General features: G+C 69.9%; 55 protein-coding genes (2 of these 55 running past the window's edge). 37 read left to right on the forward strand and 18 right to left on the reverse strand.

Annotated features, from left to right (window positions below; translation table 11 throughout):
- Together ABT025_RS02065 and ABT025_RS02070 are read left to right on the forward strand one after the other, a co-directional pair.
- On the forward strand, positions 1-514 hold the 3' portion of the coding sequence (locus ABT025_RS02065) for a class I SAM-dependent methyltransferase (RefSeq protein ID WP_350988768.1). 389 nt of this gene lie to the left of the window's left edge; the window shows 514 of its 903 coding nt (coding positions 390-903); its start codon lies beyond the left edge, outside the window; its stop codon occupies positions 512-514.
- Between the two features lie 22 nt (positions 515-536).
- Positions 537-899 (forward strand): cupin domain-containing protein, encoded by a 363-nt coding sequence (locus ABT025_RS02070; protein ID WP_350988770.1) that lies wholly within the window; start codon positions 537-539, stop codon positions 897-899.
- A gap of 203 nt (positions 900-1,102) precedes the next feature.
- Here ABT025_RS02070 and ABT025_RS02075 read toward each other — a convergent pair whose 3' ends face one another.
- Both ABT025_RS02075 and ABT025_RS02080 read right to left on the reverse strand, forming a co-directional pair.
- The gene (locus tag ABT025_RS02075; RefSeq protein WP_350988772.1) at positions 1,103-1,645 is read right to left on the reverse strand and encodes a methylated-DNA--[protein]-cysteine S-methyltransferase; all 543 of its coding nucleotides are present in this window, start codon (positions 1,643-1,645) and stop codon (positions 1,103-1,105) included.
- Positions 1,646-1,855: 210 nt separating this feature from the next.
- The gene (locus ABT025_RS02080) at positions 1,856-2,845 is read right to left on the reverse strand and encodes a glycerophosphodiester phosphodiesterase (RefSeq protein WP_350988774.1); all 990 of its coding nucleotides are present in this window, start codon (positions 2,843-2,845) and stop codon (positions 1,856-1,858) included.
- 214 nt (positions 2,846-3,059) lie between these two features.
- Here ABT025_RS02080 and ABT025_RS02085 point away from each other — a divergent pair, with 214 nt between their 5' ends.
- The 5 genes from ABT025_RS02085 to ABT025_RS02105 all read left to right on the forward strand — a co-directional run bounded on the left by ABT025_RS02085 (position 3,060) and on the right by ABT025_RS02105 (position 10,301).
- Entirely contained in the window at positions 3,060-3,950 is an 891-nt protein-coding gene (locus ABT025_RS02085; RefSeq protein ID WP_350988776.1) for an MHYT domain-containing protein, read from the forward strand.
- A 62-nt stretch (positions 3,951-4,012) separates the two neighbouring features.
- Positions 4,013-6,145 (forward strand): excinuclease ABC subunit UvrB, encoded by a 2,133-nt coding sequence (gene uvrB, locus ABT025_RS02090; RefSeq protein WP_350988778.1) that lies wholly within the window; start codon positions 4,013-4,015, stop codon positions 6,143-6,145.
- Positions 6,146-6,276: 131 nt separating this feature from the next.
- Entirely contained in the window at positions 6,277-6,855 is a 579-nt protein-coding gene (locus ABT025_RS02095) for a TerD family protein (protein ID WP_123526718.1), read from the forward strand.
- Between the two features lie 228 nt (positions 6,856-7,083).
- The gene (locus tag ABT025_RS02100) at positions 7,084-9,036 is read left to right on the forward strand and encodes a TerD family protein (protein ID WP_350988780.1); all 1,953 of its coding nucleotides are present in this window, start codon (positions 7,084-7,086) and stop codon (positions 9,034-9,036) included.
- Between the two features lie 251 nt (positions 9,037-9,287).
- Positions 9,288-10,301: a TerC family protein gene (locus ABT025_RS02105; protein WP_350988782.1), complete on the forward strand. Its 1,014-nt coding sequence runs from the start codon at positions 9,288-9,290 to the stop codon at positions 10,299-10,301.
- A gap of 58 nt (positions 10,302-10,359) precedes the next feature.
- Here the strand turns inward: ABT025_RS02105 and ABT025_RS02110 are convergent, their stop codons facing one another.
- Both ABT025_RS02110 and ABT025_RS02115 read right to left on the reverse strand, forming a co-directional pair.
- The gene (locus ABT025_RS02110) at positions 10,360-11,016 is read right to left on the reverse strand and encodes an MBL fold metallo-hydrolase (protein WP_350988784.1); all 657 of its coding nucleotides are present in this window, start codon (positions 11,014-11,016) and stop codon (positions 10,360-10,362) included.
- A gap of 10 nt (positions 11,017-11,026) precedes the next feature.
- Positions 11,027-11,713 carry a maleylpyruvate isomerase family mycothiol-dependent enzyme gene (locus ABT025_RS02115; protein ID WP_350988786.1) on the reverse strand — a complete coding sequence of 229 codons (687 nt, stop codon included), beginning with the start codon at positions 11,711-11,713 and terminating at the stop codon, positions 11,027-11,029.
- A gap of 175 nt (positions 11,714-11,888) precedes the next feature.
- Here ABT025_RS02115 and uvrA point away from each other — a divergent pair, with 175 nt between their 5' ends.
- Both uvrA and ABT025_RS02125 read left to right on the forward strand, forming a co-directional pair.
- Entirely contained in the window at positions 11,889-14,939 is a 3,051-nt protein-coding gene (gene uvrA / locus ABT025_RS02120; RefSeq protein ID WP_350988788.1) for an excinuclease ABC subunit UvrA, read from the forward strand.
- A gap of 248 nt (positions 14,940-15,187) precedes the next feature.
- Positions 15,188-15,616 carry a Rieske (2Fe-2S) protein gene (locus tag ABT025_RS02125; protein ID WP_350988790.1) on the forward strand — a complete coding sequence of 143 codons (429 nt, stop codon included), beginning with the start codon at positions 15,188-15,190 and terminating at the stop codon, positions 15,614-15,616.
- A 303-nt stretch (positions 15,617-15,919) separates the two neighbouring features.
- Here the strand turns inward: ABT025_RS02125 and ABT025_RS02130 are convergent, their stop codons facing one another.
- Positions 15,920-16,861 (reverse strand): hypothetical protein, encoded by a 942-nt coding sequence (locus tag ABT025_RS02130; protein WP_350988792.1) that lies wholly within the window; start codon positions 16,859-16,861, stop codon positions 15,920-15,922.
- 226 nt (positions 16,862-17,087) lie between these two features.
- On the opposite strand from ABT025_RS02130, the gene ABT025_RS02135 reads away from it, so the two are divergent.
- From ABT025_RS02135 to ABT025_RS02200, 14 genes are all read left to right on the forward strand, one after another.
- Positions 17,088-17,705, forward strand: a complete 618-nt coding sequence (locus ABT025_RS02135; protein ID WP_350988794.1) for a papain-like cysteine protease family protein — start codon at positions 17,088-17,090, stop codon at positions 17,703-17,705.
- 4 nt (positions 17,706-17,709) lie between these two features.
- Positions 17,710-18,630, forward strand: a complete 921-nt coding sequence (locus ABT025_RS02140; RefSeq protein WP_350988796.1) for a hypothetical protein — start codon at positions 17,710-17,712, stop codon at positions 18,628-18,630.
- Positions 18,631-18,753: 123 nt separating this feature from the next.
- Positions 18,754-20,850, forward strand: coding sequence for an excinuclease ABC subunit UvrC (uvrC, locus tag ABT025_RS02145; RefSeq protein WP_350988798.1), 2,097 nt, complete (start codon positions 18,754-18,756; stop codon positions 20,848-20,850).
- Positions 20,847-21,812 (forward strand): RNase adapter RapZ, encoded by a 966-nt coding sequence (gene rapZ, locus ABT025_RS02150; protein WP_350988800.1) that lies wholly within the window; start codon positions 20,847-20,849, stop codon positions 21,810-21,812. Before uvrC ends, rapZ begins: the two co-directional genes overlap by 4 nt.
- Positions 21,809-22,843 carry a gluconeogenesis factor YvcK family protein gene (locus ABT025_RS02155; RefSeq protein WP_350988802.1) on the forward strand — a complete coding sequence of 345 codons (1,035 nt, stop codon included), beginning with the start codon at positions 21,809-21,811 and terminating at the stop codon, positions 22,841-22,843. The genes rapZ and ABT025_RS02155 overlap by 4 nt, the downstream gene beginning before the upstream one ends.
- The gene (gene whiA / locus ABT025_RS02160; protein WP_024494235.1) at positions 22,834-23,823 is read left to right on the forward strand and encodes a DNA-binding protein WhiA; all 990 of its coding nucleotides are present in this window, start codon (positions 22,834-22,836) and stop codon (positions 23,821-23,823) included. The genes ABT025_RS02155 and whiA overlap by 10 nt, the downstream gene beginning before the upstream one ends.
- 258 nt (positions 23,824-24,081) lie before the next feature.
- Positions 24,082-25,092 carry a type I glyceraldehyde-3-phosphate dehydrogenase gene (gap, locus tag ABT025_RS02165; protein WP_326735564.1) on the forward strand — a complete coding sequence of 337 codons (1,011 nt, stop codon included), beginning with the start codon at positions 24,082-24,084 and terminating at the stop codon, positions 25,090-25,092.
- A gap of 108 nt (positions 25,093-25,200) precedes the next feature.
- Positions 25,201-26,412 carry a phosphoglycerate kinase gene (locus ABT025_RS02170; RefSeq protein ID WP_350988804.1) on the forward strand — a complete coding sequence of 404 codons (1,212 nt, stop codon included), beginning with the start codon at positions 25,201-25,203 and terminating at the stop codon, positions 26,410-26,412.
- A gap of 6 nt (positions 26,413-26,418) precedes the next feature.
- Entirely contained in the window at positions 26,419-27,207 is a 789-nt protein-coding gene (gene tpiA, locus ABT025_RS02175; protein WP_350988805.1) for a triose-phosphate isomerase, read from the forward strand.
- 109 nt (positions 27,208-27,316) lie between these two features.
- Positions 27,317-27,553, forward strand: a complete 237-nt coding sequence (secG, locus tag ABT025_RS02180; protein WP_018104607.1) for a preprotein translocase subunit SecG — start codon at positions 27,317-27,319, stop codon at positions 27,551-27,553.
- Between the two features lie 108 nt (positions 27,554-27,661).
- Positions 27,662-27,997 carry an RNA polymerase-binding protein RbpA gene (locus ABT025_RS02185; RefSeq protein ID WP_078622699.1) on the forward strand — a complete coding sequence of 112 codons (336 nt, stop codon included), beginning with the start codon at positions 27,662-27,664 and terminating at the stop codon, positions 27,995-27,997.
- Between the two features lie 173 nt (positions 27,998-28,170).
- Positions 28,171-29,823: a glucose-6-phosphate isomerase gene (gene pgi, locus ABT025_RS02190; protein ID WP_350988808.1), complete on the forward strand. Its 1,653-nt coding sequence runs from the start codon at positions 28,171-28,173 to the stop codon at positions 29,821-29,823.
- Positions 29,824-29,827: 4 nt separating this feature from the next.
- Entirely contained in the window at positions 29,828-30,340 is a 513-nt protein-coding gene (locus ABT025_RS02195) for a PH domain-containing protein (protein ID WP_350988810.1), read from the forward strand.
- Between the two features lie 101 nt (positions 30,341-30,441).
- Positions 30,442-31,905 (forward strand): PH domain-containing protein, encoded by a 1,464-nt coding sequence (locus tag ABT025_RS02200; protein ID WP_350988948.1) that lies wholly within the window; start codon positions 30,442-30,444, stop codon positions 31,903-31,905.
- 7 nt (positions 31,906-31,912) lie between these two features.
- Here the strand turns inward: ABT025_RS02200 and ABT025_RS02205 are convergent, their stop codons facing one another.
- The 6 genes from ABT025_RS02205 to tkt all read right to left on the reverse strand — a co-directional run bounded on the left by ABT025_RS02205 (position 31,913) and on the right by tkt (position 38,925).
- Entirely contained in the window at positions 31,913-32,272 is a 360-nt protein-coding gene (locus tag ABT025_RS02205) for a VOC family protein (RefSeq protein ID WP_350988812.1), read from the reverse strand.
- Between the two features lie 79 nt (positions 32,273-32,351).
- On the reverse strand, positions 32,352-33,137 hold the full coding sequence (gene pgl / locus ABT025_RS02210) for a 6-phosphogluconolactonase (protein ID WP_350988814.1): 786 nt from the start codon (positions 33,135-33,137) through the stop codon (positions 32,352-32,354).
- Positions 33,134-34,150: a glucose-6-phosphate dehydrogenase assembly protein OpcA gene (gene opcA, locus ABT025_RS02215; protein ID WP_350988816.1), complete on the reverse strand. Its 1,017-nt coding sequence runs from the start codon at positions 34,148-34,150 to the stop codon at positions 33,134-33,136. Before opcA ends, pgl begins: the two co-directional genes overlap by 4 nt.
- The gene (gene zwf, locus ABT025_RS02220) at positions 34,147-35,679 is read right to left on the reverse strand and encodes a glucose-6-phosphate dehydrogenase (protein ID WP_350988818.1); all 1,533 of its coding nucleotides are present in this window, start codon (positions 35,677-35,679) and stop codon (positions 34,147-34,149) included. The genes opcA and zwf overlap by 4 nt, the downstream gene beginning before the upstream one ends.
- Positions 35,680-35,684: 5 nt before the next feature.
- Positions 35,685-36,803: a transaldolase gene (tal, locus tag ABT025_RS02225; protein ID WP_350988820.1), complete on the reverse strand. Its 1,119-nt coding sequence runs from the start codon at positions 36,801-36,803 to the stop codon at positions 35,685-35,687.
- Between the two features lie 34 nt (positions 36,804-36,837).
- Positions 36,838-38,925, reverse strand: a complete 2,088-nt coding sequence (gene tkt / locus ABT025_RS02230) for a transketolase (RefSeq protein ID WP_350988822.1) — start codon at positions 38,923-38,925, stop codon at positions 36,838-36,840.
- A gap of 461 nt (positions 38,926-39,386) precedes the next feature.
- Between tkt and ABT025_RS02235 the strand changes: the two genes are divergently transcribed.
- A complete protein-coding gene (locus ABT025_RS02235; protein ID WP_350988824.1) occupies positions 39,387-40,334 on the forward strand; it encodes a heme o synthase in 948 nt (315 codons plus the stop codon).
- A 94-nt stretch (positions 40,335-40,428) separates the two neighbouring features.
- A complete protein-coding gene (locus ABT025_RS02240) occupies positions 40,429-40,785 on the forward strand; it encodes a hypothetical protein (protein WP_350988826.1) in 357 nt (118 codons plus the stop codon).
- A gap of 177 nt (positions 40,786-40,962) precedes the next feature.
- Here ABT025_RS02240 and ABT025_RS02245 read toward each other — a convergent pair whose 3' ends face one another.
- The 3 genes from ABT025_RS02245 to ABT025_RS02255 all read right to left on the reverse strand — a co-directional run bounded on the left by ABT025_RS02245 (position 40,963) and on the right by ABT025_RS02255 (position 43,754).
- Complete coding sequence (locus ABT025_RS02245) at positions 40,963-41,967, reverse strand: COX15/CtaA family protein (protein ID WP_350988828.1); 1,005 nt, start codon at positions 41,965-41,967, stop codon at positions 40,963-40,965.
- Positions 41,968-42,042: 75 nt separating this feature from the next.
- Positions 42,043-42,810, reverse strand: coding sequence for an ABC transporter permease (locus tag ABT025_RS02250; RefSeq protein ID WP_350988830.1), 768 nt, complete (start codon positions 42,808-42,810; stop codon positions 42,043-42,045).
- Entirely contained in the window at positions 42,807-43,754 is a 948-nt protein-coding gene (locus ABT025_RS02255) for an ABC transporter ATP-binding protein (RefSeq protein ID WP_350988832.1), read from the reverse strand. Before ABT025_RS02255 ends, ABT025_RS02250 begins: the two co-directional genes overlap by 4 nt.
- A gap of 136 nt (positions 43,755-43,890) precedes the next feature.
- Between ABT025_RS02255 and ABT025_RS02260 the strand changes: the two genes are divergently transcribed.
- The 10 genes from ABT025_RS02260 (at position 43,891) to ABT025_RS02305 (ending at position 52,460) form a co-directional block, all read left to right on the forward strand.
- Positions 43,891-44,634, forward strand: coding sequence for a helix-turn-helix transcriptional regulator (locus ABT025_RS02260; RefSeq protein ID WP_350988834.1), 744 nt, complete (start codon positions 43,891-43,893; stop codon positions 44,632-44,634).
- On the forward strand, positions 44,631-46,052 hold the full coding sequence (gene sufB / locus ABT025_RS02265) for a Fe-S cluster assembly protein SufB (protein WP_326735542.1): 1,422 nt from the start codon (positions 44,631-44,633) through the stop codon (positions 46,050-46,052). The genes ABT025_RS02260 and sufB overlap by 4 nt, the downstream gene beginning before the upstream one ends.
- 62 nt (positions 46,053-46,114) lie before the next feature.
- Complete coding sequence (gene sufD / locus ABT025_RS02270) at positions 46,115-47,296, forward strand: Fe-S cluster assembly protein SufD (RefSeq protein WP_350988837.1); 1,182 nt, start codon at positions 46,115-46,117, stop codon at positions 47,294-47,296.
- Positions 47,296-47,613, forward strand: coding sequence for a bifunctional 3-phenylpropionate/cinnamic acid dioxygenase ferredoxin subunit (locus tag ABT025_RS02275; protein WP_136328637.1), 318 nt, complete (start codon positions 47,296-47,298; stop codon positions 47,611-47,613). The genes sufD and ABT025_RS02275 overlap by 1 nt, the downstream gene beginning before the upstream one ends.
- Before the next feature lie 7 nt (positions 47,614-47,620).
- A complete protein-coding gene (gene sufC, locus ABT025_RS02280) occupies positions 47,621-48,385 on the forward strand; it encodes a Fe-S cluster assembly ATPase SufC (protein ID WP_350988839.1) in 765 nt (254 codons plus the stop codon).
- The gene (locus ABT025_RS02285) at positions 48,382-49,650 is read left to right on the forward strand and encodes a cysteine desulfurase (protein WP_350988841.1); all 1,269 of its coding nucleotides are present in this window, start codon (positions 48,382-48,384) and stop codon (positions 49,648-49,650) included. Before sufC ends, ABT025_RS02285 begins: the two co-directional genes overlap by 4 nt.
- Before the next feature lie 21 nt (positions 49,651-49,671).
- Positions 49,672-50,127 carry a Fe-S cluster assembly sulfur transfer protein SufU gene (gene sufU, locus ABT025_RS02290; RefSeq protein ID WP_024492621.1) on the forward strand — a complete coding sequence of 152 codons (456 nt, stop codon included), beginning with the start codon at positions 49,672-49,674 and terminating at the stop codon, positions 50,125-50,127.
- Positions 50,124-50,462, forward strand: a complete 339-nt coding sequence (locus ABT025_RS02295; RefSeq protein ID WP_056783575.1) for a metal-sulfur cluster assembly factor — start codon at positions 50,124-50,126, stop codon at positions 50,460-50,462. Before sufU ends, ABT025_RS02295 begins: the two co-directional genes overlap by 4 nt.
- A 149-nt stretch (positions 50,463-50,611) precedes the next feature.
- Positions 50,612-52,006, forward strand: a complete 1,395-nt coding sequence (locus ABT025_RS02300) for a DUF3616 domain-containing protein (RefSeq protein ID WP_350988844.1) — start codon at positions 50,612-50,614, stop codon at positions 52,004-52,006.
- Between the two features lie 262 nt (positions 52,007-52,268).
- The gene (locus ABT025_RS02305) at positions 52,269-52,460 is read left to right on the forward strand and encodes a hypothetical protein (RefSeq protein ID WP_350988846.1); all 192 of its coding nucleotides are present in this window, start codon (positions 52,269-52,271) and stop codon (positions 52,458-52,460) included.
- A 160-nt stretch (positions 52,461-52,620) separates the two neighbouring features.
- Here the strand turns inward: ABT025_RS02305 and ABT025_RS02310 are convergent, their stop codons facing one another.
- From ABT025_RS02310 to ABT025_RS02320, 3 genes are all read right to left on the reverse strand, one after another.
- Complete coding sequence (locus ABT025_RS02310) at positions 52,621-52,857, reverse strand: hypothetical protein (RefSeq protein ID WP_350988848.1); 237 nt, start codon at positions 52,855-52,857, stop codon at positions 52,621-52,623.
- An 84-nt stretch (positions 52,858-52,941) separates the two neighbouring features.
- A complete protein-coding gene (locus ABT025_RS02315) occupies positions 52,942-53,064 on the reverse strand; it encodes a hypothetical protein (RefSeq protein ID WP_350988850.1) in 123 nt (40 codons plus the stop codon).
- 76 nt (positions 53,065-53,140) lie between these two features.
- Positions 53,141-53,308, reverse strand: coding sequence for a hypothetical protein (locus ABT025_RS02320; protein ID WP_350988852.1), 168 nt, complete (start codon positions 53,306-53,308; stop codon positions 53,141-53,143).
- 216 nt (positions 53,309-53,524) lie between these two features.
- On the opposite strand from ABT025_RS02320, the gene ABT025_RS02325 reads away from it, so the two are divergent.
- Positions 53,525-54,250: a DUF6333 family protein gene (locus ABT025_RS02325; RefSeq protein WP_350988854.1), complete on the forward strand. Its 726-nt coding sequence runs from the start codon at positions 53,525-53,527 to the stop codon at positions 54,248-54,250.
- Positions 54,251-54,420: 170 nt separating this feature from the next.
- Positions 54,421-56,877 carry a hypothetical protein gene (locus tag ABT025_RS02330; RefSeq protein ID WP_350988856.1) on the forward strand — a complete coding sequence of 819 codons (2,457 nt, stop codon included), beginning with the start codon at positions 54,421-54,423 and terminating at the stop codon, positions 56,875-56,877.
- 149 nt (positions 56,878-57,026) lie between these two features.
- Here the strand turns inward: ABT025_RS02330 and ABT025_RS02335 are convergent, their stop codons facing one another.
- Positions 57,027-57,671: the 3' portion of a serine/threonine-protein kinase gene (locus ABT025_RS02335; protein ID WP_350988858.1), read on the reverse strand. The gene runs 1,548 nt beyond the window's last position; 645 of the gene's 2,193 nt are visible here — the last part of the coding sequence; its start codon lies beyond the right edge, outside the window; it ends in the stop codon at positions 57,027-57,029.

Genomic DNA, 57,671 nt, shown 5'->3' on the forward strand with positions numbered 1-57,671 from the left:
CACCGCCGCCGACATGACGAAGCTGCCGTTCCGCGACGGCTCGTTCGACGTGGTCGTGTGCGCCGACAACTCCCTGCCGCATCTGCTCACTCCGCAGGCGGTGCTGGCCGCGCTCGGCGAGATGAGAAGGGTGCTGCGGCCCGGCGGGGTGCTGCTGCTGTCCACCCGGCCCTACGACCGGCTGCGCCGCGAACGGCCGCTGTCCACGCCACCACAGGTCAAGGAGGGGGCCGGCGGCCGTGTGGTCACCTTCCAGCTGTGGCACTGGAAACCGGACGGTGAGCGCTACGACCTGGAGCACTTCCAGCTGCTGCCCGACGCGCCGGCGAACGCCGCGGGGGACGGAGGGGAGGGGGAGCACTGGGGCGTGCGTACGCGGCGTACCTCCTACTGGGCGCTGTCCCAGGCGCAGATCGTCGAGTTCGCGGCACGGGCCGGGCTGAGGGAGCCTGTCTGGCACGAGCCCGACGAGTCGGACTTCTTTCAGCCCGTCCTGGTGGCGAGGCGACCGTAGGCGATGGCTAAGGTGACCGGCCATGACCACATTTGATCAAGCTCCTGCCTCCTTCGCCGTGCACATTCCCGACGCCGTGCTCGAACCGGAACCGCTCGAACCCGAGCAGATCGTCTCGGGTGAACCCGAGGTCACCGGCAAGGTGCTGTGGGAGTCGGCTGACGGCAAGCAGGTGCGCGGGATCTGGCAGATCACGCCCGGCGTGGTCACGGACACCGAGGCCGACGAACTGTTCGTGGTCATCAGCGGGCGCGCGACCGTGGAGGTCGAGGGCGGCGCCACGCTGGAGATTGGATCGGGCGACGCCTGTGTGCTGCGCGAGGGCGACCGTACGACGTGGACCGTGCACGAGACACTGCGCAAGGCGTACCACATCAGCCTCTGAGCAGCCTCGCGGTGTCTGCGAGCGGGCTGGTTCCGGCGGCCCCGGCCGCCGGAACCCGGGCTCGGGCAGTGGGCGGCCGGCCACGGTCCGGCGCGGTGCCTGCGCCGCGATCGGCGGCAGCAAGCAGGCACGCCCCGGCCGGGCAAAGGTGTGCCGCGACGTCACCCACGCCCGAAACGGCGAGGCCCGAGCGGGCGGGCGGGTCAGAACAACGGCTGGGGCAGCACTCCCTCCAGGGCCAGGAGCTGCCGCTTGGTCTCCAGCCCGCCGCCGAAGCCGCCGAGCCCGCCGTCGCTCTCCACCACCCGGTGACAGGGCACCACCACGGGCAGCGGATTGGAGCCCATGGCGGCACCGACCGCCTGGGCCGCACCGGGCTGTCCCACCCGGTCGGCGAGGTCCCCGTACCCTGCCACCGCGCCGTACGGCACACCTGCCGCCAGCTCGCGGAGGACCTGGCGGTTGAAGCCGTTCGTCAGCGACCAGTCCAGGTCGAGCGAGAACTCCCGCAGCGTGCCCGCGAAGTACGCCGCGAACTGGCGTATCGGCTCCGCGAGCCGTGCGGAGCCGGGCGCGTGGACGGGCTCCGCACCGAACCGGGCGGCCAGCCGGTCCAGCGCCCGGTCCCGTACCGCCGGCCGGGCGTGGAAGACCACGGTCACCAGGCCCGTATCGGTCGCGGCCAGCATGAGCGGGCCGATGTCGCTGTCGACGACGGCCCACTCGACAACCCCGTTGTTGTTCATGGGAACCACCGTACGACCGGCCACTGACAACGGACGGTGGCGGCCGCCACCGCCCGGCCGCCGAGCGGTCCCGGACGGTCCGTCCGGAGCGACACAGAGCGACAGGGAGGGGCCCCGAGCGGTCCGCCGCTGCCCCGAGCGCTCCGAGCGGTCTGCTGCGGCCCGAGCCACCCCGAGCGCTCCGCCTCCGCCCCGGGCGGTACTGAGTGATCAGGCAGTAGTCGCCTCCCGCACCACGTCGGGGGCGTTGGTGATGATGCCGTCCACGCCGTAGCCGGCCACCCGGAGCGCTTGCTCCGCGTCGTTGACCGTCCAGGTGTTGAGCCGGAGCCGTTTGTCGTGGGGGCCCTTCAGCGCGTGCACCGCTGCCACGTACTCGCTCGAGATGGAGGTGTACGCCGGGTTGATCCGGTCGGTGAATTCCGCGTACGAGGGAAGGTCGGCGAGGGCCGGGGTACCGAGGAAGCCCGTGACGACGTCCGGGCGCTGCTCGTGCACCTCGCGCAGGCTGTCGGCGCCGAAGCTCTGGATCACCAGACGGCTGCGGACGTGCTCGCGGTCGAGCCACCCCTCCTGACGCAGGACCCGCAGGGTCGCCTGTTCGATCCCGGGGTAGGTCTCGGGACTCTTGATCTCCAGGAGCAGGTTCTGGTGGTTGCGCCCGATCCGGTGCAGGTACTGCCGGAGCGTGGGCACCCGGGCCCCGGCGTACTCCGGACCGAACCAGCTGCCCGCGTCCAGCCGGGCGATCTCGGCGGCCGTGAAGTCCTTGACCGCCCACGGCGCACGGCCGGGGAAGACCTCCTCGGCGTCCGTGGTCCGCCTCAGACCGGTGTCGTGGATGACGACCGGAACACCGTCCCGGGTGAGCTGGACGTCGTTCTCCACCCAGTCGAAGCCCAGGACGTCGGCCTTGTCCACCGCCGCCAGTGTGTTCTCGGGCGCGTACGCCGACGCGCCCCGGTGAGCGATGACGAGCGGGTCGTCCGTCCACCCCCGGGACACGTCGCTCACGGCCCGCACGCCGGCGCCGGCGTGCGTCGCGGAGCCCGCGGCGGCGGTGTGGGCCACCTCCACGGGCCGGCCGGCCGCGGTGGCGTCCGTGCCCGGCGCTTCGGCGGTCGTACCCGGCATCAGCAACGTGCCGGCGCCCAGCAGGGCGGCGGCAGCGACGGAGGCGGTTGCGGTGCCTGCGTACACGTGTACTCCTTGCGTCAGAGTTGCGGACGGCCCGAGGGCTGCGGCCGTCGCCGAACGGGGGACAGGGTGGAGGACGGCCACCACGTGAACCCGTCCCGAGGACCGGGTCATGGGCTGCCACCCCTGTCGATAAAATGCGAGCTCTTCTGTTTGTTTGCCGGGCCTTGCGCCTTAAAGTCAGCCGAACCCGGGCTTCTGCGAAGGGCGTACGAGCATGCAGGGCACAATCGACGGCTTCGGCTATGGGGCGGTCACTCCCGTGGCCGCCTTCCTCATGGCCTGTCTGGGCGCGGCCTTGGGCCTGCGCTGCACCACCCGGTCGCTGCGCACCGAGCGTTCCTTCAAGGCCGGCTGGCTGGCTCTGGGGGCGACCTCCATAGGTTCCGGCATCTGGACGATGCACTTCATCGCGATGGTCGGTTTCACCGTCGACGAGGTGCCGATCGGCTACGACAAGCCGATCACCTTCGCCAGCCTCGCCGTCGCGATCGTCATGGTCGGCATCGGGATCTTCCTGGTCGGGTACCGCGGCGCCACCCGCATGGCACTGGTGACGGGAGGAACGATCACCGGACTCGGCGTGGCCTCCATGCACTACCTCGGCATGGCCGGTATGCGACTTGATGGGCAGTTCGAGTACGACACGATCACCGTGTCGCTCTCCGTCGTCATCGCCGTGGTGGCATCGACCGCCGCGCTCTGGGCCGCCGTCTCCATCCACGGCTTCCTGCCCAGCCTCGGTGCCAGCGTTGTGATGGGTGTCGCGGTGAGCGGCATGCACTACACCGGCATGGCAGCCCTCAGGGTCCATCTCCACCCGGCCGCCCTCACCGACGCCTCGGCGGTCTCCGGCGACAGCGCGACCGAGCTGCTCGTCCCCATGCTGATCGGCCCGGCCTGCTTCCTGGTGCTTGCCGCGGTCGTCGTGATGTTCGACCCCCTGGTGGTCATGGGCACCCCGGACTGGAACGACCCCGCGGTCATCCGCGGGGCCAGGGCCCCCGGAATCCCGGCCCAGCGCCAGGTTCCCCGGTTCGGTACGCACGCCGACCCGGCCTCGTTCCACTCGGAGCGCCAGGACTCCGCGCAGCCCCAGGACTGGTGACATCGGACCGCCGCGGACGCTGACCCGGCCCCGTTGTCAGTGGGGGGTCGTACGGTGGTTGCATGCGGCCCGTTTCGAAGATCGAACGTTCGGTGGCGCCTTTCGAGGTCGTCAGTCCCTACCAGCCCAGCGGCGACCAGCCCGCGGCCATCGCCGAGCTGGAGCGGCGCGTCCTGGCAGGTGAGAAGGACGTCGTGCTCCTCGGTGCGACCGGCACCGGTAAATCGGCGACCACCGCCTGGATGATCGAGAAGCTGCAGCGCCCCACGCTGGTGATGGCGCCGAACAAGACGCTCGCCGCCCAGCTGGCCAACGAGTTCCGCGAGCTCCTGCCGAACAACGCCGTCGAGTACTTCGTCTCGTACTACGACTACTACCAGCCCGAGGCGTACGTCCCGCAGTCGGACACCTACATCGAGAAGGACTCCTCGATCAACGAGGAGGTCGAGCGGCTGCGTCATTCCGCCACGAATTCGCTGCTCACCCGGCGGGACGTCGTCGTGGTCGCCTCCGTGTCCTGCATCTACGGCCTCGGTACCCCACAGGAGTACGTGGACCGGATGGTCCAGCTCAAGGTGGGCGACGAGATCGACCGCGACCAGCTGCTGCGCCGCTTCGTCGAGATGCAGTACACCCGCAACGACCTGGCGTTCACCCGGGGCACCTTCCGGGTCCGAGGCGACACCATCGAGATCTTCCCGGTCTACGAGGAGCTCGCCGTCCGCATCGAGATGTTCGGTGACGAGATCGAGGCCCTCTCCACGCTCCACCCGCTCACCGGCGAGATCATCAGCGAGGACCGGTCGCTCCACATCTTTCCCGCCAGCCACTACGTCGCGGGCCCCGAACGCATGGAGAAGGCGGTCGGCCGCATCGAGAAGGAGCTGGAGGAGCGCCTCGCCGAGCTGGAGAAGCAGGGCAAGATGCTGGAGGCCCAGCGGCTGCGCATGCGCACGACGTACGACATCGAGATGCTCCGCCAGATCGGCACCTGCTCCGGCGTCGAGAACTACTCGATGCACTTCGACGACCGCGACCCCGGCACTGCCCCCCACACCCTCCTCGACTACTTCCCCGAGGACTTCCTCCTCGTTCTCGACGAGTCGCACGTCACGGTGCCGCAGATCGGCGCGATGTACGAGGGTGACGCCTCCCGGAAGCGGACCCTGGTCGACCACGGCTTCCGGCTGCCCTCCGCCCTGGACAACCGCCCGCTGAAGTGGGAGGAGTTCCTCGGACGGATCAACCAGACGGTCTACCTCTCCGCCACCCCCGGCAAGTACGAGCTCTCCCGGGGCGACGGGTTCGTCGAGCAGATCATCCGGCCGACCGGACTCGTCGACCCGGAGATCGTCGTCAAGCCCACCGAGGGCCAGATCGACGACCTGGTGCACGAGATCCGCAAGCGCACCGAGAAGGACGAGCGGGTCCTGGTCACCACCCTCACCAAGAAGATGTCGGAGGACCTCACCGACTACTTCCTGGAGCTGGGCATCCAGGTCCGTTACCTGCACAGCGACGTCGACACTCTCCGCCGTATCGAGCTGCTGCGCGAACTGCGCTCCGGTGAATACGACGTCCTGGTCGGGATCAACCTCCTGCGTGAGGGCCTGGACCTGCCGGAGGTGTCGCTCGTGGCCATCCTCGACGCCGACAAACAGGGCTTCCTGCGCTCGGCCACCTCGCTGATCCAGACCGTCGGACGTGCGGCTCGAAACGTGTCGGGGCAGGTCCATATGTACGCGGACAAGATCACCCCGGCGATGGCGCAGGCCATCGACGAGACCAACCGCCGGCGTGAGAAGCAGATCGCGTACAACACCGAGCGCGGACTCGACCCGCAGCCGCTCCGCAAGAAGATCAACGACATCGTCGCGACGATCGCCCGCGAGGAGGTCGACACCGAGCAGCTGCTCGGCACCGGCTACCGCCAGACGAAGGGCGCCAAGGCACCTGTGCCCACGCTGGGCATCAAGGCCGGTGCGGCCAAGGGGAAGGCCGGGAAGGCCGGCGGGGACAAAGCGGCGGTCACGGACCGGCCGGCCGCCGAGCTCGCCGGGATCATCGAGGAGATGACCGACCGGATGCGTGCGGCCGCCGCGGACCTGCAGTTCGAGGTGGCGGCACGACTGCGTGACGAGGTGGGGGAGTTGAAGAAGGAGTTGCGCCAGATGCGGGAGGCGGGCCTGGCCTGACCCCGCCGCGCCCGGTGTGTTGCAAGACCGACACAAAACGGCCCTTGGCGGCTGTGCCTGTGATGTGACTGCGTAGGGTGCTGGAAAACCGCGCAAGGACGGTTGCGGGGACAGCGGAGAGGGGACAGCGCGTGACGGTCAATATGACCAAGGGTCAGGCCATCAGCCTGCAGAAGAGCGACGGGGGGACCCTGACCGCGGTACGGATGGGGCTCGGCTGGCAGGCGGCTCCGCGCCGCGGTCTGTTCGGCTCACGCACCCGGGAGATCGACCTGGACGCCTCGGCGGTCCTGTTCGCGGACAAGCAGCCGGTCGATGTCGTGTTCTTCCGGCACCTCGTCAGCGATGACGGTTCGGTCAAGCACACCGGGGACAACCTGGTCGGTGGTGCCGGCTCGGGCGGCGACGACGAGGCGATCCTCGTCGACCTCCAGCGGGTGCCGGTCCACATCGACCAGATCGTCTTCACGGTGAACTCCTTCACCGGTCAGACGTTCCAGGAGGTGCAGAACGCCTTCTGCCGCATCGTGGACGAGACCAACGGCCAGGAGCTCGCCCGCTACACGCTGGACGGCGGCGGGCAGTACACCGCGCAGATCATGGCGAAGGTGCACCGTTCCGGCAGCGGATGGCAGATGACCGCCATCGGCAACCCGGCCAACGGCCGCACCTTCCAGGACCTCATGCCGGCGATCCTGCCGCACCTGTAGGCAGCACCGGACCCAAGGTCCGCATCGGTACGCGCAGCTCCCGGCGGCATCGGCTGCCGGGAGCTGCACCGCATCGCAGCACCTCGAAGTGCCCGGTACGGGGCCAGCGGCACAGCACGGCACGGCGCCACGTACGGCGGGGCCACGTACGGAGGCGCCACCGCGTACGGCACCGCACCATGCACGACATCGCACCGCGCAGAAGCAACTCGTCGAGGGGACAGGGCAATGACGGCCGAGCTGGTCCGGGGGCAGAACCACACCTTGCCCCAGACCCGTCTGGAGATCCGGGTTTCGGCCGGCGCACCCGTGGTGGCCGGTGCCACCCTCGGGGACGAGCGCGGCACGGTGCACGGCGTCGAGTGGATAGCCCACCCCGGGTCGCCGCAGCTGCCCGGACTGGAGGTGTCCAGGCAGGCCGCCGCCGAGCACCGGCTCGCGGTGGACCTCGGCGCCCTGCCCGAGACGGTGCACCGCGTCACGGTGCTGCTGGCATTGCCGCTGGAGGCGGGCGGCCCGACCCGGTTCGGCGCGGTGGCCGCGCCCTTCGTCGCGGTCACCGGACTCGACGGCACGGAGATCGCCACCTTCACCCTGACCGGTCTGGACTCCGAGTCCGCGGTCGCCGCCCTGGAGCTCTACCGCAGGCAGGGAGCCTGGAAGGTCCGTGCGGTGGGCCAGGGCTACGCGGGCGGTCTCGCCGCGATGCTCGCCGACCAGGGGGTGGCCGGGGCGGCCGAACTGGCGAGGTCGATCCAGGAAGCGGTTGCCCGCGGCCTGGCCCGCTCGGTGGCCCCGCCCCCGCCCCGCACCTCGGAGGGCGACCGGGTCAGGCACGCCGGGGGTCCGGCGCCGGCCCAGGGCGGCGGACTGCCCCAAGCCGCCCAGCAGCCCGGCCCTCTGGACGAGCCCTCTGCGCCGGCCACTCCCGTCGCACCCGCCGTCCCCTCCGCAGGGGGCCCCATCGACTACGCGCACCCGCGTCGCCAGGCCACCGCGCCTCCACCGCCCCCGCCGGCCGCGCCGCCCGCCCAGCCCGGGCAGCCCGCGACTCCCGTCGCCGGGGACGCGACCGGCTGGTCCATGGACGAGCGTCTCTACAACCAGGTCTGGGGCATGTTCGAGGACCTGGCCCGGGCCACCGCCGCGTACCGCAGCGCCGTCGACTTCGCCGAGTCCCGGATGGACCAGGAGCTGGAGCGGGCCCTGTCCGATCCGCGCAGCAGGATCGGCGGCACGGGCGACCGGGCCCGCGAGCAGGCGCGCGCCAAACGCGACGAGCTGACCGGCCGGGCCCGCGAGGCACTGGACCGCGATCTCGCCCAGCTCGCCGCCGAGGCCGCCGTGGTGGAACCCGCGCTCCCCGCCGCGTACGCCGGCTGGGACAACCCCGTCTGGCACGCCTACCGCGTCCCGATGGAGATCCCCATGGCTCTGCGGATCGGTGACCTCCATCTGCCGGAGAGCGCCGGGGTGAAGATCCCGCTGCTCGTCCGGCTGCCGCTGGAGCGCGGCATGTGGATCGACAGCGGGCGCACGGCGTCCGAGGCCGCCGCCCTGACCGATTCGGACCAGCTGCGTCGGCTGGCCATGGAGAGCGCCGTCCTGCACGCCGCGCGGATGCTCGCCGTGTACCCGCCGAACGAGTTCTCGGTCCACGTCATCGACCCGGCCGGCTCCGCCGCCGCGGCCCTGGCCCCGCTGGTCGGCGCCGGGGTGCTCGCGGGCCCGCCCGCGTCCGGGCCCGGGGGAGTGTCCTCGGTGCTCGCCGGCCTCACCCGGCGCGTCGACCTGGTGCAGATGGCGATGAGGGCCGGAGCCGCCGATTCGCTGCCGCCCGACCTGGACCCGGCCGAGCAGCTGCTGATCGTCAACGACTTCCCACACGGATTCGACGACCGTGCCGTTACCCAGTTGCGCTATCTCGCCGACGAGGGCCCCTCCGTCGGGGTGCATCTCATGATGGTCGCGGACCGGGAGGACGCCTCGGCGTACGGTCCGGTGCTCGACCCGCTGTGGCGTTCGCTGCTCCGCGTCACCCCGGTCGCCGACGACCATCTGGCCGACCCCTGGGTCGGTCACGCGTGGACGTACGAGCCGCTCAGCACCCCGCCCGGCAGCCGCGTCCTGGAGCAGGTGCTGGACCGGGTGGCCGCCGCGCGCCGCACCGGGCACCGCTGAGCCACCCGCCTCCTCACCCACTCCGACCTGGGACTTTGGGACTTCTTTAGCCTTCTCTTTACCTTTCCTTGGTATTCCCTGTACTGTTCTTTGGGCGGAGGGGAGTACTCCCATACGCGGCGTTCCCGTCAGTACGGACTGTGACCGGTCCCGGGGCGCCGGCCCGGACGCGCATCCCGCGCGCCCAGGTGGAAGAGACCTCCGGCAGCGACGACGCTGATCAGTAGCCGTAGCGAACTGCCGGAGGCGCAGTGGACGTTTCATGGACCCTCTGGGCGCTGACCATTCTTGGTCTGAGCGCCCTCATCGCCGTCGACTTCTTCATCGGGCGCAAGCCCCATGACGTATCGACCAAGGAAGCCGGAATCTGGACGGTCGTCTGGATCGCGCTGGCCGCCCTCTTCGGGCTCGGCCTGCTCGTGTTCGGCGAGAGCCAGGCCTCGGGCGAGTTCTTCGCCGGCTTCATCACCGAGAAATCGCTGAGCGTCGACAACCTCTTCGTCTTCGTGCTGATCATGGCGAAGTTCTCGGTGCCCTCCCACCTCCAGCAGCGGGTGCTGCTCGTCGGCGTGCTGATCGCGCTGGTGCTGCGGGCGATCTTCATCGCCGCGGGCGCCGCGGTCATCGCCAACTTCTCGTGGGTCTTCTACATCTTCGGCGCGTTCCTGATCTACACCGCCTGGAAGCTGATCCAGGAGGCGCGGGCCGACGAGGAGGAAGAGCAGTTCGAGGAGAACCGCCTCCTCAAGAACATCGAGCGCCGCTTCGGAGTCGCCGACCGGTACCACGGCACCAAGCTCTTCATCCGCAACAACGGCAAGCGCGTCCTGACCCCGCTGATGGTGGTCATGCTCGCCATCGGGACCACCGATGTGCTGTTCGCGCTGGACTCCATCCCCGCGATCTTCGGTCTGACCCAGGACCCGTACATCGTGTTCACCGCCAACGCCTTCGCGCTGATGGGACTGCGGCAGCTGTACTTCCTGATCGGCGGCCTGCTCAAGAAGCTGGTCCACCTCAGCTACGGGCTCTCGGTCATCCTCGGCTTCATCGGCATCAAGCTGGTGCTGCACGCCCTGCACGAGTCGGGGGTGCACGTCCCGGAGATCTCCATCCCGGTCTCGCTGGGCGTCATCTGCGGCGTGCTGGTGATCACCACGATCACCAGCCTGATCGCCAACAAGAAGACGGCCGCTGCCGAGGCCGCGGCGGAGTCCGGAAAGGCCGAGGAGTCCGCGAAGAAGGGCGTCGGCATCGACGGCTGACGCCCGGGCGGCGGGCGGGGTGACGGGCGCGGACCGCGTGCCCGTCACCCCGCCGCCGTCACCAGCCCCGGGCCCGCCACTCCGGCAGGTGCGGGCGCTCGTCGCCCAGAGTGGTGTCGTGCCCGTGCCCCGGGTACACCCAGGTCTCGTCCGGCAGCGAGTCGAAGAGCTTGGTCTCCACGTCGTGCAGCAGGCTCACGAAGGCCTCGGGATCCTTGAACGTGTTGCCGACCCCGCCCGGGAAGAGGCAGTCCCCGGTGAACAGGTGCGGAGCACCGTGCGGGTCGTCGTAGACGAGCGCGATCGAGCCCGGGGTGTGGCCGGTCAGATGGCGGGCGGTCAGTGCGACCTGCCCGACCCGGATCGTGTCGCCGTCCTCGACGAGCACATCCGTCGACACCGGGATCCCCTCCGCGTCGAACCGCCCGGCGTACGTACGCGCACCGGTGGCCGCGACCACCTCGTCCAGCGCCTGCCAGTGGTCGCCGTGCCGGTGCGTGGTGACGACCGAGGCGATCGAGTCGTCGCCGATCAGTCGCAGCAGGGTCCCGGCCTCGTTGGCCGCGTCGATCAGGAGCTGCTCGCCGGTGGCCCGGCAGCGCAGCAGGTAGGCGTTGTTGTTCATCGGGCCGACGGCGACCTTGGAGATCATCAGATCCGTCAACTCGTGTACGTCCGCACGCCCGCCGACCTTGACCACTCCGCTGTACGTCATGCCTCTCAGCCTATAGCGGGGGCAGTGCGGGAAGGGTTCCGCCCTCGACGGTCAGAGCGGACCCGTCGCGCCGCCCGCTGAGCCACCCGAGCAGCTCGGACGCCGTACCGCGGACCCCGGCGGACCCCTCCGCGCCGCCGCCGGTCGTCCAGGTGCGGCCCGTGCCGTCGGACAGGCCCGTCGAGACGACCGCGGGGTGTCCGGCGAAGCGCTTGGCCAGGAAGCCGATCAGCCGGGCGGCGAACTCGTCCGGCAGGTCCTCCAGCTCATAGCCGATCCCCAGGTCCACGTGGTGCAGCTCGACCTCGACGCGGCGGCGGAAGGGGATCCGGGACGCGGGGTCCGTCACACCGTTGCGCAGCGCCACCGTGCGTGACCAGTCCGCGGGTTCCGCGGCGGCGTCCGTGAAGCGGGCCGCGCTCGCTGCCAGGTCGGCCTGCTGCTCCGGCTGCGGCCGGGGGGCGTCGCGCTCGATGTCGCGGTCGCGGGTTTCGCTGTCTGCGTACATGGGCCGGCCCTGGAGAACATTTACGAGCGCGTCGGCGTTACGTGAGAGGTGCGCGATGACATGACCCCGGCTCCAGCCCGGGAGGTGCGACGGTTCGGCGAGTGCCGCGTCGTCCAGTTTCTCCGTGGCGCTGAGCAGTCGGTCGGTAGCTTCACGCAGTGCTGCCAGGTCGTGCACATGATCAGTCATGGGGCCGAGCCTAGTCTCGCCACTCATTCGGGTGAAGGAGTCATCAGCCGTCCGTAAATCGAATGTGCGTGCTATACGCTCGGAGTCGAAAGCTTCGTACATCGCTGTGGCACCCCCCATACCCTGGGGCAGGGGCTCAGTTCCCCCGCTTCTCTCTAGAAAGGTGCGGACCGGCGTGGCCGACCGTCTCATCGTCCGTGGCGCTCGCGAGCACAACCTCAAGAACGTCTCGCTCGACCTCCCCCGCGACTCCCTCATCGTCTTCACCGGGCTCTCCGGGTCGGGCAAGTCCTCCCTCGCGTTCGACACGATCTTCGCCGAGGGGCAGCGGCGCTACGTGGAGTCGCTCTCCTCGTACGCCCGGCAGTTCCTCGGCCAGATGGACAAGCCGGACGTCGACTTCATCGAAGGTCTGTCGCCCGCCGTCTCCATCGACCAGAAGTCGACCTCGCGCAATCCGCGCTCGACGGTCGGCACGATCACCGAGGTCTACGACTACCTCCGGCTGCTCTTCGCCAGGATCGGCAAGCCGCACTGTCCCGAGTGCGGCCGCCCCATTTCGCGCCAGTCGCCGCAGGCCATCGTGGACAAGGTCCTCGGCCTGCCCGAGGGCAGCCGCTTCCAGGTGCTCTCCCCGCTGGTGCGAGAGCGAAAGGGCGAGTTCGTCGACCTCTTCGCCGATCTGCAGACCAAGGGGTACAGCAGGGCCCGGGTCGACGGCGAGACCATCCAGCTCTCCGAGCCGCCCACGCTCAAGAAGCAGGAGAAGCACACCATCGAGGTGGTCATCGACCGCCTCACGGTGAAGGACAGCGCCAAGCGCCGGCTGACCGACTCGGTCGAGACCGCGCTGGGCCTCTCCGGCGGCATGGTCGTGCTCGACTTCGTCGACCTCCCCGAGGACGACCCCGAGCGTGAGCGGATGTACTCCGAGCACCTCTACTGCCCGTACGACGACCTCTCCTTCGAGGAGCTGGAGCCGCGCTCCTTCTCCTTCAACTCGCCCTTCGGCGCCTGCCCCGACTGCACGGGCATCGGCACGCGCATGGAGGTCGACCCGGAGCTGATCGTCCCGGACGAGGAGAAGTCCCTCGACGAGGGCGCGATCCACCCCTGGTCGCACGGCCACACCAAGGAGTACTTCGGCCGCCAGATCAACGCCCTGGCCGAAGCCCTCGGATTCCGTACGGACATCCCCTGGGCCGGGCTGCCGCAGCGTGCCAAGAAGGCCCTGCTCTTCGGCCACAAGATCCAGACCGAGGTCCGCTACCGCAACCGGTACGGGCGCGAGCGCGCCTACACCACGCCCTCCTTCGAGGGAGCGGTGCAGTTCGTCAAGCGGCGGCACTCCGAGGCGGAGAGCGACTCCAGCAGGGAGCGCTTCGAGGGCTACATGCGCGAAGTGCCCTGCCCGACCTGTGAGGGCACCCGGCTCAAGCCGATCGTCCTCGCGGTCACGGTGATGGAGAAGTCCATCGCCCAGGTCGCCGCGATGTCGATCAGCGAGTGCGCCGATTTCCTCGGCCGCATGAAGCTGAACGCCCGCGACAAGAAGATCGCCGAGCGGGTGCTCAAGGAGGTCAACGAGCGACTGAAGTTCCTGGTCGACGTCGGCCTCGACTACCTCTCGCTGAACCGGGCGGCGGGCACCCTGTCCGGCGGCGAGGCCCAGCGCATCCGGCTTGCCACCCAGATCGGCTCCGGCCTGGTCGGCGTGCTGTACGTGCTGGACGAGCCGTCCATCGGGCTGCACCAGCGCGACAACCACCGGCTGATCGAGACCCTGGTCCGGCTCCGCGACATGGGCAACACGCTCATCGTCGTCGAGCACGACGAGGACACCATCAAGGTCGCCGACTGGGTCGTCGACATCGGCCCCGGCGCCGGCGAGCACGGCGGCAAGGTGGTCCACTCCGGCTCGCTCAAGGAGCTGCTGGCCAACGACAAGTCGATCACCGGTCAGTACCTGACCGGCAAGAGGTCGATCGCGATGCCCGAGATCCGGCGCCCCGTCGATCCCTCGCGGCTGCTCACGGTCCACGGTGCCCGGGAGAACAACCTCCAGGACATCGACGTCTCCTTCCCGCTCGGCGTGCTGACCGCCGTGACCGGCGTCTCCGGTTCCGGAAAGTCGACGCTGGTCAACGACATCCTCTACACCCACCTGGCACGCGAGCTGAACGGCGCCAAGTCGGTGCCCGGCCGGCACACCAGGGTCGACGGGGACGACCTCGTCGACAAGGTGGTGCATGTCGACCAGTCGCCCATCGGCCGCACGCCCCGGTCCAACCCGGCGACGTACACCGGTGTCTTCGACCACGTCCGCCGGCTGTTCGCGGAGACGATGGAGGCGAAGGTCCGCGGCTATCTGCCGGGCCGGTTCTCCTTCAACGTCAAGGGCGGCCGCTGCGAGAACTGCTCGGGCGACGGCACCATCAAGATCGAGATGAACTTCCTGCCGGACGTGTACGTCCCGTGCGAGGTCTGCCACGGAGCGCGCTACAACCGGGAGACGCTGGAGGTCCACTACAAGGGCAAGTCCATCGCCGAGGTGCTGGACATGCCGATCGAGGAGGGCCTGGAGTTCTTCGAGGCCGTCCCGACCATCGCGCGCCACCTGCGGACGCTCAACGAGGTCGGTCTGGGATACGTCAGGCTCGGCCAGTCCGCGCCCACGCTCTCGGGCGGTGAGGCCCAGCGGGTGAAGCTGGCCAGCGAGCTCCAGAAGCGTTCCACCGGACGTACGGTCTATGTTCTGGACGAGCCGACCACCGGTCTGCACTTCGAGGACATCTCCAAGCTGATCAAGGTGCTCTCCGGCCTGGTCGACAAGGGCAACACGGTGATCGTCATCGAGCACAACCTCGATGTCATCAAGACCGCCGACTGGGTCATCGACATGGGACCCGAGGGCGGCAACGGCGGCGGCCTGGTCATTGCCGAGGGCACCCCGGAGTATGTGGCGGGCGTCCCCGCCAGCCACACCGGGAAGTTCCTCCAGGGCATCCTGGACGCGGACCGGGTGAGCGAGGCGGCCGTGCCCGCGGCGCGCAAGCCGGCGCGGAGGACGGCCGCGAAGAAGGCGGTCGCCGCGAAGGCCACCCCCGTGCGGAAGACGGCGACGGCGAAGACCGCGACGGCGAAGACCGCCACGGCGAAGGCCGCCGGGACGGCTGCGGCTAAGAAGCCCGCGGCCAAGAAGGCGACCCGCGCCCGCAAGGCCTGACGAGTCCGGCCGGCGGCCGGGACCGGCAGCGCGGTGTGACGCCCGTCCCGAGGTGGCGGCCCCCTTTCGATCCGGGGGCCGCCACCTCGGCGTGTTCCTGCCCTGGCCAGGCACGATTGGGTGCACCCGGCCCCGGCGCAGGAGCGTCCGTCTCCGCCGGTATCGTCGGTTACGTCACCGCTGCCTCTGCCGCCCCGGGCGCCCCGGCAGCCTTGGCACCCTCTGCCCCTCTGACCTGTGGAGACCGCATGTCCGGCCAGCCCACCGCCCGCCGAACCGTGCTGAAGGGCGCCGCTCTCGCGGGCGTCGCCGGGCTGGGAGTGGCCGCCTGCTCGACCGACTCGAAGCTCGGGCACGCCGAGACGCCGACCCCCACCGCCCCCGTCGAGCTCGGCGCCCCCGACGAGATCCCGGTCGGCGAGTCCAAGCTCTACCGCGAGCAGCGCGTCATCGTCAGCTGCCCGGCCAAGGGGCAGTACAAGGCGTTCAGCGCCCAGTGCACCCATGCGGGCTGCCTGCTGGACAAGGTCGAGAAGAACGAGGGGCACTGCCCCTGCCACGGCAGCCTCTTCGACACCACGACCGGCAAGGCCATCCACGGCCCAGCGACCGTGCCGCTGCCTTCCGTCCCGGTCAAGGTCGAGGGCGGCAAGCTGATCGCGGGCCCCGACGCCTGATCCGGCCGACGCTGATCCGGTCCCGACGGCGGACCTGCCCGGTCCCGACGGGCGGACCTGCCCGGTCCCGACGGGCGGACCTGCCCGGTCCCGACGGGCGGACCTGCCCGGTCCCGCCTCCTCCCGGCGCTGACGCCGGACCCGCCCGGTCCCGACGCCGGACCCGCCCCTCCTGTGCCGCACCGACCTCCCCCGACGCGCGCCGGACCAGCCTCCCCCGACGCGCACCCACCGGACCGCACCGGACCGCACCGGACGGCACCGGACGGCACCGGACCGCACCGGAGGGCCCGGGGAGCCGTCTCACCCCCAGTCCCAGTCGATGCCGACCAGGCCGGGCCGTACACCCTGTTCCACCAGATGAACGGTCCGGTGCCGGCCGGTGAGCGTGAGATCGGTCCGGCCGCCGCGCGGCGCCCCGGCGGAGACCTGCGCGAATCGCCGGCACCGTACCGGCAGCGCCTCCTCGTCGAACCGGATCTGCAGCACGTACTGCCCGCCACCGAAACTGAAGCCGCGGACGTACTCGCCGCAGGGCCCTCCCGTACCGTCCTCGAAGCCGTAGCCGAAGAGGTACGTCTCGCCCGCCCGCAGCCGGGTGTCGAAGAGCAGCTCGGCGACCAGGACCCCCGTCGCCGTGTCCCAGCGGACCCGCCCCGTCCGGCAGTTCTCCCGGGCGCTCACCCCGACCCGTGACGGATCGCAGCCCGGATCGCCGCGGTACACGGCGAGATAGCGGTCGATGCCGTCGCGGTGGGCGCGCACGATGTGTTGCGAGCTCCGGTACTGCATCTGACGGCCGGGCCCGATCCGTACCCGCTCCTGATGCCCCACCGTGTGCAGCCCGCCGTCAGCGGGTGACTCCATTGCCGCGAGCAGGCCCTCCACCGCTCCGGACCCCTCCATGAGCGAGCGGTACGAGCGGGCGGGGGGACGGCCGGCACCGGCGCGGGACTCCCCGGTCCGGGACTCACCGGCCCCGAGCAGCCCGAGCAGGGAGTTCCCCGGGAGCTCCAGCACCTCCTCCAGCGCCTTCACGGCCCGCAGGGACTCCGGGCGCTGCGGACGCCGGGCGCCCTGCTGCCAGTAACTGAGGCTGGTCACGCCGACCTTGACCCCCCGGTGCGCCAGATGGTGCTGCACCCGCTGCAGTGGCAGCCCGCGTACGGAGAGAGCGGTGCGCAGCGCCAGGTGGAACGGGCCGGTGCGCAGCACCTGCGCCAGTTCGGCCTCGGTGTGCTGCATACGTCCTCCAGGTGAACGTTCACGACGGGCGACGGCCGGGCCGCGCCGACGGGTGTGGGGCCGCAGGCGGCCAGGGGGGGAGCGTTCACACACCCGCCACCGGCGTTCACACCGCGATGTTCCCCCGCATTGAAGCGTGTTGACCCGCTCCCGACAACGGTTGATGCTCCTCGCAGCGTCCGGACGCGCTCCTTGGATCCCCACCCCCCGCCCCGGGAGGAACGCCATGCGCAACCGAAGAATCCGGCCGGGCCGGCTGTCGGTGACAGCCGTGCTCGCCGCCGTACTGCTCGCCGTACCCACGGCGACCGCCACCGCCGCCGATCAACACCACGCCACCTCCGCGGCGACAGACACCCTTGCCGCTGCCCAGCGGCTGAACATCAGCATGCAGGCGCAGCAGAAGACGAACTGGTGCTGGGCCGCCGCCGGCAACACCATCGCCACCTGGTTCGGACGGAACTACACCCAGAACCAGTTCTGCAACGCGGCCTTCGGCCGGGCCCAGGGCTACGAGTGCCCCAACTCCCAGGCCTCGCTCGGCAACGTCCAGGACGGTCTCAACTGGGCCGGCATCAACCCCGGCTCGTACGTCACCGGCTGGCTGCGCTACCCGACCGTACAGGCCGAGATAGCCGCCGGACGGCCGGTGGAGACCCGTATCCAGTGGTCATCGGGCGGCGGCCACATGCACGTCCTGTACGGGTACGACGACGCGAACAGCTGGGTCTACTGGGGCGACCCCTGGCCCTCCAGCAACCGCTACAACTGGGCCTCGCACGCCTGGTACGTGAACAACAGCGAGTTCTCCTGGACCCACTCGCTCTACCGGATCGGGGCGTGACGACATGACCTCCAACGGTTCCCCGGCTTCTCCTCCGGCCTCCCTGCCCCACCACGCCCCGCGCAGCGCACGCGGTGTGCGCCCGTTCGCCGCCGCCCTGGCCGCGAGCGGCGTGCTGGCCGGCGCGGCCCTGCTGACCGTCGCCCCGCAGGCGGCCGCCGCCACCGGACCCTCGGTCACCCCGGCGGCCCTCGCGGCGGCCCATGAGGCGGCCACCGACGCCACGACCCTGGACACGCTGTCCCGGTTCTTCGCCCGTGAGGGCGCCGTCACCAGGGCGGCCGCCGCACCGCGGATCGAGGGCGGGGCCGTGCCCGTACGCGCCCTGTCCGCGGAGTTCGTCGCGGGCGAACCCGGGGCGTCCGTCGCCACGCTGGAGTACCTCGCCAGTACGGCGGTCTCCTCGGACGGGCAGAGGGCATCGCTCTGGACGCTTCCCGAGCCGGGCAAGGACGGGAACCTGCAGGTGGTGAACATCGCCACCGGCGACGACGAGGCCCGTTACACGGCCGCCGGTGCACGCGAACTGCCGGGCGGCATCGTCTTCAGGGAACCGCAGATCGACGCCTGGTACGTCCAGAAGGGCGGCCGGGTGCTTCCCCTGGACACGGACGCCGTCCGTGCCGTCGGCGAGGGCGGCACCACCCTGGCCGCCTACCGCACCCGGGTACGGGCCGCGTACGCGGACAAGCTCCCGGGTTCCGGCTACGCCCGCGCAGGCCGGGCAGGCGGGTACGGACCCTCCGGCGCGAAGCCCGCCACAGGAGGGTCCGGGCCCGCCATCGCGGCGGACGCAGCCCCGGGCACCACCGGGGACGCCGTCCTGACCGCCACCTCCGCGGCAGCGGCGGCGGGCGCCGTCGCCGTGCTCGCCCTCTGCGGCGTCACCGCCCTGCGCCACCGGGGCCGCCGCGGGACCCGGTGACCGCGAAGGCCTCCGGACCGATGACCCCGTGCTCCGGGACACGTGACCCCACCCCGTGTCCCGGAGCACGGCGCCACCCATGAGCACGCCGTGCTGTCACTGCCCGCAAGTAGGGTGGGAGACATGGCAGACCCCTCCAGCTACCGCCCCAAGCCGGGACAGATCCCCGACTCCCCGGGGGTCTACAAATTCCGCGACGAACACCGCCGGGTGATCTACGTCGGCAAGGCGAAGAGCCTGCGCCAGCGCCTGGCCAACTACTTCCAGGACCTGTCCGGCCTTCATCCGCGCACGCGCACGATGGTGACCACCGCCGCGTCCGTCGAGTGGACCGTCGTCTCCACCGAGGTCGAGGCGCTCCAGCTCGAATACTCCTGGATCAAGGAGTTCGACCCCCGGTTCAACGTCAAGTACCGCGACGACAAGAGCTATCCGTACCTCGCGGTCACGCTCAACGAGGAGTTCCCGCGCGTCCAGGTGATGCGCGGCGCCAAGAAGAAGGGCGTGCGCTACTTCGGTCCGTACGGGCACGCCTGGGCGATCCGCGAGACGGTCGACCTGATGCTCCGGGTCTTCCCGGTGCGCACCTGCTCCGCAGGCGTCTTCAAGAACGCCGCCAGGTCCGGCCGTCCCTGCCTCCTCGGCTACATCGGCAAGTGCTCGGCCCCCTGCGTCGGCCGGGTCACCCCCGAGGAGCACCGCGAACTGGCGGACGACTTCTGCGACTTCATGGCCGGCCGCACCGGTACGTACATCCGCCGCCTGGAGAAGGACATGATGGCGGCGGCCGAGGAGATGGAGTACGAGCGTGCGGCCCGCCTGCGCGACGACGTGGAGGCGCTCAAGCGCGCCATGGAGAAGAGCGCCGTCGTGCTCGCCGACGCCACCGACGCCGACCTGATCGCGGTCGCGGAGGACGAGCTGGAGGCCGCGGTCCAGATCTTCCACGTCCGCGGCGGCCGGGTGCGCGGCCAGCGCGGCTGGGTCACCGACAAGGTGGAGAACGTCGACACCTCCGGCCTCGTCGAGCACGCCCTCCAGCAGCTGTACGGCGAGGAGACCGGCGACTCCGTTCCGAAGGAGGTCCTCGTCCCGGCCCTTCCCGAGGACCCCGAGGCGGTCTCCCAGTGGCTGGCGGACCGCCGGGGATCCCAGGTCAGCCTGCGCATCCCGCAGCGCGGCGACAAGAAGGACCTGATGGTCACGGTTCAGCGCAACGCCCAGCAGGCCCTGGGGCTGCACAAGACCAAGCGCGCCTCCGACCTGACCACCCGCTCCCGGGCCCTGGAGGAGATCGCCGAGGCGCTGGGCCTCGACACGGCCCCGCTGCGCATCGAGTGCTTCGACATCTCCCACCTCCAGGGCGACGACGTGGTGGCCTCGATGGTGGTCTTCGAGGACGGGCTGGCCCGCAAGGGCGAGTACCGCCGGTTCCAGATCAAGGGCTTCGAGGGACAGGACGACGTCCGCTCGATGCACGAGGTGATCAGCCGGCGCTTCCGGCGCTACCTCCAGGAGAAGGAACGGACGGGGGAGTGGGAGGAAGGCCCGGCGACCGACGGCCCCGCCACCGAGGCCCACGCCCTCGACGGCCCGGCCCCCGACGGCCCCGCCGTCAGCGGTCCCGCCCCCACGGGCCCCGTACCGGCCGGTCCCGAACAGGACGGGGCCGCCGAGCCCCGGGAGGACGACGGCAGGCCCAAGCGGTTCGCCTACCCGCCTCAGCTCCTCGTGGTCGACGGCGGGCAGCCCCAGGTCGCCGCGGCCAAGCGCGCCCTGGACGAGCTGGGGATCGACGACATCGCCGTCTGCGGCCTCGCCAAGCGCCTCGAAGAGGTCTGGCTGCCCGACGACGACGACCCCGTCGTCCTGCCCCGCTCCAGCGAAGGCCTCTACCTCCTCCAGCGTGTCCGTGACGAGGCGCACCGCTTCGCCATCACCTACCAGCGCGCCAAACGGGCCAAGCGCATCCGCTCCAGTCCCCTGGACGCGGTCGCCGGACTCGGAGAGACCCGGAAACAGGCCCTGATCAAGCATTTCGGCTCCGTCAAGAAGCTGAAGCAGGCGACAATCGACGAGATCTGCGAGGTTCCGGGGATAGGCCGCAGGACGGCGGAATCAGTGGCTGTCGCCCTCGCCACGGCCGCCCCGGCCACGCCCGCCGTGAACACGGCCACAGGAGAGATCATTGAAGAGGACGACGGGGGCAGCACGACATGACCGAGCACGAGCTTGAACACGGGCACGACCGCACAGACCGAGCAGACGGAGCAGCAGACGTGAGTACGGGCACCTCGATCGAGACGGGCGACAGCACGGTGGCCATTCCCGAGCTGGTCATCATCTCCGGAATGTCGGGCGCCGGCCGCAGCACGGCGGCCAAGTGTCTGGAGGACCTCGGCTGGTTCGTCGTCGACAACCTGCCGCCCGCGCTGATCCCCACCATGGTGGAGCTCGGCGCCCGCTCGCAGGGCAACGTGGCGCGGATCGCCGTCGTCGTCGATGTCCGGGGCCGCCGTTTCTTCGACAATCTGCGGGAGTCGCTCGCCGACCTGGAGGCCAAGGGCGTCACCCGGCGGATCGTCTTCCTGGAGTCCTCCGACGACGCGCTGGTCCGCCGCTTCGAGTCGGTCCGCCGCCCGCACCCCCTCCAGGGCGACGGCCGCATCGTCGACGGTATCGCCGCCGAGCGCGATCTGCTGCGCGAGCTGCGCGGCGACGCCGACCTGGTGATCGACACCTCCAGCCTCAACGTGCACGAACTGCGCGCCAAGATGGACGCCCAGTTCGCGGGCGACGAGGAGCCGGAGCTCCGCGCCACCGTCATGTCCTTCGGCTACAAGTACGGGCTGCCCGTCGACGCCGACCTGGTGGTGGACTGCCGCTTCCTGCCCAACCCGCACTGGGTCCCCGAGCTGCGCCCCTTCACCGGGCTCAACGAGGAGGTCTCCGCGTACGTCTTCGACCAGCCGGGCGCCAAGGAGTTCCTCAACCAGTACACGGAGCTGCTCCAGCTCATCGCCGCGGGATACCGCCGGGAGGGCAAGCGCTACGTGACCATCGCCGTCGGCTGTACGGGCGGCAAGCACCGTTCCGTGGCCATGTCGGAGAAGCTGGCGGCCCGGCTCGCCACCGAAGGGATCGAGACCGTGCTCGTACATCGAGACATGGGGCGCGAGTGACCAGTCGCAACCTCCGTCTGCGCCGGCTGAGCAGGGCCACCTCCGCACTGTCCGGCCGCAAGCGCGGCGCACAGCCCAAGGTCGTCGCGCTCGGCGGCGGCATGGGGCTGTCCGCCTCGCTCACCGCGCTGCGGCGGATCACCGGCGACCTGACCGCCGTGGTCACCGTCGCCGACGACGGGGGGTCCAGCGGCCGGCTCCGCGAGGAGCTGGGCGTCCTGCCGCCCGGCGACCTGCGCAAGGCGCTGGCCGCGCTGTGCGGCGACGACGAATGGGGCCAGACCTGGGCCCAGGTCATCCAGCACCGCTTCCAGTCCAAGGGCGACCTGCACGAGCACGCGGTCGGCAATCTGCTGATCGTCGCCCTGTGGGAGCAGCTCGGCGACCACGTACAGGCCCTGGACCTGGTCGGCAAGCTCCTCGGCGCGCACGGCCGGGTGCTGCCGATGTCCGCCGTGCCGCTGGAGCTCCAGGCGCTCGTGAAGGGGCACGACCCGGAGCGCCCGGACGAGGTGGACACGGTGCGCGGCCAGGCCACCGTGGCCCTCACGCCGGGTGAGGTGCAGTCCGTGCACGTCGTCCCGCACGACCCGCCGGCCGTGCCCGAAGCGGTCGCCGCGGTCCTCGACGCGGACTGGGTGGTGCTCGGTCCCGGGTCCTGGTTCTCCTCGGTCATTCCGCATCTGCTCGTGCCCGATCTGCTGGACGCACTGATCGAAACGAAGGCCCGGAAGGTCCTCTCGCTGAACCTCGCACCGCAACCCGGCGAAACAGATGGCTTCTCTCCGCAGCGTCATTTGGAGGTTTTGGGACGACACGCCCCTAAACTCGCCCTGGACGTGGTGCTGGCCGACGAGGCCGCCGTGCCCGACCGCGAGTCCCTCGCCGATGCCGCAAAACGGCTCGGCGCCGCGGTCGAGCTGGCGCCCGTGGCCTCACCCGACGGCGTTCCGATTCATGATCCGGAGCTGTTGGCTGCCGCGTACGACCGTATTTTTCGGATGCATGGAAGGATCGGCCCATGGCGATGACGCCAGCGGTGAAGGACGAAATCTCTCGGCTTCCCGTAACCCGGACCTGCTGCAGGAAGGCAGAAGTCTCGGCGATTCTTCGGTTCGCGGGTGGGCTGCACCTGGTGAGCGGCCGGATTGTGATCGAGGCGGAGCTGGACACCGCGATGGCGGCGCGCCGGCTGAAGCGGGACATTCTCGAGATCTTCGGGCACAGCTCGGAGCTGATCGTGATGGCTCCCGGCGGGCTGCGACGCGGCTCGCGTTATGTCGTGCGGGTGGTGGCGGGCGGCGACCAGCTGGCCCGTCAGACGGGCCTCGTGGACGGCCGCGGCCGTCCCATCCGCGGGCTGCCCCCGCAGGTGGTCTCGGGGGCCACCTGCGATGCCGAGGCCGCCTGGCGCGGGGCTTTCCTGGCCCACGGCTCGCTCACCGAGCCGGGCCGTTCCTCCTCACTGGAGGTGACCTGCCCGGGCCCGGAGGCCGCGCTCGCGCTGGTCGGTGCCGCGCGCAGGCTCTCCATCGCGGCGAAGGCCCGTGAGGTGCGCGGCGTGGACCGTGTCGTCGTCCGGGACGGCGACGCGATCGGCGCCCTGCTCACCCGGCTCGGCGCCCACGAGTCGGTGCTGGCCTGGGAGGAGCGGCGGATGCGGCGCGAGGTCCGCGCCACCGCCAACCGGCTCGCCAACTTCGACGACGCGAACCTGCGCCGGTCGGCCCGTGCCGCGGTGGCGGCAGGCGCCCGGGTGGGGCGCGCGCTGGAGATCCTCGGCGAGGAGGTCCCCGAGCACCTCGCGGCGGCCGGACGGCTGCGGATGGAGCACAAGCAGGCCTCCCTGGAAGAGCTGGGCGCCCTCGCGGACCCGCCGCTGACCAAGGACGCCGTCGCCGGACGGATCCGCCGCCTCCTCGCGATGGCCGACAAGCGGGCCCAGGACCTCGGTATCCCGAGCACGGAATCCACCCTCAGCGAAGAGCTGGCCGACGGCCTGGTCGGCTGATCCGCACCCCCGCCGACGAGCCGCGGGGGGAACGCGCCGCGCACCCGCGGGTGTTGACGCTGTGTAATCGTCGCAGCGGGCGGGGGCGGACAACCGGAGGCCCGTACTCCTACTGGGGAGTACGGGCCTCCGTCGTTCCTACGGCCCCGCTCGATGTCACCCCGAGGGCTTCGGAGAGGTAGGGTCGGAGGCGGTCGGGGACATCCCATACAACTCGCCGGCGTCGAAAACCGGCGTACCTAACGAGGAGATCGGTTCGTGACGATCCGCGTAGGCATCAACGGCTTTGGCCGCATCGGTCGTAACTACTTCCGCGCGCTGCTGGAGCAGGGTGCGGACATCGAGATCGTGGCTGTCAACGACCTGGGTGACACTGCGACCACGGCCCACCTGCTGAAGTACGACACCATTCTGGGTCGTCTCAAGGCAGAGGTGAGCCACACCGCCGACACCATCACCGTCGACGGTCACACCATCAAGGTGCTCTCCGAGCGCAACCCGGCGGACATTCCGTGGGGTGAGCTGGGCGTCGACATCGTCATCGAGTCGACCGGCATCTTCACCAAGAAGGCCGACGCCGCCAAGCACATCGCGGGTGGCGCCAAGAAGGTCCTCATCTCGGCTCCGGCCAAGGACGAGGACATCACCATCGTGATGGGCGTCAACCAGGACAAGTACGACGCGGCCAACCACCACGTCATCTCCAACGCCTCCTGCACCACCAACTGTGTGGCGCCGATGGCCAAGGTTCTCGACGAGAACTTCGGCATCGTCAAGGGCCTGATGACGACGGTCCACGCGTACACGAACGACCAGCGGATCCTGGACTTCCCGCACTCCGACCTGCGTCGCGCCCGCGCCGCCGCGGAGAACATCATCCCGACCACGACGGGTGCCGCCAAGGCCACCGCCCTGGTCCTGCCGCAGCTCAAGGGCAAGCTCGACGGCATCGCGATGCGGGTCCCGGTCCCGACCGGTTCCGCCACCGACCTCGTCGTGACCCTGCAGCGCGAGGTCACCAAGGACGAGGTCAACGCCGCGTTCAAGAAGGCGTCCGACGACGGCGACCTCAAGGGCTTCCTGACGTACACCGAGGACCCGATCGTGTCCTCGGACATCGTGAGCGACCCGTCCTCCTGCACCTTCGACTCCTCCCTGACCATGGTCCAGGAGGGCACGACGGTGAAGATCCTCGGCTGGTACGACAACGAGTGGGGTTACTCCAACCGCCTCGTCGACCTGACCGTCTTCGTCGGCGGCCAGCTCTGATCCTCGGATCGGCAGGCACCTCGATGTGAGTACGGGGCTCGAACGGCGCAACGCAGCGCCGTTCGAGCCCCGCCGCATGCTCCCTCGTCCTCCAAGGAGTCCAGACAGATGAAGACGATCGACGAACTTCTCGCCGAAGGGGTCACCGGCAAGCGCGTATTCGTCCGCGCCGACCTCAACGTGCCGCTCAGCGGAACCACCATCACCGACGACGGCCGCATCCGCGCCGTCGAGCCGACCGTCCGGAAGCTGGCCGAGGCCGGCGCCCGGGTCGTCGTCGCCTCGCACCTGGGCCGCCCCAAGGGCGCCCCGGACCCGGCGTTCTCGCTGGCCCCCGCGGCCACCCGCCTCGGTGAGCTGCTCGGGACCGACGTGGCCTTCGCGACCGACACGGTCGGCGAGTCCGCCCGCGCCACCGTCGCCGCGCTCGCCGACGGCCAGGTCGCCGTCATCGAGAACCTCCGCTTCAACGCCGGCGAGACGTCGAAGGACGACGCCGAGCGCGGCGCCTTCGCCGACCAGCTGGCCGAGCTCGCCGACGTGTACGTGGGCGACGGCTTCGGCGCCGTGCACCGCAAGCACGCCTCGGTCTTCGACCTCCCGGCCCGCCTTCCGCACGCCGCGGGCGACCTGATCGCCACCGAGGTCGGCGTCCTGAAGAAGCTCACCGACGACGTGCAGCGTCCGTACGCCGTGGTCCTCGGCGGCGCGAAGGTCTCCGACAAGCTCGGCGTCATCGACCACCTCCTTGAGCGCGCCGACCGCATCCTCATCGGCGGCGGCATGGCGTACACCTTCCTCAAGGCCCAGGGCCACGAGGTCGGCAGCTCACTGCTGCAGGAGGACCAGATCCCGGTCGTGCTGGAGTACCTCAAGCGCGCCGAGGAGAAGGGCGTGGAGTTCGTGCTCCCCGTCGACGTCGTGGTCGCCCCGGCGTTCCCCGACCTCAGGACCAAGGCCCCGGCCCACCCCACCACCGTCGCCGCCGACGCCATGCCGGCCGGGCAGATGGGGCTGGACAACGGCCCGGAGACCAACAAGCTCTACGCATCGAAGCTCGCCGACGCGGCCACCGTCTTCTGGAACGGCCCGATGGGCGTCTTCGAGCACCCCGACTTCGCCGAGGGCACCCGGGCCGTCGCCCAGGCCCTCGTCGACTCCTCGGGCTTCAGTGTGGTCGGCGGTGGCGACTCCGCCGCCGCGGTCCGCATCCTGGGCTTCGACGAGAACGCGTTCGGACACATCTCGACCGGTGGCGGCGCCAGCCTCGAATACCTCGAGGGCAAGACGCTTCCCGGCCTCGCCGCACTGGAGGACTGACCTTTCATGACTGCTACCACCCAAGGCCGGACCCCGCTGATGGCGGGCAACTGGAAGATGAACCTCAACCACCTCGAGGCCATCGCGCACGTCCAGAAGCTCGCCTTCGCCCTGGCCGACAAGGACTACGACGCCGTAGAGGTCGCCGTCCTGCCGCCCTTCACCGACCTGCGCTCCGTCCAGACGCTGGTCGACGGCGACAAGCTGAAGATCAAGTACGGCGCCCAGGACATCTCGGCGCACGACTCCGGCGCGTACACCGGTGAGATCTCCGGCCCGATGCTCGCCAAGCTGAAGTGCACCTACGTCGCCGTCGGCCACAGCGAGCGCCGGCAGTACCACGCGGAGACCGACGAGGTCTGCAACGCCAAGGTGAAGGCGGCGTACAAGCACGGCCTGACCCCGATCCTCTGCGTCGGCGAGGGTCTGGACATCCGCAAGGCCGGTGACCAGGTCGCGTACACGCTCGCGCAGCTCGACGGCGCCCTGAAGGACATCCCGGCCGAGCAGGCCGAGACCATCGTGGTCGCCTACGAGCCGGTCTGGGCCATCGGCACCGGCGAGGTCGCCACCCCCGAGGACGCGCAGGAGGTCTGCGGTGCGATCCGCGGCCGCCTCGCCGAGCTGTACTCGCAGGAGCTGGCCGACGCGGTCCGCATCCAGTACGGCGGCTCGGTGAAGTCCGGCAACGTGGCCGCGATCATGGCGCAGCCCGATGTGGACGGCGCGCTGATCGGCGGCGCCGCACTGGACACCGACGAGTTCGTCAAGATCGTCCGCTTCCGCGACCAGTGAGTATGCGGTAGCGCGGATCCGTCGTACCCTTGCGGGGGCCAGGAGGGCAGCCTCCCGGCCCCCGTTGTTCGCACATGCAGTCAGGAATTCCGGAAAGTAGGGACCAGCCGTGATTTTGGGGTTCGAGATCGCCCTGATCGTCTTCAGCCTGCTGCTGATGCTGCTGGTGCTGATGCACAAGGGGAAGGGCGGCGGTCTTTCCGACATGTTCGGTGGCGGCATGCAGTCGTCCGTCGGCGGTTCCTCGGTCGCCGAGCGCAACCTCGACCGGATCACCGTCGTGGTCGGTCTGGGCTGGTTCGCGTGCATCGTGGTGCTTGGTCTGCTCATCAAGCTGGACAACTGACCCGTCGTACGCGATTCCGGTGAGGGTGTAACTCCAACCACTGGACGCGCGTTGGGCCTTACGTAGACTGGGGCATCTTCGAGCACCATCACGCAGGGAGTTACGACCGTGGCAAGTGGCAACGCGATCCGGGGAAGCCGGGTCGGAGCGGGGCCGATGGGGGAGGCCGAGCGCGGCGAGTCCGCGCCACGGGCCCGCATCTCCTTCTGGTGCTCGAACGGGCACGAGACGCAGCCGAGCTTCGCCCATGACGCGCAGGTTCCGGAGACCTGGGACTGCCCGCGCTGCGGATTCCCGGCCGGCCAGGACCGGGACAGCCCGCCGGACCCGCCCCGCACCGAGCCGTACAAGACGCACCTGGCGTACGTACGCGAGCGGCGCAGCGACGCGGACGGCGAGGCCATCCTCGCCGAAGCCCTCGCGAAACTCCGCGGCGAGATCTGACACCTCTCGTGCCTCTGTAGAAGTTGTTCACCGGCCGGACACCCCCAGGGTGCCCGGCCGGAACGCTTCTGCCGTGCCGCAGCCCGCCGTTGTCCCGTCCACCGCCCTGATCAATTAAGTTGGAGGGGCAGCGGGGAACTGCGGTTACGAGAAGAAGTGGGCTGATGTCCGGGATGAACGCACAAAGCCGAGCCAGGCTCAACCAGACGCCGGAGTGGACCGCGCTGGGAAAGCACCGTGAGCAGCTCGGGACGACCCATCTGCGAGAGCTCTTCGCGGACGATCCGGAGCGCGGTACCGGGTACACCCTGCGCGTCGGCGACCTGTACGTCGACTACTCCAAGCAACTGGTCACCGAAGAGACTCTCCGGCTGCTCCGTGAACTCGCCGCTGCCACCGGTGTCGCCGAGCTGCGGGACGCGATGTTCCGCGGAGACAAGATCAACACCACCGAGGACCGCGCCGTCCTGCACACCGCGCTCCGCGCCCCGCGCGACGCCGTGATCGAGGTCGACGGCGAGAACGTGGTGCCCGCCGTGCACGCGGTCCTCGACAAGATGGCCGCCTTCTCCGACCGCGTCAGGTCGGGCGAGTGGACCGGTCACACCGGCCGGCCCATCAAGAACATCGTCAACATCGGCATCGGCGGCTCCGACCTGGGCCCCGCCATGGCGTACGAGGTGCTGCGCTCCTTCACGGACCGCTCGCTCACCGTCCGCTTCGTCTCCAACGTCGACGGCGCCGACCTGCACGAGGCGGTGCACGACCTCGACCCGGCCGAGACGCTCTTCGTCATCGCGTCGAAGACCTTCACCACGATCGAGACGATCACCAACGCCACCTCGGCCCGCGACTGGCTGCTGACCGGTCTGAGGGCGGGGCAGGACGCGGTGGCCAAGCACTTCGTGGCCCTGTCGACGAACGCCGAGAAGGTCTCCGACTTCGGCATCGACACCGCCAACATGTTCGAGTTCTGGGACTGGGTCGGCGGCCGATACTCGTACGACTCCGCCATCGGCCTCTCTCTGATGATCGCCATCGGCCCGGACCGGTTCCGCGAGATGCTCGACGGCTTCCACCTCGTCGACGAGCACTTCCGTACCGCCCCGGCCGAGGAGAACGCCCCGCTGCTGCTGGGCCTGCTGGGCGTCTGGTACGGCGCGTTCTTCGACGCCCAGTCACACGCGGTGCTGCCCTACAGCCACTATCTGTCCAAGTTCACCGCGTACCTGCAGCAGCTCGACATGGAGTCCAACGGCAAGTCCGTGGACCGGGACGGCAATCCGGTCGACTGGCAGACCGGTCCCGTCGTCTGGGGCACCCCCGGCACCAACGGGCAGCACGCCTACTACCAGTTGATCCACCAGGGCACCAAGGTCATCCCGGCCGACTTCATCGGCTTCGCCGAGCCGGTCGAGGCGCTGCTGCCCGGCCTGGTCGCCCAGCACGACCTGCTGATGGCCAACTTCTTCGCCCAGACCCAGGCGCTGGCCTTCGGCAAGACGCCGGACGAAGTGCGCGCCGAGGGCGTTCCCGAGGAGCTGGTGCCGCACAAGACGTTCCTCGGCAACCACCCGACGACGACGATCCTCGCCGACCGGCTGACCCCGTCCGTGCTCGGCCAGCTGATCGCGCTGTACGAGCACAAGGTCTTCGTCCAGGGCGCCGTCTGGAACATCGACTCCTTCGACCAGTGGGGTGTCGAGCTCGGCAAGGTCCTCGCCAGGCGGATCGAGCCGGTGCTGACCGAGGGCAAGGGCGCCGAACAGCTGGACAGTTCGACCGCCGCGCTCGTCGCCGCGTACCGCGAGCTGCGGGGGCGCTGAGCCCGTGGCCAGGGGGGAGGGGACGGTACGGCCGGTCGGTCTCAGGGCCCCGGCACACACGCCGGACCCGCGGGCCGTCGGCTGGTGGCGGGCGCAGTGGCTGCTGCTGACCGCCGTGCCGGTGGTGGTCCTGACCGTGCTGGGCGCGTTCCTCGCGTCCGCCCGGTTCTGGCTGTTGCTGCCCGCCGCGGTGCTCGCGGTCCTCGGCATCGGCTGCGCCGTCCTCGTCCCCCTCTGGTGGTTCCGTACGCATCGCTGGGAGGTCACCGACCAGGCGGTGTACGTCCGCACCGGGGTGCTGTGGCAGGAGTGGCGGATCGCGCCGATGTCCCGGATCCAGACCGTGGACACCGTGCGCGGCCCCCTGGAACAGCTCTTCCGGCTCGCCACGGTCACCGTCACCACCGCCTCGTCCAAGGGCGCGGTCCGGATCGAGGGCCTCGACCACGAACTGGCGGCCGAGCTCGCCGAGCGGCTGACCCGGATCACCCAGGACACCCCCGGGGACGCCACGTGAGCGCGGCGGACACCGCCCCGGACACCACCGCCCCGGACGGTGCGGGTGACCGGGGCGGGTCGTCCGCCGTCGAATGGCGCCGCCTCGACCGGCGTACGGTCCTGGCCACCGCCCTCGTCACGGCGGGCGTGGCGGCGGGGGCAGCCGTGCCGACCACGCTCGGGCTCTCCGGACGGTTCGGGTTCGCCGCCGCCGTCGCCTGGGTGCTGACGGGCGCGGCCCTGCTGATCGGCGGCAGCGCGTGCGCCGACTACGTGAGGTGGCGCCGCACCCGCTACCGCGTCGGCACCGACCGCGTCGAGCTCCGCACCGGCCTCCTGCTCGTCAGGAGGCGCTCCCTGGCACGGGAACGCATCCGCAGCGTCGACCTCACCGCCCACCTGCTCCAGCGCGTCCTCGGCCTGGTCACCGTCCGGATCGGCACCGGTGAGCACACCGGCGACGACTCCACCCTCGAACTCGACCCGGTCCTGCGCGCCGAGGGCGAACGGCTGCGCCGCGCGCTCCTGGAACGAGGTCCGGCCGAGGCGTCCGGCAGCCACCGGGAGGGCGAGCTCGTCACGCTCGACCCGCGCTGGATCCGTTACGCGCCGGTCTCGTTCGTCGCCCCGGCCCTCGGTGGCGCCGCTGCCGGAGCCGTGATGCAGGTCAGCGACTGGTTCGGGGCACAGGGCCAGGTCATCGAGTGGGTCGGCGACCGGTACCGGGACTCCTCCCTGCTCTCCGTGATCCTGCTCCTCGCCGTGGCCGCGTCGCTCGCCGGCGTCGTGGGCGCGCTGGGGCTCTGGGTCGAGATGTGGTGGAACTACCGCCTCGAACGTGAACCGGGCGGCACCCTGCGCATCCGTCGCGGACTGCTCACCTCCCGGTCCGTCTCCATCGAGGAGCGGCGGCTGCGCGGTGTCGACCTCGTCGAGCCGCTCGGCGTCCGGCTGCTGGGCGCCGCCCGGGTCGACGCCATCACCACCGGACTGGCCAAGGACGACGAGGAGCAGGGCGGCGACCACAACACCCTGCTGCCCGCCGCGCCCCGGCCGGTCGCCGACGAGGCCGCCGCCGCCGTGCTGCGTGCGACGGTGTCCCCGACCGGTGCGCCGCTGACCGCGCATCCGCCCGCCGCGCGCGGCCGGCGCCTGCGCAGGGCGTACTGGGCGGTCCTGGTGCCCGTCCTGGTCCTGGCTCTGCTCGGCGCCCTGCTGACGCCCGTCCTGCTCTGGACCGCGCTCGGCTGCGCCGCCGTGGGGCTGCCCGCCGGGGTGCTCGTGGCCCGCGATGCCTACCGCAGCCTCGGTCACGCGCTCAGCGGCGCCTACCTGGTGACGCGTTCGGGCAGCCTGCGCCGCTCCACCGCCGCACTGGAGCGGGCCGGGGTGATCGGCTGGACGGTCCGGCAGTCGTACTTCCAGCGACGGGCCGGGGTACTGAACATCACCGCGACGACGGCCGCGGGAGCCGGTGCGTACACGGTGTACGACGCGGACGAGTCCGAGGGGCTCACCTTCGCCTCCGAGGCCGTGCAGGGCCTGCTGGAACCCTTCCTGGAGCGGAGCCCGGCGGGGGAGTGAGCCCCGCTCAGCCGTGCGTCGTGTCGATGACGCAGAAGCGGTTGCCCTCGGTGTCCGCGAGGACCACGAAGTCCGGATCCTCGGGGTACAGCTTCCAGTCGGTCTCCGTGGCACCGAGCGCGACCAGCCGCGCCACCTCGGCGTCCTGCTCGTCGGTGTAGAGGTCGAGGTGGACCCGGGGGACCTCCTGCACGGGGACATCGCTCCGGCCCAGCGACACCCCCGCCCCCGGCCCCTCGGCCGGGACCAGCACCACCCAGTCGTCCGCCAGCGGCTCGCGCTCCACATAGCCGAGCGCGGCCTTCCAGAAGGCCGCCGCGCGCCTTACGTCCGACGCGCCCATCACCACACTCCCGATGTGCACCATGGACCGAGCCTTTCACGACGCGGGCCCGGTCCGCTCCGAGGAGCGAACCGGGCCCGCGTGCGGTACCGCTGACAGCCGTTCAGGCCGAGGCCGGCGGGTACAGGGCGCGCGGCAGCCGCGAGGCCGCCGCCGCGTCCAGCAGCCACAACGTGCGGCTGCGACCGTACGCGCCCGCGGCCGGGGCCTGGATCTCCCCGGCCCCCGACAGGGCGATGGCCGCGGCCTCCGCCTTGTCCTCGCCCGCCGCGAGGAGCCACACCTCGCGCGCCGCCCGGATGGCGGGCAGCGTGAGCGAGACGCGGACGGGCGGCGGCTTGGGCGCCCCGTGCACACCGACGACGGTGCGCTCGGTCTCCCGTACCGCGGGCAGCTCCGGGAAGAGCGAGGCGACATGGGTGTCGGGGCCGACGCCCAGCATCAGCACGTCGAACACCGGCACCGGCCCGTGGTCCTCCGGACCGGCCGCAGCGGCCAGTTCGGCGGCGTACGCCGCGGCCGCCGCATCGGCGTCCTGGCCGTACGGCCCGTCCGACGCGGGCATCGCGTGCACCCGGGACGGGTCCAGCGGCACCGAGTCCAGCAGGGCCTTGCGGGCCTGCGTGACATTGCGCTCAGGATCGCCCTCCGGCAGGAACCGCTCGTCGCCCCACCACAGGTCGAGCCGCGACCAGTCGACCGCGTCCCGGGCGGGCGCTTCGGCGAGTGCGGCCAGCAGGCCGTTGCCGTTACGGCCGCCGGTGAGTACCACCGAGGCGTGACCGCGTGCGGCCTGGGCGTCCACGATCTTCGTGATCAGCCGGGCCGCCGCGGCCTGCGCCATCAGCTCCTTGTCGCGGTGCACGACGAGCTGGGGGACGACGCTCACTTCGACGCCGCCTTCTTCGCCGGTGGCGTCGCCTTCTTGGCGGCGGGAGCGGCCGGCGCCGCGGATGCGGCGGCCTTGGGCTTCGCCGCTTCCCCGAGCCGCTCCACGCCGAACTTCACGGAGGACTCGTAGGTGTTGTCCGGGTCGAGCCGGCGGAGCTCCTCGGCGAGCAGCTCCGCGGTCTCCCGGCGCTTGAGCGCCACCGCACGGTCCGGCTGTCCCACCATGGAGAGCGTGGCCAGCGAACCATCGGCCCGGTCCAGCACGATCGTGCCGGACTTGGTCTCCATCCGGACGGCCGTCAGACCGGGGCCGCCGGACATGGTGCGCTCGACCGGGACCTGGAGCCGGTCCGCGAGCCACATGGCCAGCAGCTCGCAGCTCGGGTTCTCGGATTCGCCCTCGACCGTCGCCGAGACGACGTCCACGGCCTGCTGGTCGAGTGCGGCCGCCAGCATGGAGCGCCACGGCGTGATCCGGGTCCAGGCCAGATCGGTGTCGCCGGGGGTGTACGACTTGGCGCGCACCGCCAGCTCGTCGATCGGGTGCTCCGCCGAGTAGGTGTCCGTGATCCGGCGCTGGGCGAGCGCGCCCAGCGGGTCCTTCGTCGGATCGGCGGGCGCGGCCTCGGGCCACCAGACCACGACCGGGGCGTCCGGCAGCAGCAGCGGCAGGACCACCGACTGGGCGTGGTTGGCCAGCTCGCCGTGGAGCCGGAGCACCACGGTCTCACCGGTGCCCGCGTCGGAGCCGACCCGGACCTCGGCGTCCAGCCGGGCGTCGCGACGGCTGCGCGGCGAGCGGCTGACCCGCTTGATCACCGCGATGATCCGCGAGGGGTGCTCGCGCGAGGCGTCGCCGGCCGACTTGAGAGCGTCGTAGGCGTTCTCCTCGTCGGTGACGATGACCAGGGTGAGCACCATGCCGATCGCCGGGGTGCCGATGGCACGACGGGCCGACACCAGCGCCTGGTTGATCTTGCTGGAAGTGGTTTCCGTGAGATCGATCTTCATGGCCGGCGCCAGCTCCGTCCGTCTCGTGCGAGCATCTCGTCCGCCTCGGCCGGGCCCCAGGTGCCCGCCGGGTACTGCGCGGGCTTGCCGTGCTTGTCCCAGTACTCCTCGATCGGGTCGAGGATGTTCCAGGAGAGTTCGACCTCCTGGTGGCGGGGGAAGAGGTTGGCGTCGCCGAGCAGCACATCGAGGATGAGCCGCTCGTAGGCCTCCGGGCTGGACTCGGTGAAGGACTCGCCGTAGGCGAAGTCCATCGTCACGTCCCGGACCTCCATCGAGGTGCCGGGCACCTTGGAGCCGAACCGCACGGTGACGCCCTCGTCCGGCTGGACCCGGATGACCAGGGCGTTGCCGCCCAGCTCCTCCGTCGCTCCCGACTCGAACGGGAGGTAGGGGGCGCGCTTGAAGACGACCGCGATCTCCGTGACCCGCCGGCCGAGCCGCTTTCCGGTACGGAGGTAGAACGGCACGCCCGCCCAGCGCCGGTTGTTGACCGTCAGCTTGATCGCGGCGAAGGTGTCGGTCTTCGACTTGGGGTCGATACCGTCCTCCTCCAGATAGCCGAGGACCTCCTCGCCGCCCTGCCACGCGTGCGCGTACTGACCGCGCACGGTGTGCTTGCCGAGGTCGTCCGGCAGCTCGACGGCAGTGAGCACCTTGAGCTTCTCGGCGACCAGTGCCTTCGGGTGGAAGGAGCCGGGCTCCTCCATCGCGGTCAGCGCCAGCAGCTGGAGCAGGTGGTTCTGGATGACGTCACGGGCGGCGCCGATGCCGTCGTAGTAGCCGGCCCGGCCGCCGATGCCGATGTCCTCGGCCATCGTGATCTGGACGTGGTCGACGTAGCTCCGGTTCCAGATCGGCTCGAACATCGTGTTGGCGAACCGCAGCGCCAGGATGTTCTGGACCGTCTCCTTGCCCAGGTAGTGGTCGATCCGGAAGACCTCGTTGGGCGGGAAGACGTCGTGCACGAGCTGGTTGAGCTCCTGCGCGCTCTTCAGGTCGTGACCGAAGGGCTTCTCGATGACGGCACGCCGCCAGGAGCCCTCCTTCTGGTCGGCGAGCCCGTGCTTCTTGAGCTGCTGGACGACCTTGGGGAAGAACTTCGGCGGCACGGAGAGGTAGAAGGCGAAGTTGCCGCCCGTCCCCTGTGCCTGGTCGAGCTCCTGGATGGTCGCCTTCAGGGTCTCGAAGGCCTCGTCGTCGTCGAAGTTGCCCTGGACGAAGCGCATCCCCTGGATGAGCTGCTGCCAGACCTCTTCACGGAACTCGGTACGGGCGTGCTGCTTGACGGCGTCGTGGACCTCCTGTGCGAAGTCCTCGTCCTGCCACTCGCGGCGCGCGAAACCGATGAGCGAGAAGCCCGGCGGCAGCAGGCCGCGATTGGCCAGGTCGTAGACGGCGGGCATCAGCTTTTTACGGGACAAATCGCCCGTGACGCCAAAGATGACCAGGCCCGACGGCCCCGCGATACGCGGGAGCCGTCGGTCCTGGGCGTCACGGAGCGGGTTGGCTCCGGGAACACCAGACAAAGTGGTCAGCCCTCCGAAGGGGCGAGGCGCTTGAGCTCTGCCTCGGTCGAGTTGAGCAGGTCGATCCAGGCGGCCTCGAACTTCTCGACGCCCTCGTCCTCGAGGAGCTGGACGACGTCGTCGTACGAGACACCCAGCTTCTCGACGGCGTCGAGCTCGGCACGGGCCTGCTCGTAGGTGCCGGCGATGGTGTTGCCCGTGATCTGTCCGTGGTCCGCGGTGGCGTCCAGGGTGGCCTCGGGCATGGTGTTCACCGTGCCGGGGGCGACAAGGTCGTCCACGTACAGGGTGTCCTTGTACGCGGGGTCCTTCACACCGGTGGAGGCCCACAGCGGGCGCTGCTTGTTGGCGTGCGCCTTGTCCAGCGCGGCCCAGCGGTCCGAGGAGAAGACCTCCTCGAACGCCTGGTAGGCGAGCCGGGCGTTGGCGAGAGCCGCCTTGCCCTTCAGCGCCTTGGCCTCGTCGGTGCCGATCGCTTCGAGCCGCTTGTCGATCTCGGAGTCCACGCGGGACACGAAGAACGAGGCCACCGAGTGGATCTTGGACAGGTCCAGGCCCGCGGCCTTCGCCTTCTCCAGACCCGCCAGGTAGGCGTCCATGACCTCGCGGTAGCGCTCCAGCGAGAAGATCAGCGTGACGTTGACGCTGATGCCCTTGCCGATGACCTCGGTGATCGCCGGCAGGCCGGCCTTCGTCGCCGGGATCTTGATGAGCGTGTTCGGCCGGTCCACCAGCCAGGCCAGCTGCTTGGCCTCGGCGACCGTGGGGGCCGTGTGGTGGGCCAGACGCGGGTCGACCTCGATGGAGACCCGGCCGTCCTGGCCGTCCGTGGTGTCGAAGACGGGACGCAGGATGTCGGCGGCGTCACGGACGTCCGCCGTGGTGATCATGCGGATGGCCTCGTCCACGGTGACCTTGCGGGTGGCGAGGTCGGTGAGCTGCTGCTCGTAACCGTCGCCGTGCGAGATCGCCTTCTGGAAGATCGAGGGGTTGGTCGTGACACCCACGACGTGGCTCTGGTCGATCAGCTCGGCGAGGTTGCCCGAGGTGATCCGCTTGCGCGAAAGGTCGTCGAGCCAGATCGCCACGCCCTCGTCGGAGAGGCGCTTGAGTGCGTCTGTCATGAGAATTGCATCTCCTACTAGTCGTATAACGGCGTCAGCGCGTGACGGCGGCGAGAGATTCCCGGGCGGCGGCCGCGACGGCCTCGCCGGTGAAGCCGAACTCGCGGAAGAGGACCTTGGCGTCGGCCGAGGCGCCGAAGTGCTCCAGCGACACGATCCGGCCGGCGTCGCCGACGTACCGGTACCAGGTGAGACCGATGCCCGCCTCGACGGCGACCCGGGCCTTCACCGACGGCGGCAGGACGCTGTCCTTGTACGCCTGGTCCTGCTCCTCGAACCACTCGACACACGGCATCGACACCACACGGGTCGGGATGCCGGCGGCCTGGAGCTCCTCGCGCGCCTCGACCGCGAGGTGGACCTCGGAGCCCGTACCGATCAGCAGGACCTGGGGCTCGCCGCCCTCGGCCTCGAAGAGCACGTAGCCGCCCTTGACCGCGTTCTCGTTCGCCTCGTACGTGGGCACGCCCTGCCGCGTCAGCGCCAGACCGTGCGGGGCACCCTTGCCGAACACCTTGGTGTAGCGGCGCAGGATCTCGCGCCAGGTGAGGGAGGTCTCGTTGGCGTCGGCCGGGCGGACGACGTTCAGGCCCGGGATCGCGCGCAGCGAGGCCAGGTGCTCCACCGGCTGGTGGGTCGGGCCGTCCTCGCCGAGACCGATCGAGTCGTGCGTCCACACGTACGTCACCGGAAGGTGCATCAGCGCGGACAGGCGCACGGCGTTGCGCATGTAGTCGGAGAACACCAGGAAGGTGCCGCCGTAGATGCGGGTGTTGCCGTGCAGCGCGATGCCGTTCATGGCCGCGGCCATGGCGTGCTCGCGGATACCGAAGTGGATCGTGCGGCCGTACGGGTCCGCGCCCGGCAGCGGGTTGCCGGCCGGGAGGAACGACGACGTCTTGTCGATCGTGGTGTTGTTCGAGCCCGCGAGGTCGGCGGAGCCGCCCCACAGCTCGGGGACGATCTCACCGAGCGCCTGGAGCACCTTGCCGGAGGCCGCGCGGGTGGCGACGCCCTTGCCGGGCTCGAAGACCGGGAGCTTGTCCTCCCATCCCTCGGGCAGCTCGCCCGCGGAGATCCGGTCGAACTCGGCGGCGCGCTCCGGGTTGGCGGTGCGCCACGCGGCGAAGGTCTTCTCCCACTCGGCCTTGGCCTCGCGGCCGCGGTCCAGCGCCTCACGGGTGTGCGCGATGACCTCGTCGGCGACCTCGAAGGTCTTCTCCGGGTCGAAGCCCAGCACCCGCTTGGTCGCGGCGACCTCGTCGTCGCCGAGCGCGGAGCCGTGCGAGGCCTCGGTGTTCTGGGCGCTCGGCGCGGGCCAGGCGATGATCGAGCGGGCCGCGATGAACGACGGGCGCCCGGTCTCCGCCTTGGCGGCCAGCAGGGCCTTGTACAGACCCGCCGGGTCCAGGTCTCCGCTGGGCAGCTGCTCGACGCGCTGGACGTGCCAGCCGTACGCCTCGTAGCGCTTCAGGGTGTCCTCGGAGACCGCGGTCTCCGTGTCGCCCTCGATGGAGATGTGGTTGTCGTCCCACAGCAGGACCAGGTTGCCCAGCTTCTGGTGCCCGGCCAGCGAGGACGCCTCCGCGGAGATGCCCTCCTGGAGGCAGCCGTCACCTGCGATGGCCCACACCATGTGGTCGAACGGGGAGGTGCCGGGAGCCGCCTCCGGGTCGAACAGACCGCGCTCGTAGCGGGCCGCCATGGCCATGCCCACGGCGTTGGCGACACCCTGGCCCAGGGGGCCGGTCGTCGTCTCCACGCCCGTGGTGTGGCCGTACTCCGGGTGCCCCGGGGTCTTGGAGCCCCAAGTGCGGAAGGCCTTCAGGTCATCGAGCTCCAGGCCGTACCCGGCCAGGTAGAGCTGGATGTAGAGGGTCAGGCTGGTGTGGCCCGCCGAGAGCACGAACCGGTCGCGACCGGTCCACTCCGCGTCGGCGGGGTCGTGCCGCATCACCTTCTGGAAGATGGTGTACGCGGCGGGAGCCAGGCTCATGGCCGTACCCGGGTGGCCGTTTCCGACCTTCTGTACGGCGTCCGCGGCGAGGACGCGGACGGTGTCCACGGCCCGCTGGTCCAATTCGGTCCACTGGAGGTCTGTGGTGGTCGGCTTGGTGCTCACCCTGAGTCAGGGCTCCTCTCCACTGTCGTAAACCGGTGACTGTGTCCGCACCGGGCGTTGTCGAGCCTACCCCCGTCCCGACCCGCGATTTCCGGCTGCTTCCAGGGTGCGGGCGGCCCGTCGAATCCGCCTCCCGTATGAGCGCGGAGGCTCACCGATGGGCCCACTCCGATGAGCGTGCGGGCTCACTCCTGAGGCCTCCGATGAGCGTCCCGGCCCACCCCTGAGACCTTCGGTGAGTGCACCGGAGCACATCTGTGCGAGCGGTACCCGTCGGCATCCCGCGGGTAGGGGGGAGAGGGTTCGCGCATGTGCCGCGGCAACGTCCCGCGCCACATCAACACGACCCCACCCCCGCGAAGGGCGCCCTGTCCCCAACGTCTACAGTGGTCTGGTTCGCGCAAGTCTTTACTGGGCCTTCACGCCCGGAGCTTGCTGGGATTTCTCTGTCAGGGGTGTGCGTGACGGCCGTCGAGTCCCGACCCGCAGGGGTCGCCTTGACTCCGAGCCCAGGGGGCCATCGCCCATTCGGGGCCCGTGTCAAGGCATTCGTGGCACTGACCAAGCCTCGGATCATCGAGCTGTTGCTGATCACCACTGTTCCGGTGATGTTCCTGGCCGCTCAGGGTGTACCCGACCTGTGGCTCGTGCTCACTACCACCATCGGCGGATATCTGTCCGCCGGCGGTGCCAATGCACTGAACATGTACATCGATCGCGACATCGACGCGCTGATGGACCGTACGTCGCAGCGCCCGCTGGTCACCGGCATGGTGAGCCCGCGCGAGTGCCTGGCCTTCGGTATCGCCCTCGCGGTGATCTCGACGGTCTGGTTCGGCCTGCTGGTGAACTGGCTGTCGGCAGCGCTCTCGCTCGGTGCCCTGCTCTTCTACGTCGTCGTGTACACGATGATCCTGAAGCGCCGCACCTCGCAGAACATCGTCTGGGGCGGCATCGCGGGCTGCATGCCGGTGCTCATCGGCTGGTCGGCCGTGACGAACTCGATGTCCTGGGCCGCGGTGATCCTCTTCGCCGTCATCTTCTTCTGGACGCCGCCGCACTACTGGCCGCTCTCCATGAAGGTGAAGGACGACTACGCGCGGGTCGGCGTTCCCATGCTTCCGGTCATTGCCTCCAACCGGGTGGTGGCCCGCCAGATCGTGCTCTACAGCTGGGTGATGGTGGCCGTCTCGCTGCTGCTGACCCCGCTGGGCTACACCGGCTGGTTCTACACGGTGGTGGCGGTGCTGACCGGTGGCTTCTGGCTCTGGGAGGCGCACGCGCTGCTGAGCCGGGCGAAGTCCGGTGCGACCGGCGGGAAGCTCAAGGAGATGCGGCTGTTCCACTGGTCGATCACCTATGTGTCGCTGCTGTTCGTCGCAGTGGCGGTGGACCCCTTCCTGAGGTAGCACCTCTCGTGATCCGCCGACGGGCGGGGAGCGTGGCACAGGCCACGCTCCCCGCCCGTCGCACGTTGGTCTACCCATCGGTAGCATCCTGTGCATGGCAGAGACGGCTGAGACCCAGCAGGTGGACGGCAAGCAGGCGGCGCGCGCGGAGCGCAGGGCGGCCAGGCTGGCCAAGCAGATCGGTGCCTTCGCGAAGGCGCACGGCGGTGCCGAGGGGCAGCTGGCCTACATCGGGCAGATGGGCACCCGCATCGTTCTCGTCGGCGAGGACGGCGGCTGGGGCGATCTCGTCGCCCCCTCGTACGCGGTCGCCGAGAGCGCCGCGCAGAAGTCCGGGATCACGATGCACGAGTCCTTCGACGGCGAGTTCGCGGCGAAGGTCCACACGGGCCCGTACGAGTGGACCCGCATGGCCGGCATCCAGATCGGCGGCCCGGCGAACAGGGCCTGAGAGCGGCCGAAAGCCCCCTGCCCGCCGGACTCACTCCGGCGGGCAGGGGGCTTTTGCCGAGCGGTTGGCGAAACCTGCCCGGGCAAGCTCGTCGGGACGCATGCCGCGCACCGGGGGTGGTCCGTACCGCGCGTCCCCCACGACGCCTTGCGCCATTTGCGCCAGGCGTGCGCCTTGTCAGGCGATAAGTGCGGACTCGCTGTGCGGGGTGGCGGCCGGACCGACCTCCACCGGCCGTTCACGCAGCGACAGCAGTACGCGAACGACGCCGATCCAGACCAGGCACGAGCCGAACATGTGGAGTCCGACCAGCACTTCCGGCGTGTCGGTAAAATACTGCACATACCCGACCACGCCCTGCGCCATCAGGATCACGAACAGGTCCCGGGCTCGGCGCAGCGGTCCCACCGGCGCGTCGACGGCCTTCAGGACGAACCAGAGCGCGACGGTCAGCGCCACCACGACCCACGCCAGGTCGGCGTGCAGCTGGGCGATCATCTTCCAGTCGATCGGGATGCGGTGGACGTCGCTGGAGTCACCGGCGTGCCGCCCGGCCCCCGTGACCACCGTGCCGACCGCGACCAGCAGCCCCGCGGCGACCGCCAGCAGCCAGGTGAGCTGCGAGACGGCCTTGCCCACCAGGGGGCGCGGCGCCGTGTCGCCCTCACCGACCCGCTGCCACGTCACCAGGGCGATCGTGAGCAGTGCGGTGGAGAGCAGGAAGTGTGCCGCGACGGTGTACGGGTTCAGGCCGACCAGCACCACGATGCCGCCGAGCACGGCGTTGCCCATGACCACCCAGAACTGCGCCCAGCCGAGCCGGGTGAGGCTGCGGCGCCAGGGCTTGGCGGACCGGGCGGCGATGATCGCCCACCCGACCGCCGCGCACAGGACGTAGGTGAGCATCCGGTTGCCGAACTCGATCGCGCCGTGGAAGCCCATCTCGCCGGTCGCCGTGAGGCTGTCGTCGGTGCACTTGGGCCAGGTCGGGCAGCCGAGGCCGGAACCGGTCAGCCGTACGGCACCGCCGGTGACGACGATGGCGACGGCCATGACGACGGCCGACATGGCCGCACGGCGGACGGTCCGGGGGGACGGCGTCCAGCGATCGGCGATGTAAAGGAGCGGGTTCCGCACGGCTTGAGCGACTTCGGCTCGGGTCAGCTTGGGCACGCGCACCATCGTAGGCGGCCGCTTGTGCAAGCTTTCACGAGGGGGACGATTACCCCGAACCGTCGACGGAGCGCTTACGGAGGCTCACTCCCAGCGGAAGAACCTGGCCGCCGCGCCCAGTCCCAGCACCGTCCACACCGCCAGGATCCCCAGGTCGCCCCACGGCATCGCCGCACCGTGCTGCAGGACGTCCCGCAGCCCGTCCGAGAGGGCCGCGATCGGCAGCAGCCCCAGCACGGACTGCACCGCGTCCGGGAACTTCTCCAGCGGCACGATGACTCCGCCGCCGACCAGCAGCAGCAGGAAGACCAGGTTGGCGGCGGCAAGCGTCGCCTCCGCCTTCAGCGTCCCGGCCATCAGCAGCCCGAGCCCGGAGAACGCGGCGGTGCCGAGGACCAGGAGCAGCAGTACGGCGAACGGATTGCCGTGCGGCGACCAGCCCAGCGCGAACGCGATCACCGTCAGCAGCACGACCTGGAGCACCTCGGTGACCAGCACCGCGAGCGTCTTGGCGGTCATCAGCCCCCAGCGGGGGAGCGGCGAGGCGGCAAGCCGCTTGAGCACGCCGTAGCGCCGCTCGAATCCGGTGGCGATGGCCTGGCCGGTGAAGGCCGTGGACATCACGGCGAGGGCGAGGATGCCCGGGGTCAGGAAGTCGACCGACTCGCCCGAGCCGGTGTCCACGATGTCGACCGCGCTGAACAGCACGAGCAGCAGCGTCGGGATGATCACCGTCAGCAGCAGCTGCTCGCCGTTGCGCAGCAGCATCCGGGTCTCCAGCGCGGTCTGCGCGGCGATCATGCGGGGCAGCGGGGCGGCGCCCGGCCGGGGGACGTACGTACCGGCACTCATGCGCGCAGCTCCTTGCCGGTCAGTTCGAGGAAGACGTCCTCCAGGGTGTGGCGCTCGACGGAGATGCCGGAGGGCATCACGCCGTGCTGGGCGCACCAGGAGGTGACGGTGGCCAGCAGCTGCGGGTCGACGTCGCCGGTGATGCGGTACGCGCCGGTGGCGAGCTCGGCCGCCTCCGTGCCGTCGGGCAGCGCCTTCAGCAGGGAGCCGAGGTCGAGGCCGGGGCGGCCGGTGAAGCGCAGGGTGTTCTCAGCGCCGCCGCGGCAGAGCGCCTCGGGGCTGCCCTGGGTGAGGAGCCGGCCGGCGTCGATGATGGCGACGTCGTCGGCGAGCTCCTCGGCCTCGTCCATGAAGTGGGTGGTGAGGACGACGGAGACCCCGTCGGTACGCAGTTCTCGTACGAGTTCCCAGGTGGAGCGGCGGGCCTGCGGGTCGAGGCCCGCGGTCGGCTCGTCCAGGAAGACCAGCTCCGGGCGGCCCACGACGGCCATCGCCAGGGCGAGCCGCTGCTGCTGGCCGCCGGAGAGCCGGCGGTAGGTGGTGCGGCCGCAGCTGCCCAGGCCCAGGCGTTCGATGAGAGCGTCCACGTCCAGGGGGTGGGCGTGCAGTTTCGCCATGTGGCGGAGCATCTCGTCGGCGCGCGCGCCGGAGTAGACGCCGCCGGACTGGAGCATCACGCCGATGCGGGGGCGCAGGCGCGCCGCGTCGGCGACCGGGTCGAGGCCGAGGACCCGGACCGTCCCGTCATCCGGTCGGCGGTATCCCTCGCAGGTCTCGATCGTGGTGGTCTTGCCCGCGCCGTTGGGGCCGAGGATCGCGGTGACCGCGCCGGCCCGGACGTCCAGGTCGAGGCCGTCCACCGCGGCTTTGCTGCCGTACCGCTTCACCAGGCCGCGGACCTGGACAGCCGGGCCGGAGGGGGGTGGGGCGGGCTCGCTCTTCATGGGCGGTAAGTCTAGGCAGCCGCCTGCCGGGGACCGGTCCGGGGGCTTGATTAGGTAACCCTAAGTGATGGATTCCACCCTTGATCGTTCCGGACCGTGGTTGTCAGAGCCGGAGGAATTACGCAACAATGGCGTTGTGAAATACGTTGGCGAGGCTCCGCAGGAGGAACTCGCGACCGGCGAGCGCTCGACGCGCAACCGGGTCGCGCGCTCCATCCTGGACCACGGCCCGTCCACCGTCGCCGACCTGGCGAAGCGCCTGGGACTCACCCAGGCGGCTGTCCGCCGCCATCTCGACGCCCTCGTCTCCGACGTCGTCGTCGAGGCCCGCGAGCAGCGGGTGTACGGGGCGCGGACCCGCGGCCGCCCGGCCAAGGTGTTCGCCCTGACCGACTGCGGCCGGGACGCCTTCGACCAGTCGTACGACCAGCTGGCCGCGGACGCCCTGCGCTGGATCGCCGAGACCTCGGGCGACGAAGCGGTCATGGTTTTCGCCCGGGCCAGGATCGCCGACCAGTCGGCGGCCTACCGCGCGGCCATCGAGGCCGCGGACCCCGAATCCCGTACGGAGGCGCTGGCCAAGGCCTTGTCCGCCGACGGGTACGCTGCTACGGCGCGCAGCGCGCCGGGCCCGCAGCAAGGTGAGCAGCTGTGCCAGCACCACTGCCCGGTCGCACATGTCGCCGAGCAGTACCCGCAGCTGTGCGAGGCGGAGACGGAGATCTTCTCCAGCCTCCTGGGGACCCATGTGCAGCGTCTCGCCACCATCGCCCACGGCGACGGGGTGTGTACGACGTACATTCCGCGCAGCGGGCACCCCACCACCCCACAGACCACCGATTCAGCATCTGCAAGCACGGCCGGGAGGAACCCCGCATGACGCTCCCTACGGAGACTGCCCACCCTGAGCTCGATGGCCTGGGCACGTACGAATTCGGTTGGGCCGACTCCGACGCGGCAGGCGCAGCGGCCAAGCGCGGCCTCTCCGAGGCTGTCGTCCGCGATATCTCGGAGAAGAAGAACGAGCCGGAGTGGATGCTGAAGCTGCGGCTCAAGGGCCTCAAGCTCTTCGGCAAGAAGCCCATGCCGAACTGGGGCTCGGACCTGTCGGGCATCGACTTCGACAACATCAAGTACTTCGTGCGTTCCACGGAGAAGCAGGCGGAGTCCTGGGAGGACCTGCCCGAGGACATCAAGAACACGTACGACAAGCTCGGCATCCCGGAGGCGGAGAAGCAGCGCCTCGTCGCCGGTGTCGCCGCGCAGTACGAGTCCGAGGTCGTCTACCACCAGATCAACGAGGAGCTGGAGGCGCAGGGTGTCATCTTCATGGACACCGACACCGCGCTGAAGGAGCACCCGGAGCTCTTCAAGGAGTACTTCGGCACGATCATCCCCGTCGGTGACAACAAGTTCGCCTCGCTGAACTCGGCCGTGTGGTCCGGTGGCTCGTTCATCTACGTGCCGAAGGGCGTGCACGTGGAGATCCCGCTCCAGGCCTACTTCCGTATCAATACGGAGAACATGGGCCAGTTCGAGCGGACGCTGATCATCGTCGACGAGGACGCCTACGTCCACTACGTCGAGGGCTGCACCGCGCCGATCTACTCCTCGGACTCCCTGCACTCCGCGGTCGTCGAGATCATCGTGAAGAAGGGCGGCCGCTGCCGCTACACGACGATCCAGAACTGGTCGAACAACGTCTACAACCTGGTGACCAAGCGCGCCGTCGCCTACGAGGGCGCGACCATGGAGTGGGTCGACGGCAACATCGGCTCCAAGGTCACCATGAAGTACCCGGCCGTCTACCTGATGGGCGAGCACGCCAAGGGCGAGACCCTGTCCATCGCCTTCGCGGGCGAGGGCCAGCACCAGGACGCCGGCGCCAAGATGGTCCACATGGCCCCGAACACCTCGTCGAACATCGTCTCCAAGTCGGTGGCACGAGGCGGCGGTCGCACCTCCTACCGCGGTCTGATCGAGATCGGCGAGGGCGCGCCCGGCTCGAAGTCCAACGTGCTGTGTGACGCGCTGCTGGTCGACACCATCTCGCGCTCCGACACCTACCCGTACGTCGACGTCCGCGAGGACGACGTGTCGATGGGTCACGAGGCGACCGTCTCCAAGGTCTCCGAGGACCAGCTCTTCTACCTGATGAGCCGCGGCATGACCGAGTTCGAGGCGATGGCGATGATCGTGCGCGGCTTCGTCGAGCCGATCGCGAAGGAGCTCCCCATGGAGTACGCCCTCGAGCTCAACCGGCTGATCGAGCTCCAGATGGAGGGTTCGGTCGGCTAGTACGCCGACGACCGAATCCCCCTGACATCTGTCCGACTGAGAAAGCGAGCACTACGACAGCCATGGCTGAGGCTCAGAACATCCCGGCGGGATCCACCACTGCCGGCTCCATCGCGGTGGCCGCCGAGTCGACCGTCGCCACGCGCATGAGCGCGCCCCCGTCCTTCGACGTCGCGGACTTCCCCGTCCCGCACGGCCGCGAGGAGGAGTGGCGGTTCACGCCGCTGGAGCGGCTGCGCGGGCTGCACGACGGCACGGCCGCGTCCACCGGCAGCGGTGTGAAGGTCGCCATCGAGGCCCCCGTGGGTGTCACGGTCGAGACCGTCGGCCGTGACGACGCCCGCCTCGGCAAGGCCGGCACGCCGGTGGACCGGGTCGCCGCGCAGGCGTACTCGTCCTTCGAGCAGGCCTCCGTCGTCACCGTCGGCAAGGAAGCCGTGCTCACGGAGCCGATCCGGATCGCCGTGCACGGTGAGGGCGGCGTCGCGTACGGCCACCAGGTCATCGAGCTGGGCGCCTTCGCCGAGGCCGTCGTCGTCATCGACCACACCGGTGACGCGGTGCTCGCCGCCAACGTCGACTACGTCCTCGGCGACGGTGCGAAGCTGACCGTCGTCTCCGTCCAGGACTGGGACGAGCAGGCCGTCCACGTCGGCCAGCACAACGCGCTGGTCGGCCGCGACGCCTCCTTCAAGTCCATCGTCGTCACCTTCGGCGGTGACCTCGTCCGTCTTCACCCGCGGATCGCCTACGCGGGCCCCGGCGGCGAGGCGGAGCTCTTCGGTCTGTACTTCACCGACAAGGGCCAGCACCAGGAGCACCGCCTCCTGGTCGACCACAACACCCCGCACTGCAAGTCCAACGTGGCCTACAAGGGCGCACTGCAGGGCGACGGTGCGCACGCCGTATGGATCGGCGACGTCCTCATCCAGGCCGCGGCCGAGGGCACCGACACCTACGAGATGAACCGCAACCTGGTCCTCACCGACGGTGCGCGGGTCGACTCGGTGCCGAACCTGGAGATCGAGACCGGCGAGATCGTCGGCGCCGGCCACGCCTCCGCGACCGGCCGCTTCGACGACGAGCAGCTCTTCTACCTCCAGTCGCGCGGCATCCCGGCCGAGGAGGCCCGCCGCCTCGTCGTGCGTGGCTTCTTCGCCGAGCTGGTCCAGCAGATCGGCCTGCCGGACGTCGAAGCCCGTCTCCTCGACAAGATCGAGACCGAGCTGAAGGCGTCGGTCTGATGACCTTCGTCAAGGCGTGCGCGCTGAGCGAGCTGGAGGACGACACCCCGAAGCGGGTGGAGCTCGACGGCACGCCGGTGTCCGTCGTCCGCACCGAAGGCGAGGTGTTCGCGATCAACGACATCTGCTCGCACGCGAACGTCTCGCTGTCCGAGGGTGAGGTCGAGGACTGCATGATCGAGTGCTGGCTGCACGGATCGAGCTTCGACCTCCGCACCGGCAAGCCGTCCGGCCTTCCCGCGACGCGCCCCGTCCCCGTATACCCCGTCAAGATCGAAGGGGACGATGTGCTCGTCTCCGTCACCCAGGAGTCCTGAGTCACCCATGGCAACGCTTGAAATCCGCGACCTGCACGTCACCGTCGAGGCCGACAACGCCACGAAGGAGATCCTCAAGGGCGTCGACCTGACCGTGAAGCAGGGCGAGACCCACGCCATCATGGGCCCCAACGGGTCCGGCAAGTCCACCCTCGCGTACTCCCTCGCAGGCCACCCCAAGTACACGGTCACCGGTGGCACGGTGACCCTGGACGGCGAGAACGTCCTGGACATGACCGTCGACGAGCGCGCCCGTGCCGGCCTGTTCCTCGCCATGCAGTACCCGGTCGAGATCCCCGGTGTCTCGGTCTCCAACTTCCTGCGTACCTCCGCCACCGCCGTCCGCGGCGAGGCGCCCAAGCTGCGTACCTGGGTGAAGGAGGTCAAGGAGACGATGGCCGGTCTCCAGATGGACCCGGCGTTCGCCGAGCGCAACGTCAACGAGGGCTTCTCCGGCGGTGAGAAGAAGCGCCACGAGATCCTTCAGCTCGAGCTCCTCAAGCCGAAGATCGCGATCCTCGACGAGACCGACTCCGGCCTGGACGTCGACGCGCTGAAGACCGTCTCCGAAGGAGTCAACCGGGTCCGCGAGTCGGGCGAGGTCGGCACCCTGCTGATCACGCACTACACGCGGATCCTCCGCTACATCAAGCCCGACTTCGTGCACGTCTTCGCCAACGGCCGTATCGCCGAGTCCGGCGGCGCCGAGCTCGCCGACAAGCTGGAGGACGAGGGCTACGAGGCCTACACGAAGGGTGGCGCTTCCGCGTGACTGACGCCCGACAGGGGCTCTCCGGCCTCCTCGACACCGAGGCGATCCGCAAGGACTTCCCGATCCTGGACCGCACGGTCCACGACGGCAAGAAGATCGTTTACCTGGACAGCGCGGCGACCTCGCAGAAGCCGCGCCAGGTGCTCGATGCCGTCAACGAGTACTACGAGCGGCACAACGCCAATGTGCACCGCGGCGTGTACACGATCGCGGAGGAGGCCACGGCGCTGTACGAAGGCGCCCGTGACAAGGTCGCCGCGTTCATCAACGCGCCCAGCCGCAACGAGGTGATCTTCACCAAGAACGCCTCGGAGTCGCTCAACCTCGTGGCGAACATGCTCGGCTGGGCCGACGAGCCCTACCGGGTCGATCACGAGACCGAGATCGTCACCACGGAGATGGAGCACCACTCCAACATCGTGCCGTGGCAGCTGCTCTCGCAGCGCACGGGCGCGAAGCTGAAGTGGTTCGGCATCACCGACGACGGCCGGCTCGACCTGTCCAACATCGACGAGATCATCACCGAGAAGACGAAGATCGTCTCCTTCACGCTGGTCTCGAACATCCTGGGCACGATCAACCCGGTCGAGCAGATCGTCCGGCGCGCCCAGGAAGTCGGCGCACTGGTCTGCATCGACGCCTCGCAGGCCGCCCCGCACATGGTGCTCGACGTGCAGGCGCTCCAGGCCGACTTCGTGGCCTTCACCGGTCACAAGATGGTCGGCCCGACCGGCATCGGCGTGCTCTGGGGACGGCAGGAGCTCCTGGAGGACCTGCCGCCGTTCCTCGGCGGCGGCGAGATGATCGAGACCGTGTCGATGCACTCGTCGACCTACGCCCCCGCGCCGCACAAGTTCGAGGCCGGTACGCCCCCGATCGCGCAGGCCGTGGGCCTCGGCGCGGCCGTGGACTACCTCTCGGCGATCGGCATGGAGAACATCCACCGCCACGAGCAGGCCATCACCGAGTACGCGGTGAAGCGTCTGCTGGAGGTCCCTGACCTCAGGATCATCGGTCCCGCCACCGCGGAGGACCGCGGCGCCACGATCTCCTTCACGCTCGGCGACATCCACCCGCACGACGTGGGCCAGGTTCTCGACGAGCTGGGCATCGCGGTCCGGGTCGGACACCACTGCGCACGGCCGGTCTGCCTGCGGTACGGAATTCCTGCGACGACGCGAGCGTCGTTCTATCTGTACTCCACGCCCGCCGAGGTCGACGCCCTGGTGGACGGTCTTGAACACGTCCGGAACTTTTTCGGTTAGACAGCGGCTGAGGGTTGACTGGTGAAGCTTGATTCCATGTACCAGGAAGTGATCCTGGACCACTACAAGCACCCCCACGGGCGCGGCCTGCGGGACGGCGACGCCGAGGTGCACCACGTCAATCCGACGTGTGGTGACGAGATCACGTTGCGGGTGCGGTACGACGGCGAGACGATCGCCGATGTGAGCTACGAGGGTCAGGGCTGCTCCATCAGCCAGGCCAGCGCCTCCGTGCTGAACGAGCTGCTGGTCGGCAAGGAGCTGGGCGAGGCGCAGAAGATCCAGGCCGCGTTCCTGGAGCTGATGCAGTCCAAGGGACAGCTGGAGCCGGACGATGCGATGGAGGAGGTGCTGGAGGACGCGGTCGCGTTCGCCGGTGTCTCCAAGTACCCGGCCCGGGTCAAATGCGCGCTGCTGAGCTGGATGGCGTGGAAGGACGCGACGGCGAAGGCGCTGTCCGAAGGGAAGACGGCATGAGCGACAACGAGACTCTCACCACGAAGCCGGCCTCCGAGGAGGAGGTCCGCGAGGCCCTGTACGACGTCGTCGACCCCGAGCTGGGCATCGACGTCGTCAACCTGGGCCTGATCTACGGCATCCACGTCGACGACGCCAACATCGCGACCCTCGACATGACCCTGACGTCTGCGGCCTGCCCGCTGACCGATGTCATCGAGGACCAGGCGAAGTCGGCCACGGACGGCATCGTCAACGAGCTCCGGATCAACTGGGTCTGGATGCCGCCGTGGGGCCCGGACAAGATCACGGACGACGGCCGCGAGCAGCTTCGCGCGCTGGGCTTCAACGTCTGAGCACTCCTGTACGAACGTCGAACGGCCCCCGGCGCAAGCCCGCCGGGGGCCGTTCGACGTTGTTCGTCCGGCGTACTCCTGGTGTGTGCCGCCCGTTGGCCCGGGAACCGGAACCTTCTCCTCGACACCACGCCGACGAGAGGTACGCCGTGCCGCATCCCCCCGTTCTCCGCCACCGCCGTACCGTCGCCGCCGCGGGAGGCGCCCTGGCGCTGGCCGCCCTGGGCCTCGGTGTGCCCGCGCACGCCGCGAGCTACGGAACACCGACGATCACCCTGTCGGCCGGCTATCTCTCCGGCGCCGTCGGCGCCACCGCCGACCCCGTGGTGACGGTCACCGTCGCACAGAGCGGCGCCGACGCCACCGCGCTCGGCGTGGCCGCGTCCGCCAGCTCCAAGACGTCCGTCGCCGCCACCGGGGACGTCACCGTGACCGGCACCGGCGCCACCCGGCAGCTCCGCGTCGCCGCGCACGCCCGCGGCTACACCGACCTCACCATCAAGGTCACCGGACTCGGCGGGAAGACCGCCACCAAGTCGCTGCACTTCGCGGCCTCCGCCGCCGTGCAGAACGCGGCCGACACCCGCTACCTCACCGGCTCCTCCGACGCCTCGGCCGCGGTAGACGCCGGCGGCGGGTATGTGGTGGTCGCCGACGACGAGACCAACACCCTGCGCCTCTACGACAGCTCGGTCTCCGGGGCCCCCGTCCGCACCTGGGACGTCGCCTCGAAGCTCGGCGTCTCCAAGGAGATCGACATCGAGGGCGCGGCCCGGGTCGGCAACACCATCTACTGGACAGGTTCCCTGGGCAACAACAAGGACGGCGAGTACAAGGCGGACCGCAACACCGTCTTCACGACCACGGTGACCGGTTCCGGCGCAGCGACCCAGCTGACCGTCGGCGGCTCGTACAAGAAGCTCCGGGACGACCTCGTCGCCTGGGACAAGGCCAACGGCAACCGCTACGGCTTCGCCGCGGGCACCGCCGACGGCGAAGTGCCCAAGCAGATCGACGGGTTCAACATCGAGGGCCTGGAGTTCGCACCCGGCTCGACGACCACCGCCTACCTCGGCTTCCGGGCACCGCTCGCTCCGCCGAAGGGGGGCGGCAAGGCCCTGATCGTGCCCGTCACCAACTTCGACAAGGTGGCCGGCTCCGGAGCGAAGGCGGTCATCGGTACGCCCATCGAGCTGGACCTCGGCGGCCTCAGCATCCGCGACATCCGCAAGAACTCCGCCGACCAGTACCTGATCGTGGCGGGTTCCTGGGCCGCGGACGACAACTCCGACCCGTACGCGCTCTACTCCTGGGACGGCGTTGCGAGCCATGCTCCGGTCAAGCGGCTCGACCTGCCGACCAGCGACCCGGGCGGCTGGGAGGCCGTCGTCGACGTACCGGACCTGAACACGCCCGGCGCACGCGCCCAGCTGATCACGGACGCGGGCTCGGCCGATCTGTACGGGGACGGCACGGAGGCCAAGGACCTCGACCACGACGAGTGGAAGAAGTCCCGCGCCACCTGGTTCACCGTCAACGGCTGATCCGGACCGGCGATCCTCAGGGTTCGCCCTCCGCACGCGCCGCCCGGTGGGCGTCACCCCGGAGCCGGGCGGCGCGGTCCTCAACACGTCTCCGTCGTTCCGTTCGCCTCCTTCGCCGTGAGCGTCAGGGCCGACGGGCCCGGCACGTCCGACCGTCCGAATAGGATGCTCTCCACGAACTGCCGTACGGGTGAGAGGTTGGGGACTCAAGGTGTTGTGGGGCAGGAAGGAAGAAGGCGGACTGCCGAAGATCCCGCGGAGCGTGGATCCGCGGCGAGCCCGTGCCCTGCCGGTTCCGGCCCAGGCGCAGGACGACGCCCGCATGTTCATGCTGGGTGGTGACACCATTCGGGCGGTCAAGGTGATCGTGGACGCGACGGGCTACGACCTGCGCCAGGCCAGGGACATCGTGTATGCGCTGGTCTACGACATCGAGGTGCCGAGGGGGAACTGAGCCGGGGCGGGAGAGCGATGGCCGGACCGAGGACGTCGACGGCCGGTCCGTTCTGCACTCGCCGGCAGGCCACCCCGAGTACGCACCGTACGCACGCGAACGGCCCCCGGCGCGAGCCTGCCGGGGGCCGATCGGCGTTCTGGCCACGCTTGCCGCCGGGCTATCCCTCCGAAGCCGTCGGAGTGACCGGCGACCGGTAACAAAGCGATTCGACGGTGACCTCCAGCATGGGCGGGGAGTTTTCGGCCATGACTTCCTTGTGCAACCTCACGTCGACCGCGAATTCCCGCCCCGCGGATTCCGCGATGATCTGCGGACTTCTTCCCTGGCTCCGGTCCGGACCGTCCTTGACGATCTTCCATCCCCCTTTCGGGAGCTCGACCCGCAGGCGGTTCATGGCCTTTTTCATATCGGCAAAGGGGGCCGTGTAAACACCCCAGGGGTGATGTGCTCGGTAGACCTCCTCCGCGGAGTCGTAGCCCTAGCAGGGCGGCGTCATCGCACCCGGCTCCGTGACCGTCCCCTTGAGGTCGAGCATCTCGAGAATCCGGCTGGATGTCCTCTCGACGTCCGCCTTCACGGTTTCGCTGTCCCGTGTCTTCACCGCCGTCTCCTTTCCGTGTGAACACGCCGCCATCAGCGCGCATATCGCGATGATGAACCCCAGTTGAGCAACTCGCCTATTCAAGTTCCACCTTGTCGTGTTTGCCGGCGCTGGCGGCTGCCTGGTTGCGTAGGCTGACGGAGTTTTCGTCGTGGATTCCAGTGTGTCCGCCGGAGTCGCTTGCCATGATCTTTCCGCCGAAGGATTCGTCGGTGGGAATGGTCCAGTTGTCACCGAGCCCCATCGCGCGGCCCCCTGCCGGACCAGCTGGTCGTCCCAGGAGTCGGCGCCCATCGCCCATACATGGTCGGCTCCGGCGCCCAGGTCCGCCGCGTGATCAAACACGTGTACTGGTCTGCGCCAGTCGCGTCGGTCAGGGGCCCGACCCGCCGTGAACGTCGGGCACGGCCGGTCCGGCGGTCGCCACGGGTTCTGCGGGGGAGCCGTTACGGTGACGGGCATGTCTGACACCGACTTCTGGACCTTGCCTCCCGACCGTGAAACCCGGGGCAGTGGCAGCCGATACGAACTGACCGTTCTCCAGCCGCCGTTCGCGGATGCAGCCGGCGGTCCGCCGCCCAACGACGCCGACCGGGCCGCGGAGTTCGTCCGCTCCCTGGGGACGGTCGACGACGTGATCGAAGACCTCGGCCCCCGTGGACGGAGCGACATACTCACGGTCGCCACCAGGGCCGATCTGGACATCGTCCAGGTGGGGGTGTGGGGAAACGTCATGTCGGTCTCCGATCCGGCGTTCGCGGACGACGGCAACGACATGCCATTGCTCGCGGAGGCCACCCGGCTGCGTGAGCGCTTCCCCGACGCCCGGATCGTCGGCAGGGTGGAGGTGCACTGCGGTGCCGAGCACACCGAGGACCTCGTGTGGCTGCCGGACGGCACCATGTTCCATGCGTGCGGCTGGCCCGGTGACGAACCGTTCGTCGTGACCGGCGACCCCCGGGGTGTGATGTCCGCCCTCGGGATCACCGCTGAGGAACTCGAAGACCTCGATGTGTATGTCGACCTGGACGACGAACCGAACCAGAACGACTGGGGCGCCCTCGCCACGGCATGCCTGGGAGAGGCGGACCCGTGGGGAAGGGCCGACCTGGTCGCCTCCTCGCTGAGGGTGCGGCACAGCGAGCACGCGACAAGCCACATGGAGAGTCTGTACTTCACCGACTGACCACACGACAACTCCCCTTGTGGGCAATCTGGGTGGATCGATGACACGTCCTTAACCGTTCCTTATGCGCCGACGGGCCGGTCTAGGGTGAATCGTCGGCGCGTACACGTCACGGGGGCCTTACGCGCCGCCCCTATCCCCTCAAGGCCCCACGTGAGGGATGTTCACTCTTGAACAGAGCACTGCGCATATCCGGGCGGTGGCGTACGGCCGGCCGCGTCCTCGCCGCGTTAGGGATCGCCTCGGCGATCACCGTGACCGGTCTGCCCGGTATCGAGACCGACACCGCCACCGCAGCACCTCGCGCCGTCTCCGCCAGGATCAAGCCCGGCGCCCAACGCTGCGACAAGAAGAACCTGGGGCGCACGGAACCGAGCACGCCGACCAACTCGGGATTCCCCAACGACCCCACCGGCTCGAACTTCTCCGCCTGGCAGGGCAACCCGAAGAACTTCAACTACGACCTGCCCGGCAAGGCGTACGACGGAGTGAAGGCGCCGACTGCCTTGGACAGGACCAAGGCCCTGTCCAAGGTCCCGGGCGACACGGAGAAGAACTACAAGGCGTGGCAGAAGATCGCGGACAAGTCCGGTGACCCGGAGGACCGCAGGTTCGAGATCTACGCCCGGTACTTCAACAACAGCGAGAGTCTGAGTTTCGAGCACTGGTTCGAGCGCCGGTTCATCCGTAACCAGGTCAACAACCACAAGGGATCGTCGTTCGAAGCCCAGCTCGTGCGTGACTTCCGTCTGGTCGGGCCGGACTGGCTGTGTGAGGTCACCGTCGAACTCATCGACGCGCAGGGCAACGTCGTCGACACGCGCCGGTACGACGCCTACAACCAGCGCACCAAGGAGTTCAACGAGTTCAAGTCGAACTCGGAGCTGACGAACAAGCAGCTCGCGAAGGACCGGAAGGTCGCCCGGCTCATGCCGGACCACAAGTTCCGTGTCACCGGTGCGAAGGCGTTCTCGGACACCCAGCGCAAGAAGATCGACAACTTCAACAAGTACGTCAACCGGCTGCGGCCGGGACAGACGAACCAGGTCCGCGGCAACCAGCGGATCTACAACCCCGTCCCGCGGACCACGCCCATCAGGGGCTACTCCGACTACCAGCGGTGGTTCGCCCCGGGCTGCCAGGGCGGCCAGGGCACGACGCAACTCGCAGCCGCCTCCACCTGCGGCACCCGGGGCCCGCTGAACGACCGCATCAACGGCTCCGGGAAGACCCTGAGCGAGGCCAGGAAGATCCAGGCCGACGCACGCCGGTTCGACTCCCGGGGCACCCTCCCGCGAGGCGGCCCGGGCGGCGTCGACTTCACCACCCTGGAACTCCGCTATGTGGGCGGCCTCGGGAAGGGCAAGGGCATGCAGTACTCCATGCGTGCCGACCAGATGCCCAACCCCGACGAGGACCCGGGCTTCGGTGGCGAGGCGCGCATGCAGCTCTCCTCCGACGCCCTGTTCACCTGGCTCGCACTGACTCCCGAGAAGTTCTGGGTCAACCTCAACCCGGACGAGCCCGACCGGGTCATGGACGCCACGTTCGGCAGGACCGACGTGGGCCGGGTCCTGCTCGAATCGGACCTGGAGATGAAGCACGACTTCTCCGAGGCCCTCAACCCCGACAAGCACGCGGGTGCCAGGCGGTACTGGGACACCGCACCCCGCCAGAACGGCATGCCCTGCTTCCCGGGCGTGCGCATGTGGATCGAGCCCAAGCCCGCCCAGGTCCGCGAGCAGGACGGCGGGATCTACATCCTCGACGCACCCCTCAAGGTGTCCACCCAGTGGCTGGACGTCGAGTGGCAGGCACCCGGCTCCACCGAGTGCACGGGTCTGACCGACACACAGAAGCACGCCATCGAGGCGAGCATCCGCACGAACGTGATGCCGGTGGTGGAGGAGCGGGTCAACACCGACCCCGACTACGCCGACCTGCGGGCCGTCTACACCGCCCGCGTCGCCGCCGAGTACATCCGCCAGCAGGACGCGAAGACGGCGACCGACTTCCACAAGATCATTGACTCGAACGACGTCTCCGCGTGGCCGCTGCGCGCGCCCAACGAGAAGTGGACCCGCGAAAGCGTCCACGGACGCTACATGGACTCCATCAAAAAGGGCATCGAGTGGTTCGAGCTGGAGTACGGCGGCAAGGTCTACAACCAGGGCGTCGGCGGCGTGGACTTCTCCAAGCAGCCCAAGCAGAACATCTCCCGCACCCGGTTCAACGCGGAACACCGCACCCTGGACACCACCACCAAGACGTCCCTCCGGTCCGATGACGTCTCGTACCGGGACACCGACACCCTCTACCTGGGCGGCGGCAGGATGGCGGCAGGCGAGGGCGAGAACCCCAAGCCCACTCCCACTCCCACTGCCACGAAGCCTGGTCCCGACCCGACCGAACCGGGTGGCGATCCGTCGGCCTCGGCCCCGGCTCCGGCCCCGACGGGCGGGAACACCCAGCCGCCGGCGAACAGGCCGGACCCGGACGGCGGCCTCGCCGACACCGGCTCCGACACACCGGTCGGGCTGATCTCCGGCATCGCCGCAGCGGTCGTCGTCGCAGGTGCGGCGCTGGTGTGGTGGATGCGCCGCAGGCGCCAGGACGCCACCGGCTGACCGACCGGAGGTAATTCGCACGCTTGTACGGGATGGGCCTCACCCCCCCCGAAAGGGAAGGGGTGAGGCTCATCCCGATCCGAAAGCAGCCGGCTCCCGGCCTTGGTCTCCGGCCCCCTGGCTCCTGACCCCGGCACCCGCCGCCGGAGTCAGCCCGCCTTCGGCGGCTTCCGCGCGTCGAAGGCGAAGAGCGTGTTGTCGGCCGCGGCCGCGATCACCGCACCCCCCGCGACGGTCACGCGTGGGCTTGCGCCCTGTTCGCCGGTCAGACCCTCGGCCTGCGGATCTGTCGTCCACAGGGGCTTCCCGTCTTGCGGCGACAGGGCGACCACGCGGCCGGTGGCCGAGCTGAAGTACAGTGCGCCGTCTCCCGCCGCGGGGCCCGAAGCACCCTCCACGGAGGTCTGCCGCGACCACTTCTGCCGGCCGGTCGCGGGGTCGATCGCCGTGACGAGGCCGGTCTGCCCGCTCACATAGACGGTGCCGTTCACCATGCCGGGCGTTCCCGCGTACGTCCTGGCCAGCGGGGAGTACGTGACCTTCAGGGAGGCCGGGTCGACCCGCGCCACCGCGTCGTAGCCGACCGACGCCGGTCCCTCCATGTGTTCCTTCAGGAGTACGAGGACGCCGTCGTCGACGCCCACCGGGACGGCGGGGCCGTCGACGGCGAGGGGACTGCCCAGCGCACCCGAGGCGCGGTCGACCGTGAACAAGGTGGGGCGGCTCACCTCCGAGGCGTCCAGCTCCGCGTCCTCCGCGCACATCGCGAAGAGCTGTGAACCCGCCGGGACGGC

This window comes from Streptomyces sp. NPDC002809 (assembly GCF_040295435.1).
In the GTDB taxonomy this organism is placed as follows: domain Bacteria; phylum Actinomycetota; class Actinomycetes; order Streptomycetales; family Streptomycetaceae; genus Streptomyces.

Coding starts and splice junctions, on each gene's coding strand:
- ABT025_RS02070 (WP_350988770.1), top strand. CDS start 537: ATGACCACATTTGATCAAGCTCCTGCCTCCTTCGCCGTGCACATTCCC.
- ABT025_RS02075 (WP_350988772.1), bottom strand. CDS start 1,645: ATGAACAACAACGGGGTTGTCGAGTGGGCCGTCGTCGACAGCGACATC.
- ABT025_RS02085 (WP_350988776.1), top strand. CDS start 3,060: ATGCAGGGCACAATCGACGGCTTCGGCTATGGGGCGGTCACTCCCGTG.
- uvrB (WP_350988778.1), top strand. CDS start 4,013: ATGCGGCCCGTTTCGAAGATCGAACGTTCGGTGGCGCCTTTCGAGGTC.
- ABT025_RS02100 (WP_350988780.1), top strand. CDS start 7,084: ATGACGGCCGAGCTGGTCCGGGGGCAGAACCACACCTTGCCCCAGACC.
- ABT025_RS02110 (WP_350988784.1), bottom strand. CDS start 11,016: ATGACGTACAGCGGAGTGGTCAAGGTCGGCGGGCGTGCGGACGTACAC.
- ABT025_RS02115 (WP_350988786.1), bottom strand. CDS start 11,713: ATGACTGATCATGTGCACGACCTGGCAGCACTGCGTGAAGCTACCGAC.
- ABT025_RS02125 (WP_350988790.1), top strand. CDS start 15,188: ATGTCCGGCCAGCCCACCGCCCGCCGAACCGTGCTGAAGGGCGCCGCT.
- ABT025_RS02130 (WP_350988792.1), bottom strand. CDS start 16,861: ATGCAGCACACCGAGGCCGAACTGGCGCAGGTGCTGCGCACCGGCCCG.
- ABT025_RS02135 (WP_350988794.1), top strand. CDS start 17,088: ATGCGCAACCGAAGAATCCGGCCGGGCCGGCTGTCGGTGACAGCCGTG.
- ABT025_RS02140 (WP_350988796.1), top strand. CDS start 17,710: ATGACCTCCAACGGTTCCCCGGCTTCTCCTCCGGCCTCCCTGCCCCAC.
- uvrC (WP_350988798.1), top strand. CDS start 18,754: ATGGCAGACCCCTCCAGCTACCGCCCCAAGCCGGGACAGATCCCCGAC.
- rapZ (WP_350988800.1), top strand. CDS start 20,847: ATGACCGAGCACGAGCTTGAACACGGGCACGACCGCACAGACCGAGCA.
- whiA (WP_024494235.1), top strand. CDS start 22,834: ATGGCGATGACGCCAGCGGTGAAGGACGAAATCTCTCGGCTTCCCGTA.
- ABT025_RS02170 (WP_350988804.1), top strand. CDS start 25,201: ATGAAGACGATCGACGAACTTCTCGCCGAAGGGGTCACCGGCAAGCGC.
- tpiA (WP_350988805.1), top strand. CDS start 26,419: ATGACTGCTACCACCCAAGGCCGGACCCCGCTGATGGCGGGCAACTGG.
- pgi (WP_350988808.1), top strand. CDS start 28,171: ATGAACGCACAAAGCCGAGCCAGGCTCAACCAGACGCCGGAGTGGACC.
- ABT025_RS02205 (WP_350988812.1), bottom strand. CDS start 32,272: ATGGTGCACATCGGGAGTGTGGTGATGGGCGCGTCGGACGTAAGGCGC.
- opcA (WP_350988816.1), bottom strand. CDS start 34,150: ATGAAGATCGATCTCACGGAAACCACTTCCAGCAAGATCAACCAGGCG.
- tal (WP_350988820.1), bottom strand. CDS start 36,803: ATGACAGACGCACTCAAGCGCCTCTCCGACGAGGGCGTGGCGATCTGG.
- ABT025_RS02240 (WP_350988826.1), top strand. CDS start 40,429: ATGGCAGAGACGGCTGAGACCCAGCAGGTGGACGGCAAGCAGGCGGCG.
- ABT025_RS02245 (WP_350988828.1), bottom strand. CDS start 41,967: ATGGTGCGCGTGCCCAAGCTGACCCGAGCCGAAGTCGCTCAAGCCGTG.
- ABT025_RS02250 (WP_350988830.1), bottom strand. CDS start 42,810: ATGAGTGCCGGTACGTACGTCCCCCGGCCGGGCGCCGCCCCGCTGCCC.
- ABT025_RS02255 (WP_350988832.1), bottom strand. CDS start 43,754: ATGAAGAGCGAGCCCGCCCCACCCCCCTCCGGCCCGGCTGTCCAGGTC.
- sufB (WP_326735542.1), top strand. CDS start 44,631: ATGACGCTCCCTACGGAGACTGCCCACCCTGAGCTCGATGGCCTGGGC.
- sufD (WP_350988837.1), top strand. CDS start 46,115: ATGGCTGAGGCTCAGAACATCCCGGCGGGATCCACCACTGCCGGCTCC.
- ABT025_RS02275 (WP_136328637.1), top strand. CDS start 47,296: ATGACCTTCGTCAAGGCGTGCGCGCTGAGCGAGCTGGAGGACGACACC.
- sufC (WP_350988839.1), top strand. CDS start 47,621: ATGGCAACGCTTGAAATCCGCGACCTGCACGTCACCGTCGAGGCCGAC.
- ABT025_RS02295 (WP_056783575.1), top strand. CDS start 50,124: ATGAGCGACAACGAGACTCTCACCACGAAGCCGGCCTCCGAGGAGGAG.
- ABT025_RS02310 (WP_350988848.1), bottom strand. CDS start 52,857: ATGAACCGCCTGCGGGTCGAGCTCCCGAAAGGGGGATGGAAGATCGTC.
- ABT025_RS02320 (WP_350988852.1), bottom strand. CDS start 53,308: ATGGGGCTCGGTGACAACTGGACCATTCCCACCGACGAATCCTTCGGC.
- ABT025_RS02325 (WP_350988854.1), top strand. CDS start 53,525: ATGTCTGACACCGACTTCTGGACCTTGCCTCCCGACCGTGAAACCCGG.